Origin of the sequence: Enterobacter sp. MGH 24 (genome assembly GCF_000493015.1) — a bacterium.
Taxonomy (GTDB): domain Bacteria; phylum Pseudomonadota; class Gammaproteobacteria; order Enterobacterales; family Enterobacteriaceae; genus Enterobacter.
In genome coordinates this window covers 318166-374540 of sequence record NZ_KI535657.1, presented here as the reverse complement: position 1 = coordinate 374540, position 56375 = coordinate 318166, and the positions used below count along the sequence as shown (strand labels likewise).

Sequence of the window (56375 nt, the reverse complement as noted above, 5' to 3'; positions counted from 1 at the left end):
CCATCGTGGTACTGGCCTCGATTGCCATCGCCGCGACCGCGACGGCGTTTCAGAAAAACATGGAATGGTTCCACGAAACCGGCAGCGTGATTGGCACCGCCGTTTCCGCCACCTTCCTGCTGGCGATGGCGCTGGTGAACATGGTGATCCTGCGCGGCGTCTGGCGCAGTTTTCAGGCGCTGAAAAACGGCAGGCCCGTGCAGGGCGACATGACGCTCCCTGCCCACGGGGGCGCCATGAACTGGCTGTTTGGCAAAACCTTCCGCCTGGTGAATAAAAGCTGGCAGATGTACCTGGTCGGTTTCCTCTTTGGCCTTGGCTTTGACACGGCCACCGAAATTGGCGTGCTGGGGATCTCTGCCGCCAGCGCCTCCAGCGGGATGTCGGTGTGGTCAATCATGATCTTCCCGGCGCTCTTCGCCAGCGGCATGGCGCTGGTGGATACCCTCGATAATCTGCTGATGGTCGGTGCCTACGGCTGGGCGTTTAACAAGCCGCAGCGCAAGCTTTACTACAACATGACCATCACCGGCACCTCCGTGGTGGTGGCGCTGTTTATCGGCGGGCTGGAAGCGCTGGGTCTGCTGATGGACAAATTCGCCCTCAGCGGCGGCGTCTGGGATCTGATTGCCGCGGTAAACGACAACCTGGGCAACGCCGGGTTTGTGGTGGTTGGGCTGTTTGTCGCCTGCTGGCTGATCTCCATGGTTAACTACCGCTGGCGCGGCTACGACGCGCTGGTGATGCGTTCCTGAACTACCCAGCCCTGTTTTTGCCCGGCGGCGCTACGCTTGCGCGGGCCTACAAGGTTTGCCGTTTTGTTGTTGAGTTGGCCGGGTAAGCGGAGCGCCACCCGGCAAGACGAGGGTTAAGCAGGTAGCGATTTCAGCAGGGCGAAGGCCTCCTTCATCCTGCCTTCGCTGACGACAAAGGCGCGCATCTGACCGTCAGTATCGGTGCCGCGCGCCACCATGCCCTGAGGCGAAAGGGCTATCTCCCAGTTCAGATCCTGACGCTGCGTTTCGCCCGCAAGATGCAGCGGCAATTCCGGCGTTTTGACCTTCACCAGCATGGCGGGTAATGTCAGCGGCGCGCTGCCGCCGAGCAGGTTTTTCGCCAGATACATCGCGCTTAATTGAATCGGCTGTAAAAAGGGCAGCACCTGACCGTTAATTTCAGCGCAGTCGCCCAGCGCGTAAATATCGGGTTGCGTGGTTTGCAGGTAGCTATTTACCTTCACGCCACGGCCTGTTTCGACCCCGGCGCGATGCGCCAGCGCGGTTTCCGGGCGCAGGCCCGTCGCCGCGATAACCGCATCCACCTCAACGCTGCGGCTGCGGTCAAGCGTGGCACGAATGCCGCCTTCGGTTTTGCTCAGACTCAGCAGCTGCGATTTGAGCAGCAGATGCACCCCCATGTCGGTCAGGCGATGCTGTAAGCGACTGCTTACTTCTGCGGGCATCAGCGACGACAGAATACTCGCCGCGTGGTCAACCAGGGTGACGGATTTGCCCGCCCGGCAGAAATCCATCGCCAGCTCGGTGCCGATCAGCCCGCCGCCGACAATCATCACCCGCTGCGCGTCGCGAAGCGCCGTTTCGCTGGCCTGATACGCCTGCTGGCTGTTGAGGGTGAGCATCAGCTCGCGCCCCTCAATCGGCGGTACGAACGCAGAGGCACCCGTGGCGAGCACCAGCCTGTCGTACTGCCAGGTCTTCTCTTTTGCTTTCACCACGCGGGCGGCGGCGTCGATATCGGTGACCCAGGTGTACGGGAACAGGCGCAGGTTAAACTGCTCTGCGAACGCCCCCGCCGTCTGGCGGGTGAGGTCTTCGGCGCGCTGATTCTGGCTGATGACGTGGCTTAAGTCAGGCTTGTTGTACTCGTCCATGCTGTCGGCGGCAATCACCGTCAGCGGCACGCTGGCATCCTGCTTGCGGATGTTTTTCACCAGCTGGCGGGCGGCAAAGCCCGAGCCGATGATGACGATACCGTTGCTCATTTTGCCTCCGTAGCCAGTTCGTCAAAAACGTCTTTACCGAGAGAGCATTCCGGGCAGAGGAAGTTGTCCGGCACGTCGCGCCACGGCGTCCCCGGGGCAACGTCCTGCAGCGGTTCGCCCAGCTCAGGGTCGTAAATCCACTGGCAGACGCTGCACTGCATGCGCGGGCCGAGATCGGCGGCTGCCGCGGCGGCGCAGGCGCAGGCTTCCTGCTGTTCGGTGGGTTTTGCCGCCACTTCCGGCAGCGGTGCGAGCGCCCACTGACGGGCGATATCGCGACCATGCTGGCGGCAGATCTCCAGCGCGTCGATATCAGGGCGCCATTTGGCCTTCAGGCTCATGGACATCTCAAAACCCGCATCCTGTAAACGGGTGGAGAGACGGTCTACCGCGCCGCCGCTCCAGCCGTGGGAGCCAAAGGCGCTGGCGCGCTTGTTGCGAAAACGCAGGCCCGTCATCTCTTCCACCAGGCCGGCAATTTTCGGCATCATTACGTTATTCATGGTGGAGGTGCCCACCAGCACGCCCTTAGAGCGGAACACGTTGGTCAACACCTCGTTCTTATCGCTGCGCGCCACGTTGAAGATTTTCACCGCTACGTTCGGGTCGACTTCATTGATGCCCTGGGCAATGGCGTCCGCCATCATGCGGGTGTTGTTGGACATGGTGTCGTAGAAAATAGTGATACGATCTTCCTGATAGTCCGCCGCCCACTTCAGGTACAGCTCGACAATCTGGGTGGGGTTTTCACGCCATACCACGCCGTGGGAGGTGGCAATCATATCCACCGGCAGGTTAAAGCCGAGGATCTCGGTGATTTTAGGCGTCACCAGGCGGCTGAACGGCGTCAGGATGTTGGCATAGTAGCGCTGACACTGCTCGAACAGCTCGGTCTGGTCCACTTCATCGTTGAACAGGCGCTCGTCGCAGTAGTGCTGGCCGAAGGCGTCGTTGCTGAACAGCACCGCGTCGCCGGTCATGTAGGTCATCATGCTGTCCGGCCAGTGCAGCATCGGGGTTTCCACGAAGATCAGCTGTTTGCCGTTGCCGATATCCAGCGTGTCGCCGGTTTTCACGGTGTGGAAGTTCCACTCCGGATGGTGGTGATGGCCGTTGATCGAGTCGATGGCGTTAGTGGTGCAGTAGATCGGCGTGTTCGGAATGTAAGACATCAGCTCGGTCAGCGCGCCGGCGTGATCTTCTTCCGCATGATTGATGATGATGTAGTCGATGGCGTCCAGGTCGATTTCACTGCGCAGGTTCTGCACGAACTCGCGGCTGAACTTGTGATCGACGGTATCGATCAGTACGTTTTTTCCTTCGCGGATGAGATAGCTGTTGTAGCTGCTGCCGCGCAGCGTTTTGTATTCCGTCCCGTGGAAATCGCGCACTTCCCAGTCACGTTGACCGACCCAATGAATGTTATTTTTAACCAGAATAGACATAGCAACCTCAGCGTAATATCGCGTTTTTCAAATAAGATGGTTTGCTGATATCAAGTTGCGTGCCAGTTTTTAATTTACTGATTTTTATTAATTAATTTTTTCATGACCCATAATGGGTAGTCATTATGACTATCAAAAACAGTGTCACTATGACAACATGCATTGTCAAAATGACAGCGAGGTCAATATGAGCTTTTCCGTCGACGTGCTGGCGAAGATCGCCATTGAGCTGCAGACCGGTATCGGCCATCAGGACCGCTTTCAGCGGCTGATTTCCACGCTGCGCCACGTGCTGGCGTGCGACGCCTCGGCGCTGCTGCGCTACGAGGGACGGCAGTTTATTCCGCTGGCTATCGACGGGCTGGCGAAGGACGTGCTCGGGCGGCGTTTCACCCTTGAAGGCCATCCGCGTCTGGAAACTATCGCCCGCGCGGGTGACGTGGTGCGTTTCCCGGCGGACAGCGACTTGCCCGACCCGTACGACGGGCTGATTCCCGGGCAGGAGAGCCTGAAGGTGCACGCCTGTATCGGCCTGCCGCTGTTTGCCGGACAAAACCTGATTGGCGCACTGACCCTCGACGGCCTGTCGCCGGACCAGTTCGACACCTTTAGCGACGAAGAGCTGCGCCTGATTGCCGCCCTGGCCGCCGGGGCGCTGAACAATGCCCTGCTGATTGAACAGCTGGAGAGCCAGGACATTCTTCCCGGCAGCCCGGCGGCGTTTGAGCAGGTGACGCACACGGAGATAATCGGCCTTTCGCCGGGCATGGCGCAGCTCAAAAAAGAGATTGAGATTGTTGCCGCTTCAGACCTGAACGTGCTGATCTTCGGGGAAACCGGCACCGGTAAGGAGCTGGTGGCGAAGTCCATTCACGAAGCTTCGCCGCGCGCGGTGAAGCCGCTGGTGTACCTCAACTGCGCCGCGCTGCCGGAAAGCGTGGCGGAAAGCGAGCTGTTTGGTCACGTTAAGGGGGCGTTTACCGGGGCCATCAGCAACCGCAGCGGCAAGTTCGAAATGGCCGATAACGGCACGCTGTTTCTGGATGAAATCGGCGAGCTTTCCCTTTCACTTCAGGCCAAGCTGCTGCGCGTGCTGCAGTACGGCGATATCCAGCGGGTAGGGGATGACCGCAGTCACCGAGTGGACGTTCGCGTGCTGGCGGCCACCAACCGGGACCTGCGCGAGGCGGTGCTGGCCGGGGAGTTCCGCGCCGACCTGTTCCACCGTCTGAGCGTGTTCCCGCTCACGGTGCCGCCGCTGCGCGAGCGCGGGGACGATGTGCTGCTGCTGGCGGGCTTTTTCTGCGAGCAGTGCCGTCTCAGAATGGGGCTTTCCCGCGTGGTGCTGAGCCCGGGGGCGAGGTCGCATCTGTTGAGCTACGGCTGGCCGGGCAACGTGCGCGAGCTGGAGCATGCGATCCACCGCGCGGTGGTGCTGGCGCGGGCGACGCGTTCGGGGAATGAGGTGGTGATTCACGCCCGGCACTTTGCGCTGTATGAGGAAAGCGCCCCGGCCGTGAAGGCTGCTGCGCCTGAGAGCGTAAACGAGAACCTGCGCGAGGCGACGGAAGAATTTCAGCGTCAGATGATTACCCGCGCGCTGGAGCAGAATAACCGCAGCTGGGCGGCGTGCGCCCGGGCGCTGGAGATGGACGTCGCCAACCTGCATCGGCTGGCGAAGCGTCTGGGACTGAAGGGTTAGATAATCCCGGCCTGATAGAAATCCTGCAGGTTGATGGCGCCGCACAGCCTGCCGGCGTCATCCACCACCGGCGCGGCGGTGATTTTGCGCTTCATCAGCACCTCTTTGGCTTCAATGGCGCGGCTTTCGGCGTTAAGCGTCAGCCCGCCTTTGGTCATGGCGTCCGACACGTTTGTTTCCAGCCTGCCGCCGCCCACCAGCCAGCGGCGCAGGTCGCCGTCGGTGAACACGCCCTTGACGCTCCCGCTGTCGTCGCACACCGCAACCAGCCCCAGGCCGGTGCGGCTCAGCTCCAGCATCGCGTCCATGACGCTGGTATCAAGTTTAACCTGCGGAATGGCATCGTCGGTGCGCATCAGGTGGTGAACTTTGTTGAGCAGGCGTGCCCCGAGCGCGCCCGCCGGATGCGAACGGGCGAAATCTTCTTCGTTAAAGCCGCGCGCCTGCATCACCGCCATGGCCAGCGCGTCGCCCATCATCAGGGTGTTAACGGTGCTGGAGGTCGGGGCAAGGTGCATCGGACAGGCTTCACGCTCAACGGAAATATCCAGCGTCGCTTTGGCGGCCAGCGCCAGCGGCGAGCGGGATTTGCCGGTCATCGCCAGCAGGGCGACCGATTTTTCCTGCAGGCGCGGAATAATCAGGTCCAGCTCTTTGGCCGAACCGGAGTAGGAGATAAACAGCATCACGTCGCGGCTTTCTATCATCCCCAGATCGCCGTGCAGCGCCTCTGCCGGATGCACGAAGAACGCCGGGGTGCCGGTGCTGGCGAGGGTCGCGGCAATCTTTTTGCCGATATGGCCGGATTTACCGATGCCCGCTACGATCACTTTGCCTTCGCAATGGATAATGGTGTTGGCGGCGCGGACAAAATCCTCGCCCAGACGTTCCGGCAGGCGGCTGGCTTCCTGCAGTTCCAGCATCAGCGTTTGGCGGCCCGTTTCTAACAGAAAATCACTCATCTCTTTCTCCGGTTACGATCACGTCGATGCCTTTCTCTTCCAGCGCTTTCCTGAACGCCGGGTCGATACCCGCGTCGGTAATCAGCTTATCAACGCTTTCAAGGCTACAGACAATGTTGGGGCTTTTGCGGCCAAACTTCGACGAGTCTGCCATCAAAATCACTTCCCTCGCGGCGTTGCACATGGCTTTACTGACGCTGAACACCTCGTTGAAGGTGGTGACGCCCGCGTTCAGGTCGATGCCGTCGGTGCCCATAAACAGTTTATCGAAGCTGAAGTGGTCGAAGGCGTTCTCCGCCAGCTGCCCGTGAAACGACGCCGATTTTTTGCGGAAGGTGCCGCCGGGCATCAGGATGGTCTGCTCGCTGTCGAACTCCGACAGGGCGTTGACGATGTGCAGGCTGTTGGTCATCACCGTGATGTTGTTAAAGCGGCTGAGCAACGGGATCATCTGCAGGACGGTACTGCCTGCATCCAGAATGATGGAATCACCGTCCTGGATAAATTTTACGGCAGCTTCGGCAATTAGCGCTTTCTGGTGGGTATTGATCAGCGTTTTGTGATCGATAGGCGGGTCCGCTTCGTCCTTATTGAGCACCACGCCGCCGTAGGTTCGAATGACGGCGCCAGAGTTTTCGAGCAATACCAGGTCCTTGCGTATTGTCGTGCCGGTGGTGTCAAAGTAGTGGGCCAGATCCTCTACCGAACATTTTCCCTGCTTTTGCAGATGTTCGAGAATGGCCGCCTGCCGCTGACGAGGTTTCATAGGCGCTTCGTTCCTTAGGTTGCGAAATGATAATTTCGCAAGTCTATAGCTTTCACAACGAAATTATCCATGTTTCAGATTAAGCGCTAATGATAGTGCATTCTGACAGAGTGGATCATGGGGAAAGATCACATCAGGCCGTAATTCCTGCAGCGAAATGCCGTTGATTGCCTGGATTTTCACCGGACGGGCGAAGACGGTCATACCGCGCATGATGAGGGAATCGCAGACGTTATTGTTTTCATCCAGCGCAACGGCGACGACCACGCGCGGTTTGAAGCGTCCGCCGGAACGCCCGACCCCGACGCGACCTTTCTGGCACAGGGCATCAAACGCGCGGTTAAACTGGTGGATCTGCCAGCCGCCAAACGCCATCTGGCACAGCCAGGCGAGGGCGGCGACGGTGATGAGTGCGGTTACCATATTTCACTCCTTAATTGCCGGGTGGCGGCTGCGCCTTACCCGGCCTACGGGGTTTTGTAGCCCCGGTAAGCGCAGCGCCACCGGGGAGTGAACTCAGAACATGACCTGCCCGCCGGTGACGTTAATCGACTGCCCGGTGCAGTACGAGGCTTTCGGGCTGGCGTAAAACAGCAGCATATTCAGCACGTCCTGATAATCGCACCCGCGCTTCAGCGGCACTTTATCGATGTAGTACTGCTCCACTTCTTCAGCCTTGATGCCGAGCTTGGTGGCATACTGCGGCAGCAGGGACTGGAACATCGGCGATTTCAGCAGGTTGCCCAGCATCAGCGAGTGAACGGTAATGCCGTACTCGGCCAGATCCAGCGCCAGAGACTGCGTCAGCCCCACGCCGCCAAACTTCGCCGCGCTGTAGCCGGAGTTATGCTTGCTGCCCACTTTCCCTGATTTTGAGTTGATCTGAATGATGCGTCCCTGAATGCCGTCGCGGATCATCAGGCGGGAAAACTCGCGGGCGCAGAGGAAATAGCCCACCAGGTTCACCTGCAGCGAACGGTCAAAATCCCCCAGCTCGAAATCGCTGATAAAGGCCGCTTTCGCAATCCCCGCGCTGTAGACCAGCAGGTCGGCACGCCCGAAGATTTCGTCAACGCCGCGGGCCAGCGCCATCACGCTCTGCTCGCTGGTGGCGTCGGCCCCAAATCCGTAGGCCCTCCCTTCACCAAACTCGGTGTTGATGGTGTCCGCCACCCGGGCGGCTTTTTCACTCTGAATGTCCACTACCGCCACGCGGTTACCCTCTGCGGCAAGCCCACGGCAGAGGAACTCGCCTAAGGTTTGTCCCCCACCAATGACAACGGCAACCTGACTCATGTGTTTCTCCTTAATTACGCAACAAATTTTAACGTGCAGCCTGGGGTGACAGCCTGCGGAACCGGGCCCGCTACGTGAACCGTACCGGGATACTCGGCCTGCGGCTGGCCGTCGAAACGCAGGGTGATGTGCCCCAGCTCGCGCAGGTTTTGCTCGGCCACGTCGCCGACGGCGGTGACGGCATAGCGCGCCTCGCCCAGCTCCAGCTGGCTTCCTGCCTTCAGCTCGCCCTTCAGCTCGCCGTGGCAGTGGATAAAACAAAACTCTTCGATATCCGCAGGCGCCCCTTCGCGGAAGGTGATCAGCATCTGGTCGCTCAGCGCGTCGGCCGCGCTCTGGCCGATGCGGGTAATGGTGGTCTGGTAAATGACGGTCATCGCAGGAACCTCTTATTGATAAATAAAGCCGGAGACAAACCAGGCAATCAGCACCGTCGGTGCGCCCGTCAGGAAACGGCTCACCAGCACGGACGGCACGCCCACGCGCACGGTGTCCTGGCGCGCTTCGGCCAGCGACAGCCCAACGGGGATGAAGTCGCACGCTGCCTGAGCGTTAATGGCAAACAGGGCGGGCAGGGCGAGGTGCGGAGGGATGTTCCCCATACCGATCTGCACGCCAATCAGCACGCCGATGACCTGGGCAATCACCGCGCCCGGGCCGAGGAACGGCGACAGCAGCGGGAAGGAGCAGATCAGCGCCAGCGTGACCAGCCCGAGCGGGTGGCTGGCGAGCGGGGCGAGGCCGTGGGCAATCCAGTCCCCCAGGCCGGACGCCATGATGATGCCGATCAGCGCCGAGACGAACGCCATAAAGGGCAGGATGGTTTTCAGCACCGTGTCGATGGTGTCGCGCCCGGACTGGAACAGCACTGCCACGGCGGAACCCATTCCCATCCCGACCTTCGCCAGCAGGCCGTCGCTCTGCTCGGTGATTTTCTTGCTGGGGTCGTACTCGCGCGGGGCCGCTTTTTGCGGCGCGGCAGTGCCATTCACCAGCGTGATGTTGTCCTCCTTCACGCCCGAGACATAAATGTCCTCAAGGATGTACTGCGCCAGCGGGCCGGATTTTCCGGTGGAGTGAATATTCACCGTCGGAATGCGGCGCTTCGGATAGATGCCGCAGCGCAGCGTGCCGCCGCAGTCGATCACCGCCACGCCGATTTCCGCTTCCGGCGGTTCGCCTTCTTTGAAGCCGTCGACCGCTTCCCAGCCGGTCAGCTCGCGCAGCCTGTCGACGATCGCCGGGCGCGTCCCTGCGGTGATGTAGACGATCTTTTTGCCTTCGGTGGCGTCGAACTCCAGCGGGCCGCCCCAGCCGCCCGTGCCTTTCTCAATGCGGATCCGGTTCATGCTGTGGCTCCTGAAAGATGGACTTTTTGTTCAAGCTGGATGCCCATTTTTTTCTCGAAAATGGCGGTGGTGAGGTCGGTCACCCAGCCGCGGAAGAAGTTGGTGACCAGGCCGACCAGCAGGTAGCTCACCGCGAGCGGGCCGAGCGGCAGGCCAAGGGTGGTGAGGCCGCTGGCAATACCGAGATAGACAAACAGCTCGCCGGGGTTGATGTGCGGGAACAGGCCGTTCATGGAATGGCAGCTGTAGGAGGCGGCGGCGTAGTAGCTCGGCTTGTACTTTTCCGGCATGAAGCGACCGAGGCTTAAGGTCATCGGGTTGCAGAACACGAAGGTGCCGATGAAGGGTAAAACCAGGTAGCGGGACAGCGGATTCCCGGCGCAGCGCTGGGCGAAGCGTTCAATGCGCTGCTGGCCGATAAAGTTAATCAGCGCGTTCATGATCACCAGCAGGCTGATCAGCAGGGGCAGGATCCCGGTCACCATGCCGGTGAACACTTCTCCGCCTTTCTGAAACAGCCCGATGAACCACTCGGCGCCGTGGGTGATGGTTTCTATCATTCTTCTCTCCTGTGGGGCTTTTTTGTTTTTGTCTGACTGCGGTTAATAATAATCACTTTGAAAGCTTTTAAAGTGTTAGTTAGATCTCACAATGAAAGAAAAATGGATTATTTTGAAAGTTTATTGATGGAGTGAATGGTTTTCGGTGGAAAAAAGCGCGGATTTGCGTGGGGGAGGTGCGTACCGCTTCCTTGAGGTGTCGCGGATGCTTTACCATACTGGGTTCTTATCGAACCCGTTAAATGGATGTCTCATGTTCAAGCGTCGTTATGCAGCGCTGTTGCCTGCGCTTATCCTGCTGTCTGCCTGTAGTAGCAAACCAAAGACCGAAGCCGTTCAGCAAACGGCGGGCGCGCCTTCCGGAGGATTCCTGCTGGAGCCGCAGCACAATATGATGCAGATGGGCGGCGACTTCGCGAATAACCCGGCGGCCGAGCAGTTCATTGATAAAATGGTGAGCAAACACGGCTTTGACAGGCAGCAGCTGGACGAAATTTTGTCTCAGGCCAAGCGGCTGGACTACGTGCTGCGCCTGATGGACAGGCAGGCGCCGACGGCCCAGGTGCCGAGCGGGCCGAACGGCGCGTGGCTGCGCTATCGCAAACAGTTTATTACCCCGGACAACGTGCAAAACGGCGTGGTGTTCTGGAATCAGTATGAAGATGCGCTCAACCGCGCGTGGCAGGTCTACGGCGTACCGCCGGAAATCATCGTCGGGATCATCGGTGTGGAAACCCGCTGGGGCCGCGTGATGGGTAAAACCCGCATTCTGGACGCGCTGGCGACGCTCTCCTTTAACTACCCGCGCCGCGCGGAGTACTTCTCTTCCGAGCTGGAAACCTTCCTGCTGATGGCGCGCAGCGAGCAGGACGATCCGCTCGATCTGAAAGGGTCGTTTGCCGGCGCGATGGGCTACGGCCAGTTTATGCCGTCCTCCTATAAGCAGTACGCGGTCGACTTTAACGGGGATGGTCACATCAACCTGTGGGATCCGGTGGATGCCATCGGCAGCGTGGCGAACTACTTCAAAGCGCACGGCTGGACGCCGGGCGGCCAGGTTGCCGTGCAGGCGAACGGCGAGGCGTTTGGTCTGGAAAACGGCTTCAAAACCAAATACAGCGTTGCGCAGCTGACGGCGGCAGGCTTAACGCCAACCCAGCCACTGGGCAATGTCGATCAGGTGAGCCTGCTGCGTCTGGACGTGGGAACCGGCTATCAGTACTGGTACGGCATGCCGAACTTCTACACCATCACCCGCTATAACCACAGCACTCACTATGCGATGGCCGTATGGCAGCTGGGGCTGGCGGTATCGCAGGCCCGCGTGCCGGCAGCGTCGCCGTTTAGTCAGTAAGTCATTTTATTCCCCCTCTCCCCGTGGGAGAGGGCTGGGGTGAGGGCACCCGCGCGCACCTATTTCCTGCAGAAACATTTCGCCACACTCCCTTTTCAAACCCGCCATTTACATCTTAGCCGCCTTTCATTATTGTTATGTTATAACATTTAATTTGGTGTCGACATGTCAACGTCCCTTTTTTCTCTGTCTGCTCTGGTTCGGCTTTTGCTGGCGCTGGTGCTGGTTGTCTTTATCGGGCTGGCCGTGCGCTGGGCGGTGGCATTGCCATGATCGTGATGAACGAACTGGTCGCGGGCTATGACCGCCAGCCCGTTACGCGTCCTCTTTCGGGGGTGATCGAACGGGGGAGCATGACCGCCATTATCGGCGCTAACGGCTGCGGGAAATCGACGCTGCTGAAAACGCTGGCGGGGTTTATTCCTCCCGTCAGCGGCGGTTTCCGCTGGCGGGGGAAGCGCCCGGTCATCGGCTGGCTGGCACAGCGTCACGCGCTGGAGGCGCAGTTTCCGCTGACCGTACAGGACGTAGTAAGCATGGGCTGCTGGCCGGGCATTTCGCTTTTTTCCGGGTTTCGTCGCGAAACGCGGCTGCGCATTGCCAGCGCGCTTGAGCGTGTCGGGCTTGAGTCCATGGCGTTATCCACCATTGATGAACTCTCCGGCGGTCAGTTTCAGCGCATGCTCTTTGCCCGCGTTCTGGTGCAGCAGGCGCCGCTGGTGATGCTGGATGAACCCTTTACCGGCGTCGATGAGGGCACCTGCAACGTGCTGATGGATTTGATGCTGGAGATGTATAGGCAGGGGCAAACGCTGCTCGCGGTACTGCACGACAGCGAGCGCGTGTCGCGCCACTTCCCGCAGACGCTGCGGCTGGATGCTGACGTTCCCCAGTGGAAAACCGAGCGGGTGAGGGTGGCATGATCTGGCATCTCTTTTTTCAGCCGTTTATTGAGTACGGCTTTATGCGTCGCGCGCTGGTGGTTTGCCTGGCGCTCTCCGTTAGCACCACCGCGCTCGGCGTGTTTCTTCAGCTGCGTCGGATGAGCCTGATGGGCGATGCCCTTTCTCACGCCATTTTGCCGGGTGTCGCCGTGGGGTATTTGCTCAGCGGGATGTCGCTGCTGGCGATGAGTATTGGCGGTTTTATCGCGGGCATTACCGTGGCGCTGTTGGCCGGTCTGGTCAGCCGACGCACGCCGCTGAAAGAAGATGCCAGCTTTGCCGGGTTTTATCTTGGCTCACTGGCGCTGGGCGTCACGCTGGTGTCGCTGCGCGGGTCGAATGTTGATCTGCTGCATTTGCTGTTTGGCTCCATCCTCGCCGTGGATAACGACGCCGCGCTGTTTGTCACGGGCGTTTGTATGTTCACCCTTATCACGCTGGCGCTGCTTTATCGCGGGCTGGTCACTGAAGCGTTTGATACCGCCTGGCTGCAGGTGAACGCCCGCTGGCTGCCTGGCCTGCTGCACGGACTGTTTCTGGCGCTGCTGGTGCTCAACCTGGTGGCCGGTTTTCAGGTGCTCGGCACGCTGATGGCCGTCGGGCTGATGATGCTTCCGGCGGTGGCGGCGCGCTGCTGGGTGCGCACCTTACCCGGCTTGCTGTTGATGGCAGGAATTAGCGGCGTTATCTGCGCGTGGCTCGGGCTAAGCCTCTCCTGGGCGGCGAGTTTACCGGCCGGGCCATCCATCGTGCTCACCGCCAGCGGGCTGTTCTTTATTTCCATTTTACTGGGGACGCGAAGCAGGCTCGCTGGCAGCCTGCGGGCGTATTTTTAACGCAAGGGGAAACGATGAAACGTACAGGATTAGCAGTGGCGCTCGCGCTGGGGATGATGTCGCACGGCGTGATGGCGAAAACGCTGAATGTGGTCACCAGCTTTTCGATACTGGGGGATATCACGCAGGAGGTAGGCGGTGACCATGTGAACGTGACGACGCTGGTCGGGCCGGACGGCGATCCGCATACCTTCGAACCGTCGCCGAAAGACAGCGCGGCGCTGAGCAAGGCCGATGTGGTGGTGGTAAACGGCCTGGGGCTGGAGGGCTGGCTTGACCGCCTGGTGAAAGCCTCCGGATTCAAAGGACAGCTGGTCGTCGCCTCTACCGGGGTGAAAACCCACACGCTTGAGGAAGATGGAAAGACTGTGACCGATCCGCACGCGTGGAACAGCGCGGCGAACGGTGCGCTCTATGCAAAAAATATTTTGACCGGGCTGGTGAAAGCCGATCCGGATGACAAATCCGCGCTGGAAGCCTCTGGCAAAACGTATATTGCGCAGCTCAGCCAGCTGGATAACTGGGCCAAAACGCGCTTTAGCGCAATCCCGCAGGAAAAACGTAAAGTGCTGACCAGTCATGACGCGTTCGGCTATTTCAGCCGCGCCTACGGCGTGACGTTTATGGCGCCGCAGGGGCTGTCGTCTGAGAGCGAAGCCAGCGCGGCGCAGGTCGCTGAGATTATCAATCAGATCAAAGCCGACGGCGTGAAAACCTGGTTCATGGAGAATCAGCTCGATCCGCGTCTGGTTAAGCAGATTGCGTCGGCGACGGGCGCGCAGCCTGGGGGCGAGCTTTACCCCGAAGCGCTGTCGGCAAAAGGCGGGGTGGCTGACACCTACGTTAAGGCGTTTCGCCACAATGTGAATACCCTCGCTGAGAGCATGAAATAACCTTTCCACCGCCGGTACGTCCGTACCGGCTTTTTTCTGAAGCCCCCTCGTAAAACCTGAAGTGCATCCCCACATCTGACGAGAAAGTGCTATCTTGTGCAGCACGTTTTTCTGATGCCTGGAGCGAGAATGACTGACCATGAATTGATGCAGCTTAGCGAGATCGTTGGCCTTGCGCTGAAGCAGCGCGGCGCGACCATCACCACCGCGGAATCCTGCACCGGCGGCTGGGTGGCGAAAGCGATTACCGATATTGCCGGGAGTTCCGCCTGGTTTGAACGCGGTTTTGTGACCTACAGTAACGAAGCTAAAGCCCAGATGATTGGCGTGCATGAATCCACGCTGGAACAGCATGGCGCGGTCAGCGAACCGGTGGTGATCGAGATGGCCATTGGTGCGCTCAAAGAGGCGCGCGCAGATTACGCGATTTCCATTAGCGGCATTGCGGGCCCGGGCGGCGGCAGCGACGTGAAGCCTGTCGGCACCGTCTGGTTTGGGTTCGCCACGTCCAACGGGGAAGGGATCACCCGCCGGGAGTGCTTCAGCGGCGATCGCGAAAGCGTGCGTCGTCAGGCAACCGTTTATGCGTTAAAAACGCTCTGGCAACAATTTCTACAAAACACTTGATACTGTATGACCATACAGTATAATTGCACCAACAGAACAGAAATCCACGGTGAAGCACAGTCGCTTCTCCCGGCATGACAGGAGTAATAATGGCTATCGACGAAAACAAACAGAAAGCGTTGGCGGCAGCACTGGGCCAGATCGAAAAGCAATTCGGTAAAGGCTCCATCATGCGCCTGGGTGAAGACCGTTCCATGGACGTGGAAACCATCTCCACCGGTTCGCTTTCTCTGGATATCGCGCTGGGCGCTGGCGGTCTGCCAATGGGCCGTATCGTAGAAATCTACGGGCCAGAGTCCTCCGGTAAAACCACCCTGACGCTGCAGGTGATTGCTGCGGCACAGCGCGAAGGTAAAACCTGTGCGTTTATCGATGCCGAGCACGCGCTGGACCCTGTTTATGCTCGCAAGCTGGGCGTGGATATCGACAACCTGCTGTGTTCTCAGCCGGACACCGGCGAGCAGGCGCTGGAAATTTGTGACGCGCTGGCGCGTTCGGGTGCCGTTGACGTTATCGTGGTCGACTCCGTTGCCGCACTGACGCCAAAAGCCGAAATCGAAGGTGAAATCGGCGACTCTCATATGGGCCTCGCGGCACGTATGATGAGCCAGGCGATGCGTAAGCTGGCGGGTAACCTGAAGCAGTCCAATACGCTGCTGATCTTCATCAACCAGATCCGTATGAAAATTGGCGTGATGTTCGGTAACCCGGAAACCACTACCGGTGGTAACGCACTGAAATTCTACGCCTCTGTCCGTCTGGATATCCGCCGTATTGGCGCGGTGAAAGAGGGTGAGAACGTGGTCGGTAGCGAAACCCGCGTGAAGGTTGTGAAGAACAAAATCGCCGCGCCGTTCAAACAGGCTGAGTTCCAGATCCTCTACGGCGAAGGGATCAACTTCCTCGGCGAGCTGGTTGACCTGGGCGTGAAAGAGAAGCTGATTGAAAAAGCGGGCGCCTGGTACAGCTACAACGGTGACAAGATTGGTCAGGGTAAAGCGAACGCGATCTCCTGGCTGAAAGAGAACCCGGCTGCGGCGAAAGAGATTGAGAAAAAGGTGCGTGAGCTTCTGCTGAACAACCAGGACTCCAAACCTGATTTCGTGGTGGATGCCGCAGATGCTGAAGAAACCAACGAAGACTTTTAATTCTTTCGTTTAAAAATGAAGGGCTGCTGATGCGGCCCTTTTTGCATTTCTGAATCAGCAGGTTTTTTATGAGTGAACCGACAACGCGTCGACCCGCGTATACACGCTTACTGGACCGCACGGTGCGCATCCTGGCCGTTCGTGACCACAGTGAACAGGAGCTGCGGCGAAAACTGTCGGCTCCGGTGATGAGTAAAAACGGCCCGGAAGAGATTGATGCCACGGCGGAAGATTATGACCGCGTCATCGCCTGGTGCTATGAGCATCGCTATCTTGATGACGAGCGTTTCGCCTCGCGGTTTCTCGCCAGCCGGGGCCGCAAAGGATATGGGCCCGCGCGCATCCGGCAGGAGCTGAACCAGAAAGGGGTGGCCCGGGAATCCATCGAAAAAGCGATGCGCGAATGCGACATTGACTGGTGCGAGCTGGCAAAAGAGCAGGCCATTCGTAAGTACGGCGAACCGCTGCCGCGTGAATTTTCAGAAAAAGTTAAAATCCAGCGCTTTTTGCTCTACCGCGGCTTCCTGATGGAAGATATTCAGGATATCTGGCGTAATTTTGCCGATTGAACGCATGCGGGATTTTACTTCCCACTAAAGAAAACTTATCTTATTCCCACTTTTTCCAGTAGCTGGTCTGTCCAACGGTTTACCGATACAGGCTGGCTACGACATTTCGTTAGCTTGATTTCAGGATAATTATGAGCAAGAGCACCGCTGAGATCCGTCAGGCGTTTCTCGATTTTTTCCATAGTAAGGGACACCAGGTTGTTGCCAGCAGCTCCCTGGTACCGAACAACGATCCGACTCTGCTGTTTACCAACGCCGGGATGAACCAGTTCAAGGATGTGTTCCTTGGTCTCGACAAGCGTAATTATTCCCGCGCCACAACCTCACAGCGTTGCGTGCGTGCGGGCGGTAAACACAACGACCTGGAAAACGTCGGTTACACCGCGCGTCACCATACTTTCTTCGAAATGCTGGGTAACTTCAGCTTCGGCGACTACTTCAAACACGATGCTATTCAATATGCGTGGGAACTGCTGACCGGTGAAAACTGGTTCAACCTGCCGAAAGAGCGTCTGTGGGTTACCGTCTATGAAACCGATGACGAAGCCTACGAAATCTGGGAAAAAGAAGTCGGGATCCCGCGCGAGCGCATTATTCGCATCGGTGATAACAAAGGCGCGCCATACGCGTCTGACAACTTCTGGCAGATGGGTGACACCGGCCCTTGCGGTCCGTGCACCGAGATCTTCTACGATCACGGTGACCACATCTGGGGCGGCCCTCCGGGCAGCCCGGAAGAAGACGGCGATCGCTACATTGAGATCTGGAACATCGTCTTCATGCAGTTCAACCGTCAGGCTGACGGTACCATGGAGCCGCTGCCGAAACCTTCCGTTGATACCGGTATGGGCCTGGAGCGTATTGCCGCGGTTCTGCAGCACGTTAACTCCAACTACGAGATTGACCTGTTCAGCACCCTGATCAAAGCCGTTGCCGAAGTGACCGGCGCGACCGATCTGAACAACAAATCGCTGCGTGTTATCGCGGACCACATTCGTTCCTGTGCGTTCCTGATTGCCGACGGCGTTATCCCGTCGAATGAAAACCGTGGCTACGTGCTGCGTCGTATCATTCGTCGCGCCATTCGTCACGGCAACATGCTGGGCGCGAAGGACACCTTCTTCTATAAACTCGTTGGGCCACTGATTGGCGTGATGGGTTCAGCCGGGGACGAGCTGAAACGCCAGCAGGCGCAGGTTGAACAGGTTCTGAAAACCGAAGAAGAGCAGTTTGCCCGTACGCTGGAGCGCGGTCTGGCGCTGCTGGACGAAGAGCTGGCGAAGCTTAAGGGCGACACGCTGGACGGCGAAACCGCTTTCCGCCTGTACGACACCTACGGCTTCCCGGTTGACCTGACGGCAGACGTTTGCCGCGAGCGCAACATCAAAGTTGACGAAGCGGGATTCGAAGCCGCGATGGAAGAGCAGCGTCGTCGTGCGCGTGAATCCAGCGGTTTCGGTGCGGACTACAACGCGATGATCCGCGTTGATAGCGCGTCAGAATTCAAAGGCTATGAGGCGCTGGAACTGAGCGGCAAAGTGACCGCCCTGTTTGTTGACGGTAAAGCCGTGGACAGCATCAGCGCGGGTCAGGATGCGGTTGTCATTCTGGACAAAACGCCGTTCTACGCGGAATCCGGCGGCCAGGTTGGCGATAAAGGCGAACTGAAAGGCAACGGTTTCAGCTTCAGCGTCAGCGACACCCAGAAATACGGTCAGGCGATTGGTCACCAGGGCAAACTGGTTTCCGGTTCTCTGAAAGTGGGCGAGGGCGTACAGGCTAACGTGGATGAAGCTCGCCGCGCGCGCATTCGCCTGAACCACTCTGCAACGCACCTGATGCACGCCGCCCTGCGCGACGTACTCGGTACCCACGTTGCTCAGAAAGGGTCTCTGGTAAACGACAAAGTGCTGCGCTTCGACTTCTCGCATTTTGAAGCGATGAAGCCGTCTGAAATCCGCGCGGTGGAAGATCTGGTGAACGCGCAGATCCGTCGTAACCTGCCAATCGAGACCCACATCATGGATCTCGAGGACGCGAAGAAAAAAGGTGCGATGGCGCTGTTTGGTGAGAAATATGACGACCGCGTTCGCGTGCTGAGCATGGGCGACTTCTCTACCGAGCTGTGCGGCGGTACGCACGCATCGCGCACCGGGGACATTGGCCTGTTCCGCATTGTTTCCGAGTCGGGTACGGCGGCAGGTGTGCGTCGTATTGAAGCGGTGACCGGTGAAGGTGCGATTGCCAGCCTGCATGCGCAGAGCGATCAGCTGCACGACATCGCGCAGCTGCTGAAAGGCGATAGCCAGAACCTGGGCGAGAAAGTGCGCGTTGCGCTGGATCGCACGCGTCAGCTGGAAAAAGAGCTGCAGCAGCTGAAAGAGCAGGCTGCGGCGCAGGAGAGTGCAAACCTCTCCAGCAAGGCTGTAGACATTAAGGGCGTCAAACTGCTGGTCAGCGATCTGGCGGGCGTTGAGCCTAAGATGCTGCGTACTATGGTCGACGATCTCAAGAACCAGCTTGGTTCTACCGTTATCGTGCTGGCGACAGTGGCAGAAGGTAAGGTTTCTCTGATTGCGGGCGTCTCTAAGGATGTGACCGACCGCGTAAAAGCAGGGGAACTGATTGGTATGGTCGCTCAGCAGGTGGGCGGCAAAGGTGGCGGTCGTCCGGACATGGCGCAAGCCGGTGGTACGGATGCGGCGGCACTTCCGCAAGCTTTGGCCAGCGTTGAAAGCTGGGTAAGCGCGAAACTGTAATAACTACAAAGCACAAGCAGACGCCATAGCGGTAACGTTATGGCGTCTTGTTCACTGTGCTATCGATAACGATAAAGTCAGGTTGAGTTTGTGTATATCGGCTAAACTTACGTTTAACAGAATGTGATGCCGTGACTGCTTACACTTTACGTGTTTGTCATCGCTTACTTTTTGGCGTTATATGATGGATAATGCCGGGATACAAGAGACCCGACTCTTTTAATCTTTCAAGGAGCAAAGAATGCTGATTCTGACTCGTCGAGTTGGTGAGACCCTCATGATTGGGGATGAGGTCACCGTGACAGTTTTAGGGGTAAAGGGTAACCAGGTACGTATTGGTGTTAACGCTCCTAAAGAAGTATCTGTCCACCGTGAAGAGATCTACCAGCGTATCCAGGCTGAAAAATCCCAGCAGTCCAGTTACTGATATTGTCGCGTCTCGCTGTCGGGCGAGACGCAACCCTCCTGTCATTTTTCCTGCTCAACGTTACCGTTTAATTTCAAACGCTCTCTTTTTAACCACTCCGTTACCCTAAACTCGCCCTTACGCTGCCATTTCTGCAAAGGTTTTCTGTGAAGATGCCTACAAAATCCGCTTATAAAACACCCTCTTTGCGGCTTTTACATGCGAATTGCGTGTGATTTGTGCAAACGATAAAAGCTTTTGGAAAATTGTTTGACTTATAAGTCCCAGAAAGTAATATATGCGCCACGCAGCGACGAGAAGCTCTTAACGAGTCACTCGAAGCACTCGAAAGAGGCGTTGTGTGGTGAGGTGGCCGAGAGGCTGAAGGCGCTCCCCTGCTAAGGGAGTATGCGGTCAAAAGCTGCATCCGGGGTTCGAATCCCCGCCTCACCGCCATTTTGCATCCGTAGCTCAGCTGGATAGAGTACTCGGCTACGAACCGAGCGGTCGGAGGTTCGAATCCTCCCGGATGCACCATATTCTCCTGGATAACAGCGATGCTGTTGTTTTAAGGTCTGCGAGTTAATCGCAAGCACCAGGGAGGATAACGTTGCTAAAGCAACGGCCCGCAGGGCGAGGCGTAAGCCGAGTAATCCTCCCGGATGCACCATCTCTTCTGTTATTCCCTTCGATGTTTAGTTCTTAATCACTCTCGTAGTTATCACTTCGCAATCAGCGACAAAAATCACCATTTACGATAAAGTAATGCTTTGTTAATCGTTTAGCGAGAGCACGATGTACGCACAGTATGATGGTTTGATCTTCGATATGGATGGCACCATCCTGGATACCGAACCCACGCATCGTCAAGCCTGGACTGACGTCCTGGGCCGCTACGGTATGCGTTTCGATCTTCAGGCGATGATTGCCCTCAACGGATCCCCTACCTGGCGTATTGCGCAGGCCGTGATTGAACTGAATCAGGCCGATCTCGACCCGCACCTGCTCGCGCGCGAAAAAACCGATGCGGTAAAAGCCATGCTGTTAGATACCGTACGCCCTCTGCCGCTGATTGATGTGGTAAAAGAGTGGCACGGGCGCCGCCCGATGTCGGTAGGAACGGGCAGTGAAAGCGCGATTGCAGAAGCTTTACTCAACCATCTTGGCCTGCGCCACTATTTTTCTGCCGTGGTCGCCGCCGATCATGTTAAACATCACAAGCCCGCACCGGACACCTTCCTGCTTTGCGCAGAGTTAATGGGCGTCCCGGCGGCAAAATGCGTTGTGTTTGAAGATGCCGATTTCGGTATTCAGGCCGCGCGTGATGCCGGCATGGCCGCGGTGGATGTGCGCTTACTGTGAGTGACGCGCTGTCACTCGCCTCATTATTCGCCAGCAGTTTTTTAAGCGCCACGCTGTTACCGGGAAATTCGGAAGTGGTGCTGGTGGCGATGCTGTTGTCCGGCGTGAGTCAGCCCTGGCTGCTTGTATTAATAGCAACAATGGGTAATAGCCTTGGAGGGCTGACTAACGTTATTCTTGGGCGTTTCTTTCCGCTGCGCGAAAAATCGCGCTGGCAGGAAAAGGCAGTCGGCTGGCTAAAACGCTATGGCGCTGCCACGCTGTTATTAAGCTGGATGCCTGTAATAGGCGATTTACTGTGTCTGCTGGCGGGATGGATGCGCATCTCCTGGGGACCGGTGCTCTTTTTTTTGTGCCTTGGCAAGGCGTTGCGCTATGTTCTCGTGGCGTGGGCAACACTACAGGGTATGACGTGGTGGCACTAATTGGTGGAATGAATACGCGACCTTCAATCGTCAACCATTACAATTATGCTGAGTAACATTACTTTGACAGGCGGGAGGTCAATTTGATCCCGGACGTATCTCAGGCGCTGGCCTGGCTGGAAAACCACCCTCAGGCATTGAAGGGTATTCAGCGTGGTCTTGAGCGTGAAACGCTGCGCGTTAACGCGGACGGTAGCTTAGCGACGACGGGTCACCCGAAGGCGTTAGGCTCGGCGCTGACACATAAATGGATCACAACCGATTTCGCTGAAGCACTGCTGGAGTTCATTACGCCAGTAGAGGGTGATATTGATCATATGCTGACGATCATGCGCGATATCCATCGCTACACCGCGCGCAACATGGGCGACGAACGTATGTGGCCCCTCAGCATGCCGTGCTATATCGAGCAGGGCCAGGAGATTGAGCTGGCGCAGTACGGCACGTCAAATATCGGTCGGCTGAAAACGCTCTATCGAGAAGGGCTGAAAAACCGCTACGGCGCGTTGATGCAGACGATCTCGGGCGTGCATTACAACTTCTCGCTGCCAATGGCGTTCTGGCAGGCGAAATGCGGTGAAACGGATAAAGACGCGATATCTGAAGGCTATTTCCGCCTGATCCGCAACTATTACCGTTTCGGCTGGGTGATCCCGTATCTGTTTGGTGCCTCCCCGGCGATCTGTTCTTCGTTCCTGCAGGGGAAACCGACCACGCTGCCGTTCGAGAAGACCGAGTGCGGAATGTACTATCTCCCGTACGCCACCTCTCTGCGCCTGAGCGATCTCGGTTATACCAATAAATCGCAAAGCAATCTCGGTATTACGTTTAACGAATTGCACGAATATGTGGCAGGATTGAAGCGGGCGATCAAAACTCCGTCGGAAGAGTACGAGAAAATCGGCCTCGAAAAAGACGGCAAGCGCCTGCAAATCAACAGCAATGTGCTGCAGATTGAAAACGAGCTGTATGCGCCTATTCGTCCTAAGCGCGTAACGCGCAGCGGTGAAACCCCGTCGGATGCGCTTCAGCGCGGCGGGATTGAATACATTGAAGTACGCTCGCTGGATATCAACCCGTTCTCACCGATTGGCGTTGATGAACAGCAGATTCGCTTCCTGGATCTGTTTATGGTCTGGTGCGTGCTGGCGGATGCGCCAGAAATGAGTTCAGACGAGCTGCTCTGTACCCGTACAAACTGGAACCGCGTGATTCTGGAAGGGCGTAAACCGGGTCTGACGCTGGGTATCGGCTGCGAAACGGCACAGTTCCCGCTGACCAAAGTCGGCAAAGATCTGTTCCGCGATCTGAAGCGTGTTGCCCGCACAATGGACAGCATCGACGGCGGCGACGCGTATCAACAGATTTGCGACCAGCTGGTGGAATGTTTTGATAATCCGGAACTGACGTTCTCAGCGCGTATTCTGCGTTCTATGATCGATCAGGGCATTGGTGGCACGGGGCGTTCACTCTCAGCGGAGTACCGTGAGATGCTGATGCAGGAGCCGTTAGAAGTGCTGAGCGAAGCGGATTTTGTAGCGGAACGCGATGCGTCCGTTGTGCGTCAGAAAGAGGTTGAAGCGGCGGATACCGAGTCGTTTGAAGCGTTTCTGGCGAAGCAGGCTTAAGCAGAAAAGAAAAAGGCCACATCGCTGTGGCCAAAATATACATCTCTGAATTCAGGGATGATGATAACAAATGCGCGTCTTTCATATACTCAGACGCGCATTCTGTAGAAGAGTTCAGTTTATTTTAAAAAAAATCACTATCGGAGGTGACGTATGCCGTTATTAGATAGCTTTACTGTCGACCATACCCGTATGGAAGCACCTGCAGTACGCGTGGCGAAGACCATGTACACCCCGCACGGCGACACGATCACCGTCTTCGATCTGCGTTTCTGCGTGCCAAATAAAGAAGTGATGCCAGAGAAAGGCATTCATACCCTGGAGCACCTGTTCGCCGGTTTCATGCGTGACCATCTGAACGGCAACGGCGTTGAGATCATCGATATCTCTCCGATGGGCTGCCGTACCGGGTTCTACATGAGCCTGATTGGTGTGCCTGACGAGAAACGCGTCGCAGATGCGTGGAAAGCGGCGATGGAAGACGTGCTGAAGGTGAAAGAGCAGAACCAGATCCCTGAGCTGAACGTTTACCAGTGCGGTACTTATCAGATGCACTCTCTGGAAGAAGCGCAGGAAATCGCGCGTCACATCATCGAGCGTGATGTTCGCGTGAACAGCAACGAAGAGCTGGCCCTGCCAAAAGAAAAACTGCAGGAACTGCACATCTAGTGCACCTTTTCCCTCTCCCTCAGGGAGAGGGTAGGGTGAGGGTGGTTTAATCCCATGACCACAACCGCAACCTTCTGCTTTACCCATCGTCCCCTCGTTCCGTTTGCCCATGATTACGTTCATGGCGACAGTGAGCCGTGGCATCAGCACGACTGCGCGCAGCTGTTGCACACCCTGAGTGGTGTGGTACGGGTGGATACCGCATCGGGCTGCTGGGTTGTTCCTCCGGGTCGCGGCGTCTGGCTGCCGGCGGGGACCCGCCACTCGCTTCGTATCACCGGCAACGTCGCAGCGCGAACGCTGTTCATCGATCCGCTGGCGCGGGCCGATCTCCCCGCAACCTGCCAGATCGTGCAAATCGCGCCGCTGCTGCGCGAGCTGATCCTCGTCTCCCTTGCTTTACCTGAATCGTACGCACCCGGCAGCCGGGATGAGCGCGTCTATGAGCTCATTCTCGATGAAATCCGCACTATGCCGGTGCTGCCGTTTCATCTGCCCGAGCCGGAAAGTGAGGCATTACGTCACCTGTGTCTGCAAATCCGGCAAAACGCGGGGGAAAGCTGGAGCGGCGCGCAGGCCGCGAGCCTGATGAACATGAGCGAGCGCACCCTGAACCGCCATTTTCAGCAGCAGACGGGATTAAGCTACGGCGAGTGGTTGAGAAGGGCGCGCCTGCTGGAAGCCTTAGTGCGGCTGGCGCAGGGCCAGCCCGTATTGCGCGTGGCGCTGGATCTGGGTTACGGCAGCCACAGCGCCTTTACGGCAATGTTCCGCCGGGTGATGGGCGTCTCCCCCAGCGATTACTTTAAGAACGACTGACGGCGTTTAGGAGCGCCTGAAGCGACGCGCGCGCCACGTCGCTGTCAATGCCCACGCCCCAGCGGCTGCTGCCGTCCTGGAACAGGCAGCGGATGTAGGCCACCGAGCGGCTGTCGCTGCGTTCGCCTAACGTGTGCTCGTGGTAGTCCTTAATCACGAACGGGGCGTTGACCCAGCGGCTTAAGCCCTGAGCGGCGGCGGAGAGCAGACCGTTACCCTGACCTTCCAGCTGGCGCGTTCCTCCCTTTGTGACGACGCTGGCCGTCAAACGCAGCTGGCCGTCCTGCTGGCTGTCGCTGCGGTAGGATTGCAGCGCAAACGGCGGCGTTGCCACCAGGCCGTAGCGGGTGCGGAACAGGTGCCACAGCGCATTCTGCGTCATCTCTTTTCCGTGGCGATCGGTTTCCTGCTGCACGTGCTGGCTGAAATCCTGCTGCAGGGCGCGGGGTAATTTCAGACCATGATTCTGTTCGATGAGCCACGCGCTGCCGCTTTTCCCTGACTGGCTGTTCACGCGGATCACCGCTTCGTAGGTGCAGCCGATATCCTGCGGATCGACGGGCAGGTAGGGCATCTCCCAGCGCTCGCCAGGCCTGCGGGCATCAAAGCCTTTTTTGATCGCGTCCTGGTGCGAGCCGGAGAAGGCGGTATAGGCCAGCCGACCCGCCCAAGGATGGCGCGGATGCACCGGCAGCTGGTTGCAGGCTTCCACCACTTCCACCACCCGGTTCATATCGCTAAAGTCCAGATTAGGGCTGACGCCCTGGCTGTAGAGATTCATTGCCAGCGTCACCAGGCAGACGTTGCCCGTGCGTTCCCCGTTGCCAAACAGGCAACCCTCCACGCGGTCTGCGCCCGCCATCACGGCCAGCTCGGCGCTGGCGACGCCGGTACCGCGGTCATTATGCGGGTGTACGCTGATGCAGACGTCCCGGCGGCGGCTGAAGTGGCGACAGAAATACTCGATCTGGTCGGCATAGACGTTCGGCGTGCTCACTTCGACGGTGGCCGGTAAGTTGATCACCATGGGCCGTTTGTCGCATGGCTGCCAGATCTCCGCCACGGCTTCACAAATCTCCAGCGCAAATTCCGGTTCGGTAAAGCAGAAGGTTTCCGGGGAATACTCATACTGCCAGCGGGTGTCCGGGTTCTCTTCACACAGCTGACGAATAAGCCGCGTGGATCGCGTCGCCAGCTCGACGACCTGCGCTTTCTCCATGCCGAACACCAGGCGGCGGAACAGCGGGGCGGTGGCGTTGTAGAGATGGACGGTGGCCTGTTTCGCACCGCGCAGGGATTCGAAAGTGCGATGAATGAGATCTTCCCGCGCCTGGGTTAACACCTGAATCGTGACGTCATCCGGGATGCGGTTTTCTTCAATCAGCTGACGAACAAAGTTGAAGTCCGTCTGCGAGGCGGAGGGAAAAGCGACCTCGATCTCTTTGAATCCGCAGCCCAGCAGCAGGTCCCAGAACTGCAGCTTGCGGGTGCTGTCCATCGGCTCGGCAAGGGCCTGGTTGCCGTCGCGCAGGTCGGTTGAGAGCCAGCGCGGCGCGCGGGTGATGCGTTGCTCCGGCCAGCGGCGGTCGGGCAGGGAAAGCGTGGGATAGGGTTGGTACTTGTCGGCGGGTGTGTTCAGCATGATGCGCTCCTGTTGTCTTTTCACTATCGTGAATCGATTTCAGGCGCGCTGCTTTATCGAAACTGACAATCGCTGTCGCGTTCTGGACACGGTGCGTTTTTTTGCCGGATGGCGGCTACGCCTTATCCGGCCTACGTTCGTAGGCCCGTTAAGCGCAGCGCCACCGGGCAACTGTCACAGGACTAGTGCGCCCCACCGCCGCCGCTACCGGCACCAAACGGGGGTTTAGCAAACCACACCAGCCCCAGCAGGACGATAAAGATCCCTGCCGATATCCAGAAAATCTCGTTGGCCGAGATAATCAGCCCCTGGTTGGTGATCTGCTGGGCAATCCACCCTGACGCCTGCTGCTCCGTCATGCCCATTCCCTGCAGCTGGTTGTACATCTGCTGAGAGTTCGGGTTGAACGGGTTCACCGCTTCGGTCAGCTGCGCATGGTGCATCGATTCACGGTTCGTCCACAGGGTCGTGGTGATCGATGTACCAATCGAGCCCGCCAGCGTTCGCGTAAAGTTCGACAGGCTCGATGCCGCCGCCATGCGCTCGGGCGGTAAACCGGAAAGCGTGATGGTGGTCAGTGGCATAAAGAAGCACGCCACGGCAAAGCCCTGAATAAACTGCGGCCACGCGGACGCGCCAAAGTCCATTCCCGGTTCGAACGTATACGCGCGCCAGTAGAAGCACACGGCGTACATGATAAAGCTGAACGTCACCAGCCTGCGCATGTCGAGCTTGTGGGCGAAGCGGCCAATAATCGGCGACAGCAGAACCGGAATCAATCCGACTGGCGCAGAAGCCAGCCCTGCCCAGGTTGCGGTATAGCCATATACCTCCTGCAACAGCTGCGGCAGCAGAACGATCGCGCCGAAGTAGAGCATGTAGGCGAGGCTGATACACAAACAGCCGATGGTGAAGTTTCGCGACTTAAACAGCGACAGGTCGACTATCGGATTGTCGTCCGTCAGCTCCCAGACAATCAGGAAGCTCAACGACACCACCGCGACAATCGTCAGGATGATGATCTCCCGGGAGTTGAACCAGTCCAGCTCTTTGCCCTGGTCGAGCATGACCTGCAGGCTACCGATGCCGACAACCAGCAGTGCCAGACCAATGGCGTCGATACGCCGCTGTTCCGTCCGGGTTTCTCTGCCGCGCAGCGTCTGGAGCGTCAGCATTACCACGACGGCGCCAATCGGTACGTTGATAAAGAAGATCCAGCCCCAGTGATAGTTGTCGCTGATATAGCCGCCTAAGATAGGCCCGCAAATCGGCGCGACAATCACGGTCATTGACCACAGCGCTAGCGCAATCGAGCGCTTGGCGGGCGGGTAGTTGTTCAGCAGCAAGCTCTGCGACAGCGGGATCAGCGGCCCGGCGACAATCCCCTGAATAACGCGGAAGAAGATCAGCATCGTCAGGCTGCTGGACATGCCGCACGCCCAGGAGGCAAGAACGAACAATACCGTTGACCAGAGGAACAGCTTCACTTCACCGACGCGCTTTGCCAGCCAGCCGGTAATCGGAATGGAGATGGCATTTGCCACCCCAAACGAGGTAATGACCCAGGTCCCCTGGCTCAGCGACGAGCCAAGGTTACCGGCGATGGTCGGGATCGCCACGTTCGCGATGGTGGAGTCCAGCACCTGCATGAATGTCGCCAGCGACAGCGCGATGGTCATAATGACCAGCTGCGCGCCTTCCAGCGGTTTTTGCGGCTTTTGCTGTTGCATAACGCTCACCTTCGGATTAACCGGCGTTTGCCTTCACGATGTCATCGATCAGCTTGTTGACCGGATCGAGGCTAATTTCACGGGCGTTACTTTCATAAGCCGGGCTGTTGCGCACCTGGCTTGCCAGGATCTGACCGTCGCGGTTGGCGGTGTCGACCGTCACCAGCGTTGACAGGCCGATACGCAGCGGGTGATCCGCCAGCTGTTTGGCATCCAGCTCAATACGCACAGGCAGACGCTGTACCACTTTGATCCAGTTACCGGTGGCGTTTTGCGCAGGCAACAGGGAGAAGGCGCTGCCGGTTCCCATATCCAGGCCAACCACTTTACCGGTGTACTTCACGTCATCGCCGTAGATGTCGCTGACAACCGTCGCGGTCTGGCCGATACGCATATGGGCAAGCTGCGTCTCTTTAAAGTTGGCGTCTACCCACAGATTGTCTGCCGGCACGACTGCCATCAGCGGCGTGGTTGGGCTAATCTGCGCCCCTGGCTGGACGGAACGACGGGAGACGTAGCCGGTCATCGGGCTGACGATTTTGGTACGCTGCAGGGCAAGCCACGCGTTGCGCACTTCGGTCGCCGCCTGCTGTACGGCGGGCTGGTTTTCCAGGCTGGTGCCCAGCACCATCGCCTGGTTGGCGTTGTACTGTTGAATGGCTACATCCAGCTGGGCCTGAGCGCTGGCAACGGCGTCGCGGGCGTGCTGCAGCTCTTCACGGCCAATCAGGTTGGCCGTGCCAAGCGGAACGCGGCGGTTCAGGTCGCTCTGCGCCTGCGCCAGCGCCGTTTTCTGCACGTCGATGTTAGCCTGCAGCTGTTTGCTGTTGATCATCAGCTGGCGGGTCTGACGAACGCTGGAGGCCAGCGCGGTCTGTGCTTTTTCAAACGCCTGCTGGGCGTCGGTTGGATCGAGGGTCACCAACACATCGCCTTTTTGCACAAAGTCGGTATTGTCAGCCCAGACTTTCGTCACGCTGCCCGACACCTGCGCCATAATTTGTACCTGGTTTCCTGCCACGTACGCGTCGTCAGTCTCTTCAGCATGACGCAGTACTAAAAACCAATAGATCCCATATGCCACGGCAATAATGATAAAGAGCAAGGTCAACAGAAGAAGGGCGCTCTTACGTTTGCCTTTCTTGTTGCCCGGTTGCTGCGGGGTAGTGCTCTCCGCATTTGCGCTCATTGTTGTTCTCCACGATCTTCTTATTTTCACATCGGCTGAGCCGACCTGTTGTCAGAAAGGCCAGCAGTGTGACGTGCTGGCCTGTCGGTTTTCTTATAAATCTGGAATGGTGAGCGTGTCGTCGCGTTAGCGCAGCGCCTCAAGAACGGCGCCGTCTTCATCCATCTGGTCCAGACGGGTGAGCAGCTTGCGAGTGATGTGCTCAAGCTGGTCGCGCTCGGCGGTGCTGAGGACAGACCAGAGTTTGTGCAGGCAGTTGTGCTGTGGTGGCAGCACCTCGCGCAGGAACTGGTGACCTTTGTCGGTCAGTTGCAGATGCAGGCAGCGGCGATCGTTGTCGCTTTCACGGCGCTCAATCCAGCCGCGCTTTTCGAGTTCATCGGCAATACGGGTCGCATTGGTACGGGAGGAGCCCAGTGCGCAGCTCAGTTCGGAAGGCTGAATGCTGTGATTTTCCTGAGACTCCAGCGTGATCAACGCCATAAACAACGTCTCGTTAATCCCTTGAGCTTTCAGCATTTTATTACGGTTTTCCAGTAGCTTACCCTGCATGTGCATGCACAGGCGAGTCAGCAGGATTTCCTGGTACGGGAAGTCCTCATGGCGACTGGCGCGGAATTTAAGCATTTGTTCAATGGGCGTAAACGAACTATCCATTTGGGCATAACCTCATTAATTACAGCCGATATAGTAACGATAGTGACAAATAATGTAAATGAATTATTTGTGCGGTTATATCCGCCAAACTTATGTCACCATCAGAAAGCGCCGGGTAAGTCCGTGACCCGGTGAGCACAGAAAGCGTAGGGGGTAAACCCGCTGAAGAGAGGATGTGAGGACGGGGGTCTGAACTATTCATGCCGATTGTAAATATGTCACCCACATTAAAATTTCTGGGATAAATGATTACGTTTACATTAACAGAGTGAAGGGCCTCTTAACACCCTAAGAGGCCAACGCAATGTAAAACTTAGTGAATTGCATCCTGACGATGGTAGCCGCGCCACCATACTAGCAGGTTAAGGGTGGCGACGATGGCCCCGATCGCGCATACCCCCGACCAGCCTGCATGCTGCCACGCCGACGCTGAAATAAGTGAACCCGCAGCGCCGCCGATGAAGTAGCTGGTCATGTATCCGGCCGTCAGGCGGTTACGCGCCTCAGGCTTCACGCGATAGATGACGGTCTGATTGGTGATGTGAACGCCCTGCACGGTGAGATCGAGTACCAGGATGCCGACGATCAGCGCCAGCACCGAGAGATGTCCGTACCAGATCGCCGCCCAGGAGAGCAGAAGCAAAACCAGCCCTGCGGAGGTGGTCAGGTGGGATTTGCCCTTGTCGGCCAGCCCGCCTGCGGGACGCGCGCCGAGTGCGCCTGCGGCACCGGCCAGGCCGAACAGGCCAATCACCCCTTCGGAATAATTGAACGGCGGGGCGGCCAGCAGAAACGCCATCGACGTCCAAAGAATGCTGAAGTTGGCGAAGGTGAAGCAGCCCAGCAGGGCGCGGGTGCGCAGAAGCTTATCCTGGGTGAACAGACTAAAAACGGAGGCCAGCAGCTGCGGATAGTTCAGGTGGTTTTCCTGCTTAACCTTTGGCAGCCCTCGCCACAGCGCCAGCGCCATGACGACCATCAGCACGCTCGCCACCCAGTATACGGTGCGCCAGCCGCCGAGGCTTGCCAGCAGCCCGGCAACGGTACGCGCCAGCAAAATCCCCAACAGCAGGCCGCTCATGATAGTGCCCACCACCTTGCCGCGTTTTTCCGGGGAGGCGAGGGTCGCGGCGAGCGGGACCAGGATTTGCGCCACCACGGAGAACAGCCCCGTGAGCGCGGTACCGACGATCATCATCGTCAGCGACTGGCTGCTGGCGGTGATCAGCATCCCACCGGCGGCCAGCAGGGTCATGGAGACGATCAGCATTCGGCGTTCAAACATATCGCCGAGCGGCACCAGGAACAGTAGCCCGGCGGCATAGCCCAGCTGTGCTGCGGTAACGATAAAGCCTGCGGAGCTGGCGGAGAGATTGAACGCGCGGGCGATGGTGTCGAGAAGAGGCTGCGCGTAATAGTTGCTGGCGACTGCCAGACCCGTTGCCACGGACATTAAAAGGATGAGCGCGGGGCTAAGCCCTTGAGGTGTTTTTGTCATTAGTTTCAGGAATCGTTAGTTGAGTGATTATTTTTCCGGAAACCATAATAGCGAATGATTGTGAAAGTTGGGGGATTGTTGGGTGATGTATTGTGCGGTTTAGGGGGATTGTGCGGTTTGATCCCCTCACCCCGGCCCTCTCCCAAGGGGAGAGGGAGGTCATCGTCCCCTCTCCCTCTGGGAGAGGGTTAGGGTGAGGGAAAATGTTTTACTTCTGCGCCGCAAGCGCCTCTTTCACCCAGCCGTCAAACTGCTGCTGGTGGGCTTTGATCCAGCCGTCCACGTGGCCTTTCACATCCGCTTCAGACGATTTGCCCGCATGCATCATCGCGTTCTGGGCATTGATGTCCGCCAGCGGCAGCTTCATCACCGAGAACAGCTTCGCCGCCGCCGGGTTTTTCTCCGCCCAGGCTTTGTTGGCCACGATATGCATGGTGTTCACCGGGAAGCCGTAGTTCATGCCGTTCGGCAGTTTGGTGTCGATATCTTTCTGCTCGCCCGGCAGGGAGGAGAACGGCACCTGCAGCCACACGACGTCTTTACCCGGCTTCAGCACGTCGCTCACCCAGTACGGCGTCCATGTGTAGTAGATCACCGGTTTACCCTCTTTGAAGCGGGCAATGGTGTCGGCCATCATCGCGGAATAGTTGCCGTGGCTCACGTCGACCGTTTTCGCCAGATCGAACGCTTTGTTCTGGTGGTTAATCACCGCTTCACAGCCCCAGCCCGGCGAGCAGCCCATCATGTCAGCCTTGCCGTCACCGTTGGTGTCAAACAGCTTGGCGATCTTCGGATCCTTCAGCTGTTCAATGTTGGTGATGTGATACTTATCGGCGGTTTTCTTGTCGATCAGATAACCCTGCGCCGCACCCGTCACGAAGGTACCCTCGCGATAGAACTTCTTGTCACCACCGGCGGCGGCATACATATCGTCATGCAGCGGCTGCCAGTTCACCGCGGTAAAGGTGGCGTCACCGGAGGCAATCGAGGTATAGCCCACGTTGTAATCCACTTCGCTCGGCGTATTGACCGTATAGCCCAGCTTCTCCAGCGCGCGGCTGACGATCAGGGTCTGGAAGCTCTCTTCCGAAATGGTGCTCTGCACCGGCTGTACGGTAATGCCTTTGCCAGGCAGCTCAGCCGCAAACGTGCTGGTGGAGACAAGGGTGGCAAACGCTGTGGCAAAAAGTACGTTATGTCGCATCGTTGTTCCTTATTTTGACTTCGTGAAAGGGCGGGTGAGTAACCCGACAGGGCCGGTGGTATACCAGCGACGGTTGCCGCGACTGCGTGAATCACGACCGACGGCCTGGGTCAGGCGGTCAAGAATAATGGCGAGGATCACGATGCCCACGCCGCCGACGGTGGCCAGCCCCATGTCGAGACGGCCAATGCCGCGCAGCACCATCTGGCCCAGACCGCCCACGGCGATCATTGAGGCGATTACCACCATCGACAGGGCCAGCATCAGCGTCTGGTTAACGCCCGCCATGATGGTCGGCATCGCCAGCGGGAGCTGAACTTTAAACAGCATCTGTCGCGGGCTGGCACCGAACGAGCGTGACGCTTCGATCAGGTCCGCAGGCACCTGGTTGATCCCCAGAATGGTCAGACGAATAATCGGCGGCAGAGCGAAGATAATGGTCACCACCACGCCCGGCACGTTGCCGATGCCGAACAGCATCACGATAGGCACCAGATAGACGAACGCCGGGGTGGTCTGCATCGCATCCAGCAGGGGACGAATAATCTTCGCCGCCCGCGGGCTGCGCGCCAGCCAAATCCCCATTGGTAAGCCGATGACAATGCAAAAGAGCAGGGCGGTCAGCACCAGCGCCAGGGTGATCATCGCCTGCGACCAGGCCCCAATCGCGCCGATGGCAATCAGCGAGATCAGCGTGGCGATCCCCATCCCCGCGCTACCAAACTGCCAGGCGATCAGGGAGAACAGGATAATGGCGACCGGTGCCGGCATGCCCAGCATCAGCTGCTGGAAGCCGTTCAGGATGTAATCCACCGGGACGCGGATCCCCTGGAAGACCGGACGGAAGTGCGTGACCACCCAGTCGATCCCCTCTGTGACCCAGCTGTCCAGCGGGATCAGCGTTTTGTGGAACGGATCCATGATGTTGAAGTGTTCTGGCGCAGGCGCGGGTGCGCTGTTCAGCCAGTCTGCCGCGCCGCCGCCATCGGTCGGCGCTGGCGTGGAACCCCACGCGTCGGCGGATTGCGCAGCGCTGTCCGCTGCCTCAGTGGCGCCCCACGGGTTAGATTGATCGGTCATTGTTTGCCCCCTCGCGATCTAAAGCCTGCAGCAGCATCCGTTTTGAGATGATGCCGACGTACTGTTGTTCCTCACCCACGACCGGCACGGCGCACGGCGCCTGGCCCACGTGAGAGAGCAGCTCGCTGAGCGGCGTTTCGGCATCCACGGCAAGCGGAGCGTCAATTAACGCCGCATCGATTCCCTGGTTCTCAGTGAGAGCCGTTTTCAGGGAGTCGATGGAGACAATGCCAACAAATTTATTGCCGCGTTCAACCAGATAACCGTATTCACGGTCTTCGTCCTGCAGCAGCTTCAGCGCTGAGCGCGGGCCGAAGCCTGGCGTTTTACGGATAATGCCGTTTGGCGCTCGACGGGCAATATCTTTAGCGCTAAAGACCTGACTAATATCCACGCCGCGGAAGAAGGTGCGGACATAATCATTCGCCGGATTATTGAGAATTTCATCCGGCGTGCCGACCTGTACCACTTCACCGTTTTGCATAATGGCAATACGGTCGCCAATACGCATGGCTTCATCCAGATCGTGGGAAATAAAGACAATCGTTCGCTGATGTTTAGCCTGTAATTTTACCAGTTCATCCTGCATCTCGGTGCGAATTAACGGATCGAGGGCGGAGAAGGCTTCATCCATTAATAATATGTCTGGATTAATGGCTAATGCACGGGCTAATCCCACGCGCTGGCGCATACCGCCGGAAAGTTCATCCGGGTACGCATGCGCATAATTTTCCAGCCCGACCTGACGCAGTGCATCAAGGGCTTTTTCCTGACGTTCCTGAGCGGGCGTACCGGCTAATTCCATCCCGAAAGCGGTATTATCCAACACCGTCATGTGCGGCATCAGCGCGAATGACTGGAACACCATTGCGATCTTCTTTCTGCGCACCTCGCGAAGCTCAGCGTCTGATATTCTGGCGATATCCACGCCGTCAATCAGCACCTGTCCGCGGGTGGGTTCAATCAGGCGATTGAGAAGGCGAACCATAGTGGATTTACCCGAGCCGGATAATCCCATGATGACAAAAATCTCGCCTTCTTCAATGGCCAGACTGGCGTCTTTAACGCCAAGCGATAGCCCGGTTTTTTCCAGAATTTGCTCTTTCGTAAGGCCTTTCTCAATATATTTGAATGCGCGCTGCGGATGCTCGCCAAATACTTTATAAAGATTTTTCACTTCTAATTTAATTGCCATGCAATAGAGAGTGTCCTGTTATTTGTTTATGCCGATATGATTACCATGGTAAATTGTTAACGGGCATAACCCTAACATACTGAGAATCTGAGACAACCCTGAGTCGGGCTGAGGGGGGAATTTTAACGCAAGCGAAACGGCTGAATTTCCCATGAATAAAGGGCTGAGGGCGGTTTGAATTTTTCTCAATTTTTTGCTGCTGCATAGGGAAATTTCGCCTGAATCGGAATAATTCAGGCGAATATGACATGGGAATTACAGTGTAGTTGTTTTGTAAATATTAGAGAGAGAATTGTTGGGTTCATATTAAATTAACGAACGTTAGCGTTCATCAAAAATCCCAGTCTTCATCCTCGGTTTCCACCGCTTTGCCCATCACGTACGATGAGCCAGATCCCGAGAAGAAATCGTGGTTTTCGTCGGCATTGGGCGACAGCGCGGCCAGAATCGCCGGGTTCACCTCCGCCATCTCCGGCGGGAACAGCGCGTCGTAGCCCAGGTTCATCAGCGCCTTGTTGGCGTTGTAGCAGAGGAAGGCCTTCACGTCGTCCTCCCAGCCGGTGCCGGCGTAGAGTTCCTCGGTATAGCTCAGCTCGTTGTCGTACAGATCCATCAGCAAATCGAGCGCAAAGCCTTTAAGCTCCTCGCGCTTCGCCTCGCTGACTTTCTCCAGCCCTTTCTGATACTTATAGCCAATGTAATACCCGTGCACCGCTTCATCACGAATGATGAGCCGAATCAAATCGGCGGTGTTGGTGAGCTTGCCCCGGCTCGACCAGTACATGGGCAGCCAGAAGCCGGAATAGAAGAGGAAGGATTCCAGGAACACGCTGGCGATCTTCTTCTTCAGCGGTTCGTCTGCGCGGTAATATTCCAGCACCAGCTCCGCCTTTCTCTGGAGTGACTCGCTCTCTTCGCTCCAGGCGTAGGCCGCGTCCACGTCTTTGGTCTGGCACAGGGTGGAGAAAATCGAGCTGTAGGAGCGGGCATGCACCGCCTCCATAAAGCTGATGTTCGACATCACCGCCTCTTCATGCGGCGTTAGCGCGTCGCTCATCAGCGCCGGTGCACCGACGGTATTCTGAATGGTGTCCAGCAGCGTCAGGCCGGTAAAGACACGGATCGTCAGCTGCTGCTCGGCGTGGCCGAGCGTTTGCCAGGCCGGAATATCGTTGGAGAGCGGGACCTTTTCCGGCAGCCAGAAGTTGCTGGTCAGGCGGTTCCACACCTCCAGGTCTTTATCGTCCTGGATTTTGTTCCAGTTAACGGCACTCACGCGTGACAGTTTCATCCTTTCTCCTTACAGCGCGCAGGACACGCAGCCTTCGATTTCGGTGCCTTCCAGCGCAAGCTGGCGCAGGCGAATGTAGTACAGCGTTTTGATGCCTTTCTTCCAGGCATAGATTTGCGCCCTGTTGATATCCCGCGTGGTGGCGGTATCCGGGAAGAAGAGCGTCAGCGACAGCCCCTGATCCACATGTTTTGTCGCCTCCGCGTAGGTATCGATGATTTTTTCCGGGCCGATCTCATACGCGTCCTGATACAGCGCCAGGTTCTCATTGGTCATAAACGGGGCGGGGTAGTAAACGCGCCCGGTTTTGCCTTCCTTACGAATTTCAATTTTCGACACGATGGGATGAATGCTCGACGTGGCATGGTTGATGTAGGAAATCGATCCGGTTGGCGGCACCGCCTGCAGGTTCTGGTTATAAATGCCGTAGCGCATCACCTCGTCACGCAGCTGCTGCCACATCTCGCGCGTGGGCAGAACGATCCCGGCGCGGGCAAACAGCTCACGTACTCGCGCCGTTTTCGGCTGCCAGTCGCCTTCGAGATACTGGCTGAAATATTCCCCGCTGGCGTAGCGGGAGTGCTCAAAGCCCGCGAACCGCTGGCTGCGCTCGCGCGCCAGCATCATCGAGGTGTGCAGCGCGTGCCAGGTAATGGTGTAGAAATAGAGGTTGGTGAAATCCAGCCCTTCCGGGCTGCCGTAGGCGATGCCTTCCCGAGCCAGATAGCCGTGCAGGTTCATCTGCCCCAGGCCGATGGCGTGCGACGCGGCGTTGCCCGCCTCAATGGACGGCACGCTGCGGATGTGGCTCATGTCCGACACCGCCGTCAGCCCGCGAATGGCGGTCTCCACCGTGCGGCCAAAGTCAGGGGAATCCATGGTGTGGGCAATATTCAGCGACCCGAGGTTACAGGAGATATCCTTGCCGATCTCCGCGTAGTCCAGGTTCTCGTCGTAGGCTGACGCGCTGTTGACCTGCAAAATCTCCGAGCACAGGTTGCTCATGTTGATGCGCCCGGCAATCGGGTTCGCGCGGTTCACCGTGTCCTCGTACATGATGTACGGATAGCCGGACTCAAACTGAATTTCGGCAAGCGTCTGGAAGAAATCGCGGGCGTTGATGGTCTTTTTGCGAATACGATTGTCGGCCACCAGTTCGTCGTACAGCTCGCTGATGGCCACGTCGCCAAAGGCTTTGCCGTAAATTCGCTCGATGTCATACGGCGAGAAGAGCGCCATCTCGGCATTCTCTTTGGCAAGCTTAAAGGTGATATCCGGGATCACTACGCCGAGCGACAGGGTTTTGATGCGGATTTTTTCATCGGCGTTTTCGCGCTTGGTATCGAGAAAACGCAGAATATCCGGGTGGTGCGCATGCAGGTAAACTGCCCCCGCGCCCTGGCGCGCGCCAAGCTGGTTGGCATAGGAGAACGCATCTTCCAGCATCTTCATCACCGGGATCACGCCGGAGGACTGGTTTTCGATGCGCTTGATCGGCGCGCCCGCTTCACGCAGGTTAGAGAGCAGAAACGCCACGCCGCCGCCGCGTTTGGAAAGCTGCAGCGCAGAGTTCACCGCGCGGCCAATCGACTCCATATTGTCTTCAATACGCAGCAGGAAGCAGGAGACCAGCTCGCCGCGCTGGGCTTTGCCGCAGTTGAGGAAGGTCGGCGTGGCGGGCTGGAAGCGTCCGGCGAGGATCTCATCGGTGAGCTGCTCCGCCAGCGCTTCATCGCCCTGGGCCAGCGTCAGCGCCACCATCACGGTACGATCCTCAAAGCTCTCTAAGTAGCGTTTACCGTCAAAGGTTTTCAGGGTGTAGCTGGTGTAGTACTTCCACGCGCCGAGAAACGTCTGGAAACGAAAACCGCTGGCGTGCGCGCGCTCAAACAGTCTTACCACGAAGAGGCGATCGTAGCGGGCCAGAACGCGCTCCTCGTAGTAGCCCTCGTTAACCAGATAGTCGAGACGCTCATTCTGGCTCGCGAAGGTCACGCTGTTGGGCCGCACGTGGGCAGCAAAAAAGGCGTCCACCGCCTCACGGTCTTTATCAAACTGAATGCGTCCCTCGCGGTCATAGAGGTTAAGCATGGCGTTTAATGCGTGGTAATCCGGCGTCGCCTGCATTACCCGTTCTGCGGTTGTCGTTGCCAAAATTCGTTCACTCCTTTACGCACGTTTTCGACGTCCTGCTGCGTCCCCATCAGCTCAAAGCGATAGAGATACGGCACGCCGCATTTTTGAGAGATGACATCTCCGGCGCGGCCAAAGGCATCGCCGAAATTACGATTCCCCGCCGCGATCACGCCTCGGATTAGCCCGCGGTTATGAGGATCGTTGAGAAAGCGAATCACCTGGCGAGGCACCGCGCCCGCCGTGCCGCCTCCGCCATAGCTGGGCACCACCAGAATGTACGGTTCCTCTACCCGGATCCGCTCCCGCTCGTTCAACGGAATGCGCACCGCAGGCAGCCCGACGCGCTCAATAAAGCGGAGCGTGTTTTCCGAGCTGCTGGAGAAGAAAACCAGCCCACTCATGCCCGGGTGGCCTGCGCGCTCAGGCGGTTAATCATGTCCGGGCGGAAGCCAGACCAGCTTGTCTCCCCGGCGACCACCACCGGAAGCTGACGAAAACCCTGCTTGCGCAGGATATCGGCGGCCTCGGGGACCTGGTCGATATTCACCATCTCAAACGCCACGCCACGGCTTTCCATCGCCCGTTTGGTCGCGTGGCACTGAACACAATCGTTACGAGTGTAAATAATAATGCTCATGATTCGTATTTCCATTTAAAATGAGAGTGCGGCGCGAGTTATCGCGTCAGGTTGTGTGTGTCTTGCTAAAAGGAATACTAGATGTAGTTGTCTTAAGTTTCAACCATACAAGATATGGGAAATTTAGATTGATGTTGCCCCGATGATGAGCACAACGGGGCAGGGTAGGCTATGCGGGTTTTACAGGCGAGAAGGCAAAGAAAAGCCCCGACAGCCATTGGCCACCGGGGCAGAGATGCGCGCGCGAGGGGTTATTTACGCAGGCTAAGCAGGGCGCCGACGAAGATCCCGACCGCCGCGACCGTGCCGAGCGTGCAGAGCGGTTTTTCGCGCACGAAGGTCGTTGCGCAGCTGACCGCATCGCAGGCAGCCTGAGTCGTTCGCGTACGCCCGTTCAAGCGCGCGCGGGTTTCACGGAGCAGAGACTGAGCCTTACGTTTTGCGGCATCCGCTTCGTCCTTCGCGTCAGTTCCCCAGGACTTCAGCACCTCTTCCAGCGTGTCCGCTAATTGGCTGACATCATTACGAATATCCTGAGCGTCGTCATTAATATCGTTTCGGTTCGGTCTGTTAAACATACGATCCTCCGTAATTTTGTGTTCCCGTTCAGTTTAGTTCAGAAATTTAATATCTGAAGCGCGTCACGCGTTATCCGGCAGTTTATGGATTATTCTGAAAGCCCTGCTAATGCTGAATACTGTAAGGTTGCCGGGCAGGAAAAGATAACGAGGAAAAGATATGTATTTACGACCTGATGAGGTGGCACGCGTTCTTGAAAAAGAAGGATTCACCATGGATGAGGTGACATCAAAAGCGTATGGATATCGCCGTGGCGAGAATTATGTTTACGTTAATCGCGAAGCAAGAATGGGACGTACCGCTCTCATTATTCACCCGACGCTGAAAGACAGAAGTTTGTCATTTGCTGAGCCTGCCTCGGATATTAAAACCTGCGATCACTATCAGCAATTTCCGCTCTATTTAGGCGGCGAACGGCATGAGCATTATGGTATTCCGCATGGCTTCAGCTCACGCATGGCGCTGGAGCGGTTTTTGAAGGGACTGTTTGGCGACGTACAGTAAATTCGCGACTGGCGTGCGCCAGTCGCTTCACATCACGCTTTTGCCTGGCTGTACTGGCTGACCTTAAACAGGCGGCGGCAGTAGTCGAGGAAATAGCCGTATACCGCACCCATCAGCATTGAAATCACAATATTCGAACTGACGGCCGCAGCGATCTGGTGCCAGTCGGCACCCACCGTCAGCAGAATGGCCACGTAAACCGGCGACTGGAACGTCACATACGCCAGAACGTCCGCCAGGTTTTTCACCCAGCCTGCGGGGCTGATACGACGCGCAAAGCGCATTACCGCATCGCGGTATAACCCGTAAGGCCATGCAATAATAATATTGACCGGGATCGCCACCAGGCGAGAAGAAAGTGACTGCTCGAAGGACATTCCGGAGAGGAATATTTCGATCAGCATGTTCACAACGGAACAGTAGACAACCATCGCGAAAGTATCCGCCACGGCATGGCGAAGGCGTGATTGCGGTGAGAACATGTCTGAACTCCTTCAGAAGAACACAAAAGAAACGATTTTCCCGTAGCGATTAGTGCTTTAGGTTGGTTTGTTTGACGTGTATAGCGTATATCTCTGGGTTTGAACTAACAACTAGAGATTAATTTTTATTTAATCGCCTTTTGTCCACAAAATTCTCTAAAATTGGTTGTTTTTTGCTCGGTTCGTTATAATCTGTCTCGTCTGGTAATTTTTGCATGAAAATCAGTCGGTTGATGTTTATGGCGTCGAGGCGGGATTTGCTGCTTTTGCGTGTGGCGTAGGATGCTGAAATTTTGATTAAGGTTGACCATTTATATTGATGTGATGATTGAATCTCTGCGTATTCCACATTCGTCATAAGTTAATATTCACGGTGGAATTTAACTATATTTACATTACTGGCAGGACGGCCCCGCGGGTAGATATTTCTATGGAAATGAATTATTCTGTCGGCGATTTATCTATTTACCCTAAAGAGAAGGTTTGCAAATAATATGTCTTTGACGTTACAGAATCTTAATAATATCCGAACTCTGCGCGCCATGGCGCGTGAATTAACCCTGGACGTTCTTGAGGAAATGCTGGAAAAGGTCAGGGTCGTTACTGAAGAGAAACGGAGTGAACAGACAGAATTAGAGCAGCAGCGTGCTGAGCAGCAGGAGAAAATTAATGCCCTGCTGGAACTGATGAAAGCCGATGGAATTTCACCGACCGATCTGCTGGGCTCTGAACTGGCGCAGGCGGGTAAATCCGCGAAAAAGCGCAAGCCGCGTGAAGCAAAATATCGTTTTATTGACCAGAACGGCGAAGAGAAAACGTGGACCGGCCAGGGCCGCACGCCGAAGCCCATTGCCATCGCGCTGGCAGACGGTAAATCGCTGGATGATTTTCTGATCTAACGTATGAGCCGGGCGGAACACGCCGCCCGGCTGGCTGTTCAGCAGACGCCGAAATCGCCTTCCTCGGTATAAGGCGCCACATCGGCCGCTTTCAGCGTATATTTCTCGCCTTGCTCATTGCTGGCCTGGACCGCCACAATGCTGTCACCGTTCACTTCAATCACTTTCAGTTTCGGGCCGCCTTTACGCGGTTGCACATAATCACCGACAGAAAACATATTACCTCCTCATCGTTTTAGCGATCTTCACCTTAGCCCACGTATGACGCCGGGTACAGCGTATTTCACCGATTACTGCTTATGAGGTACGCCGGTTCCAGGGCATCACCTTGAGCAATCGCGCCATGCCGCAGAAGCCCGTCACACCGGCGAACAGCAGCCCGGCGCCGACAAAACCGCTGAGCAGGAAAAAGCCGCTGGAGACGCTATAGCCCAGCACCACGCCGCAGAGTATCAAGAGCCCGGCAGCAATTTGCACCTGGCGCATCAGCGGCAGCGGCTGGGTTTTGTCTTCAACGGTCGGCAGCCCGGCCTGCTTCCAGCCCTGAATGCCCCCCTCGACGACAAAGGCCTGTGCGGGCGCGGCGGCCTGAGCAAGGCGGTCGGCATTCCCCGACGTCCGGGCGCCGGACTGGCAGTGAAAAATCACCGTATCCCCCGCCTGCGCGTTAAGAGCGCCGGGTAAGGTATCCAGCGGCACGGACCGCGCGGCGGGAATATGCTCGCGGGCGAACTCATCGGCATCACGAATATCAATCAGTTTTGCGCCTTCAGCGACGCGGGCACTGGCCTGGCGCGGTGAAAGAAGAGGAAGAGACATGGCGGCTCCTTACGGGCAATAAAGGGTTTTCAGGGTGCTGATCAGCTGATGTACCGCATCGTTTTTAATGAAATAGAGAATGCGCTGCGCGTTGCGGGTGCTGTCGATAAGCCCTTCCTCACGCATGCGCGCCAGATGCTGTGACGTAGCGGACGCGCTAAGCCCCGTGGCTCGCGCCAGTTCCCCCGCGCTGGTGCCGGGCGCTCCGCACAGGGTGCAGAGGATCAGCAGCCGGCGCGGGTTGCTCATCGCTTTTAAGAGTGCGGCGGCCTGCTCGGCGCTGGCCTGAAGCTGTTCAAATTCGGTCATGATAGTTTAGCATTTACTTAATTAAGTAAATGCTAAACTAATCCGGTGCTTTACACCAGCGTCAAAAGCGTAAAAGAGGGTAAATGCGAGTTTCGGCGCTGGTACAGACGGGTAAACGGGCTATGCTTAGAGAGTTATCTTGATTATTTTCAATGGATTAGCTTGAACGGAGTATTTATATGGGATTTTGGCGCATTGTTTTTACCATCCTCATACCGCCGCTGGGCGTGCTGTTGGGCAAAGGGTTTGGCTGGGCGTTTATTATCAACATTCTTCTGACGCTGCTGGGCTACTTCCCCGGCCTCATTCACGCGTTTTGGGTACAGAGCAAAAGCTAAGCGCGGCTCAGTAAATCGCTATAGATATCGGTCAGCACCCCCGCAGGGCCAAACTGCTGTTTGATCCACCGCGTGACCTGACCGGTCGCGGCATGCTGCGTGGCGAGCAGCATGCGCGAGTCCTGGCGCGGGTTATTAATCCGCCGCGTCACCAGCAGCCCGTCCTCCACTGCCTCGCGCGTCATATATTCCGGTAAAAAACCTATCCCTTCCCCCAGGATCTGGCACTGACATTTGGTGTTAAAGTCCGGCACCAGAATGGCCTCCTGACCGTGCAGCAGCCAGCCAACCTTTTTGTTAATGGTGTGCGCGGTATCTTCCACCATGATGTTGGGATACAGGCGCAGCTGGCTTTCCGCTATCGGCTCCGGGGTGAACGCCAGCGGGTGTTCCGGCGCGATGGCAAAGACCCAGCGGATGGCGCCGATCTCGGTGTAATCAATCCCGCCGCCGTCGAGCAGCGTGTCCGGCGCGCCAATCGCGATATTGGCCTGGTTGTTGATGATGGAGTCCCAGACGCCGTTGTACACCTCGGTGGTCACGGTGATCTGACAGGTCGGGAACTGTTTTTTCAGCACCTGCAGCAGCCTGGCGGTGTGGCGCGGCGTGTATAAAAGCTGATTAATACAGATGCGCACCCGCGCCTCGATGCCCTGCGAAATGGTATCTATTCCGCGCTTGATGGCGTGGAAGTCGTTTAGCAGGTCGGTGGCCTTGCGGTAAAAGTAAAACCCGGACTCGGTCAGCTCAATGCTGCGCGTGCTGCGGACAAACAGCACCACGTCCAGCCCGGTCTCCATGCGCTTAATGGTGTAGCTGATGGCGGAGGTCGTCACGCCCAGCTCGGCGGCGGCTTTGCTGAAGCTGCCGAAGCGTGCGGCGGTAGTAAAGGCCAGCAGGTTCTCTTCGGTAAAGATGGAATTCATATCTCACTCCCTTCAGCCATCAGTTTTGAACATATTTTAACAGCGTTGTTACAACACATTTGAAGCCGATCACAGTTCTGACTCTTTGTCGAAAGCCGCACGCAGTAAGGCTTCGTTAGACATAAGCATAATGCAGTCTCGAGCGCTAAAACGTGGGGAAACATAAGAAAAAGGTTGCACAGACGCACGTTTTGACCGGTTTGTTGAATTTAACTCAACAATGAATTGACTGTCGATGAATCATTTTTAAGCGGATTCTTTTATGACCAGGCTGTTGCTATTCTCAGGTCAACAGAAATAAAAACATCGGGAGTCTGAATATGTCTGCGAACGAACTCGTTACTGAATTTCTGCTGGCGGCAGAAGAGGGCAATAGCGATGCGCTAAAAGCCTGCCTGGAAAAAGGCGTGGATATTAACGCCACCAACCGCCAGAAAAGAACGGCGGTTATTATTGCCAGCCTGAAAAAGCATTATTCCTGCGTGGCGCTATTAATTGCCGCCGGTGCGGATATTGATAAACAGGATCAGACCTGCTTTAACCCTTTCCTGATTAGCTGCCTGACCAACGATATTACCCTGCTGCGCATTGTCCTTCCGGCAAATCCCGATCTTGACCGCCTGACGCGCTTTGGCGGCGTGGGCATTACGCCAGCCAGTGAAAAAGGGCACGTGGAGATCGTCCGCGAGCTGCTGGAAAAAACCGATATCAACGTCAACCACACCAACTTTGTCGGCTGGACGCCGCTGCTGGAGGCGATCGTGCTCAACGACGGCGGCGCGAAGCAGCAGGAGATCGTCAAGCTGCTTCTGGATCACGGCGCAAACCCGCACATGACCGATAAATATGGCAAAACCCCGCTCGAACTGGCGCGGGAAAAAGGTTTCGATGCGATAGCCGACCTGCTGCTGGCGGCGGGCGCGTAACGCATTCGGCCAGCCTTTTCCGGCTGGCCGTTAATTCAAAAGTATTTTTTACCGACGTGCATTTTGCACGACGGCGGCCCCCTTTTATCCGCTTTCAGGAGAAAATAATGCCAACGAAAATCGTCATAAAAAAGAACACCTATTTTGACTCCGTCTCATTAATGTCCGTTTCCACCAAAGCCAATAAATTGCCGGGCGTCGATCAGGCGTTTGTGGCCATGGCGACGGAAATGAATAAAGGCGTCTTAAAAAACCTCGGGCTATTAACGCCGGAATTAGCAGAAGCTAAAAACGGCGACCTGATGATCGTGATTAAAGGCGACGCGGCCAATGATGAAACCCTGGCTGCTATTGAGGCGCTGTTCACCCGTAAAGAGAGCGCAGGCTCCCATGAAGCGCGCTACGCGACGATTGCCAGCGCCAAAACCCATCGTCCTGACGCAAACCTTGCGGTGATTTCCGTCAACGGTACTTTCGCCGCCCGCGAAGCGCGCCAGGCGCTGGAAAACGACCTTAACGTGATGCTCTTCTCCGATAACGTATCGCTCGACGACGAGCTGGCGCTGAAGCAGCTCGCGCACCAGAAAGGGCTGCTGATGATGGGGCCGGACTGCGGCACCGCCATCATCAACGGCGCGGGACTGTGCTTCGCCAACGCGGTGCGCCGCGGCTCGATTGGCATCGTCGGCGCTTCCGGCACCGGCAGCCAGGAGCTGAGCGTGCGCATTCACGAATTCGGCGGCGGCGTGTCGCAGCTGATTGGCACCGGCGGGCGCGATCTCAGCGAGAAAATTGGCGGCCTGATGATGCTCGACGCCATCGACATGCTGGAAGCCGACGAGGGCACTCAGGTAATTGCACTCATCTCCAAACCGCCAGCGCCAGCGGTGGCAGAAAAAGTGCTGGCGCGCGCCCGCGCCTGCCGCAAGCCTGTCGTGGTCTGTTTCCTTGGCCGCAGCGAACCGCCCGCCGATGAAGACGGCCTGCAGTTTGCGCGCGGCACCAAAGAGGCGGCCCTGAAGGCGGTCCTGCTCACCGGCATCAAAAAAGCGTCCCTGGACCTGCATCCGCTCAACTGGCCATTGATTGAAGAAGTGCGCGCCCGCCTGACCCCGCAGCAGAAGTATATTCGCGGCCTGTTCTGCGGCGGCACCTTGTGCGACGAAGCGATGTTCGCGGCGCTTGCGAAATTCGACGACGTCTACAGCAACATCCAGCCGGATCCGGCCAGGCGCCTGAGCGACATCAGCGTCAGTAAAGCCCACACCTTCCTCGACTTTGGCGACGACGATTTCACCAACGGCAAGCCGCACCCGATGATCGACCCGACCAACCGCATCAGCCGCCTGCTGCAGGAGGCGCGCGATCCGGAGGTGGGCGTCATCGTGATGGACTTCGTGCTGGGCTTCGGCGCGCATGAGGATCCGGTCGGCGTGATGCTCGACGCCATCAAAGAGGCGCAGGCCATCGCGAAGGCCGATCGCCGTCCGCTTGAGATCCTCGGCTACGTGCTCGGCACCGACCAGGATCCGCAGTCGCTGGCGCAGCAGTGCCAGCTGCTGACCGACGCTGGCGTTATCTGGGCCAGCAGCAGCACCAACACCGGATTACTGGCACGCGAATTTGTTTGCAAAGGGGAGAAAGCATAATGACGACCTTATTCAACCAGCCGCTGAACGTGATTAACGTCGGCATCGCGATGTTCAGCGACGATCTCAAAAAACAGCACGTTCCCGTCACCCAGCTCGACTGGACGCCGCCGGGGCAGGGCAATATGCAGGTCGTTGAGGCGCTCGACCAGCTGGCGGAAAAACCGCTGGCGGAGAAAATCGCCGCCGCCAACAAGCTTGCGCTTGAGCGCATTATTCAGTCCCATCCGGTACTGGTGGGCTATGACCAGGCCATTAACGTTGTGCCGGGCATGACCCGCACCACCATTCTGCACGCCGGTCCGCCCGTCGCCTGGGAAAACATGTGCGGAGCGATGAAGGGCGCGGTCACCGGGGCGCTGGTGTTTGAAGGGCTGGCGAAAGATCTGGACGACGCGGCAAGGCTCGCCGCCTCGGGAGATATTACGTTCTCGCCGTGCCACGAGCACGACTGCGTGGGCTCGATGGCGGGCGTCACCTCCGCGTCGATGTTTATGCACATCGTGGAGAACAAAACCTACGGCAACCGCGCGTTCACCAACCTCAGCGAGCAGATGGCGAAGATCCTGCGCATGGGGGCCAACGACCAGAGCGTCATCGACCGTCTGAACTGGATGCGCGACGTGCTCGGCCCGATGCTGCGCGACGCGATGAAGATTATCGGCGAAATCGACCTGCGCCTGATGCTGGCCCAGGCGCTGCACATGGGCGACGAGTGCCACAACCGCAACAACGCGGGCACCACGCTGCTGATCCAGGCGCTGACGCCGGGGCTGATCCAGGCGGGCTATCCGGTTGAGCAGCAGCGCGAGGTGTTCGAGTTTGTCGCCAGCAGCGACTACTTCTCCGGCCCGACGTGGATGGCGATGTGTAAGGCCGCGCTGGACGCCGCTCACGGCGTTGAGTACAGCACCGTCGTCACCACCATGGCGCGCAACGGCTACGAGTTCGGCCTGCGCGTTTCCGGCCTGCCCGGGCAATGGTTCACCGGCCCGGCGCAGCAGGTGATCGGCCCGATGTTCGCGGGCTATAAGCCGGAAGACTCGGGGCTGGATATCGGCGACAGCGCGATTACCGAAACCTACGGCATCGGCGGCTTTGCGATGGCGACGGCCCCGGCCATCGTGGCGCTGGTGGGCGGCACGGTGGAGGAAGCCATCGACTTCTCCCGTCAGATGCGCGAAATCACCCTCGGCGAAAACCCGAACGTCACCATTCCGCTGCTCTCGTTTATGGGCATCCCGACCGCCATCGACATTACCAGAGTCGCGGGCAGCGGCATTCTGCCGGTGATTAATACCGCCATTGCCCACAAAGACGCGGGCATCGGCATGATTGGGGCGGGCATCGTTCACCCGCCGTTTAGCTGTTTTGAAAAGGCGCTGTTGACCTTCCGCGATCGCTACTTTTTATAAGGCAAGCATCCATGAAAAACATGAAACTGGAGTGGAAAAGAGGTGACTGGGCGGCCTATTTCGGGTTGATGACCAACAACCTGACCAATTTGCTGACCATGATGGGGCTGCTCATTTTTGTCGTCGGCATCCCGAAGGAGATTGTTTATGGACGCATCGCGCCGGCCTTCGGGCTGGCGGTGCTGGTCGCGAGTATTTGCTACGCCTGGTTCGGTATGCAGATGGCGCGCGCCACCGGACGAACGGACGTCACCGCGCTGCCGTCCGGCCCGAGCGCGCCGTCGATTTTTACCGTGACCTTCCTGGTCCTGATGCCGGTTTATCAGCAAACGGGCGATGCGGAGTTCGCGATTCAGATTGGCCTGGTGTGGTGCTTTGTGGAAGCGATGATCCTCGCGGGCGGTTCGTTTTTAGGGGAAACCATCCGCAAGATGATCCCGCGTACCGTGCTGCTGTCGTGCCTCTCCGGCCTGGGCCTGCTGCTGCTGGCGATGAACCCGATGCTGCAGGCGTTCGAAGCGCCGACCGTGTCGTTCATCGTCTTGCTGCTGATCTTCATCAACTGGTTTGGCAAAAAGCCGATTTTCGCCCGTATCCCGACCGGCCTGCTGCTGCTGATAGCCGGTACCGCACTGGCGTGGATCTCCGGCCTGCAAAGCCCGGAAGCGATTAAAGCGTCCATGTCATCCTTCGGCTTTAACCCGCCGCAGGTGCACGTGGAAGGCTTCCTGCAGGGCCTGCCGGACGCGCTGCCGTATCTGGCCTCTGCCGTGCCGCTGGGGCTGGCGAACTACATCTTTGACCTGGAGAACATCGAAAGCGCCCATGCGGCGGGGGATGAATACCCGACCCGCAAGGTGATGCTGGCGAACGGTCTGGCGTCGATGCTCGGCTGCCTGATGGGGAACCCGTTCCCGGTCACGGTCTACGTCGGCCATCCTGGCTGGAAAGCGATGGGCGCCAGCATCGGCTACACCCTGGCGTCCGGCGTGACCATGTTCATCGTGCCGCTGTTCGGGCTGGGGGCCTTTATGCTCGCCATCATTCCGATGACCGCCATCGTGCCGATTCTGGTGTTTATCGGCGTCGTCACCGCCAACCAGGTGGTGAGGGAAACCCCGAAAGTGGAGGTGCCCGTCATCTTCATCTGCTTGTTCCCGTGGATCGCCAACTGGGCGCTGACCATGATGAACAGCGTGATGGGGGCGGCGGGCACCAGCGCGGCCAAAATCGGCACCGACGTGCTGCACAGCAAAGGGATCTACTACGAGGGATTAGTCCATCTTGGGAACGGCGCGCCGCTCGCCAGCATGCTGTGGGGCTGTATCGCCATCTTCGCCATCATCAACAAACCGTTGCGCGGGGCCGTTGCGGCCGCGGGTGGGGCGCTGCTGGCGCTGTTTGGGGTGATCCACGCGCCGGTGGTGGGCTTTGCCGAAGGCAGTTCGCTGATGTTTGTCACCGCGTATCTGATGATGGGCGGCATGTTTGTGGTGAAGCATGTGCTGGATACCTCTGTTAATCCCCCTCTCCCTGTGGGAGAGGGCCGGGGTGAGGGCACCAGAACGCACCTTCTAAAGGAAACAAAATGAAAGAGCTTATGGTCGTCGCCATCGGCGGCAACAGCATTATCAAAGACAACGCCAGCCAGTCGGTTGAACATCAGGTGCAGGCGGTGAAAGCGGTGGCAGAGTCGGTGCTGGAAATGCTGGCCTCCGACTATGACATCGTGCTCACCCACGGCAACGGCCCCCAGGTGGGGCTGGATCTGCGCCGTGCTGAAATTGCCCACGAGCGGGAGGGGCTTCCCCTGACGCCGCTGGCAAACTGCGTGGCGGATACCCAGGGCGGCATCGGCTACCTGATCCAGCAGGCGCTCAACAATTGCCTGGCCGCACGCGGGGAGCAAAAAGCGGTCACGGTCGTCACGCAGGTGGAGGTGGATAAAAACGATCCCGGCTTTACGCACCCGACAAAACCGATCGGCGCGTTCTTCAGCAAGGCGCAGCGCGATGAGCTGCAGCGCACACACCCGGACTGGCGTTTTGTTGAGGATTCCGGCCGGGGATATCGTCGCGTGGTGGCTTCACCCCAGCCGCTGCGGATTGTCGAGGCGGATGCCATTAAGGCGCTCACCCAAAAAGGATACGTGGTGATCGGCGCGGGCGGCGGCGGGATCCCTGTTGTTCGCAGTGAGCAGGGGGAGTATCAGAGCGTCGACGCGGTGATTGATAAAGATCTCTCTACGGCGCTGCTGGCGAGGGAGATCCGCGCCGACGTGCTGGCGATCACCACCGGGGTGGAGAAGGTGTGCGTCAACTTCGGCAAGCCAAACCAGCAGGCGCTGGATACCGTTAACGTGGCGCAGATGACGCGCTACATGGACGAAGGTCACTTCCCGGCGGGCAGCATGCTGCCCAAAATCGTCGCCTCGCTGGCATTTTTAAAACACGGCGGCAAGCGCGTGATTATCACCTCGCCGGACTGCCTGCCCGCGGCGCTGCGCGGAGAAACCGGTACCCATATTGTGAATGAAGGAAGATAAGATGAGTGAAAATAAAAGCCGCCGCGAGTTTATCAGCCAGAGCGGCAAAATGGTCACCGCCTGCGCGCTGTTTGGCGCGACCGGTTCCGTCGCGTATGCTGCTGACTCCGCGAAGCCAACCTGCGAGACCGGCAAACCGATGAACATCACCGCGAAACATTACTATCTGGACAACGTGCTGCTCGAAGCCGGGTTTAACGTTGACGGCGGCGTGGCGACGAGCACCCGCACCGAGCTGAAAACGCTGGAGATTAAAGACGGGAAGATCGTCGCCCTACGCGATAACAAGCGCCACGCCGACGCCACGCTGCCGCACTATGATGCGGGCAACAAGCTGATGCTCCCGGCAATGCGCGACATGCACATTCACCTGGATAAAACCTTTTACGGCGGCCCGTGGCGCTCCCTGAACCGCCCGGCGGGCACCACGATTCAGGACATGATCCGCCTTGAGCAGAAGCTGCTGCCGGAGCTGCAGCCCTACACCCAGGAGCGCGCGGAAAAGCTGATCGACCTGATCCAGTCGAAAGGCTCCACCATCGCCCGCAGCCACTGCAATATCGAGCCGGTTTCCGGCCTGAAAAACCTGGAAAATCTGCAGGCAGTGCTGGCGCGCCGCAAATCTGGTTTTGACTGCGAAATCGTTGCCTTCCCGCAACACGGCCTGCTGCTGTCGAATTCTGAAAAGCTGATGCGCGAGGCGATGCAGGCCGGGGCACACTACGTGGGCGGGCTGGACCCGACTAACGTTGACGGTGCGATGGAGAAATCTCTCGATCTGATGTTCCAGATCGCGCTGGACTACGACAAAGGGGTGGACATTCACCTGCACGAAACCAGCCCGGCGGGCGTGGCGGCGGTGAACTACATGGTCGAAACCGTGGAGAAAACGCCGGAGCTCAAGGGCAAGCTGACCATCAGCCACGCCTTCGCGCTGGCGACGCTCAACGAGCAGCAGGTGGATGAGATAGCCACCCGCATGGCGGCGCAGCAGGTGACCATCGCCTCCACCGTGCCGATTGGCACCCTGCACATGCCGCTGAAGCAGCTGCGGGACAAGGGCGTGTTTGTGATGACCGGTACCGACAGCGCGATCGACCACTGGTCGCCGTACGGTCTGGGGGACATGCTGGAGAAAGCGAATCTTTATGCCCAGCTCTACATCCGCCCGAACGAGCAGACCCTTTCCCGCGCGCTCGGTATCGCAACCGGCGACGTGCTGCCGCTGAACGACAAGGGCGAGCGCGTGTGGCCGAAAGCGCAGGACGACGCCAGCTTTGTGCTGGTGGATGCCTCCTGTTCCGCCGAGGCCGTGGCGCGCATTTCACCGCGCACCGCGACGTTCCATAAGGGCAACCTCGTCTGGGGCTCGGTGGGCTAATGTGGTGCCGGGTGGCGCTGCTGTATGACCGGATACATAGGTGACAGATCAGACCGGGAACATAGGTAACACTTTTTAGTCTATCCGGAGCACACTCTGGGTTTTTCGGTCGTAGTACGCAAGCGTTATTCCGTTAAAGATGATGGCCTCCAGGCCATCATCCTGTTCTTCCAGCATGATGTACTCATCAGTCAGCGCTTCACTCAGGAACACCGTCCCCTTTTTCCCCATATAAAGTGTCCCCCGCGATTTCACCCTGTAGACCGTACCGCCTTCCGGATACGCGTATTCAGGAACACTGCCATCCCAGTGCCGGTTCGAGGGTTTCCACACCGTTCCGGGCGTTGCACCCGCCAGGGCTTCATGCGGCCTTTCGTGGTTAAACTCCTCCCGGTAGTCACTGAACCACCGCTGTTGTTCTTCCATCGTCATGAAGGTGTTGCCCTGTTTCACCGCACTTTTCAGGGAGCGGTGCATTCGCTCATGACGGCCGTTTTCTTCCGGATGACCCTTTCTGATACGCTCCGGCCTGATGCCCAGCTTGATTAGCCAGACGGCAAGACGACTTAGTCCGCCTATCCCTGTTCCCGCGAAGGGCTGCCCGTTATCGGTTCTGAGCACTTCCGGCAGACCGTACTCCAGGAACGCATCCGTCAGGCACTGTCTGACGAAGGGCTCGCTCTCCCGGTCCGTTCCCCGGCAGCTCAGCAGATACCGGCTGTGATTGTCGGTCAGGGTGAAGGGATGGCAGTACTCTCTGCTCAGCAGCCTGAACTTGCCTTTAAAATCAGCGCTCCAGACCTGATTGTTCTCACTGATGATGGTCAGGGGCTGGCGATTGCCCGGGGTTCGGCGTTTTCGCTTTTTATCCGGAACCAGGCCTTCACGCTTGAGGATATCGCCGATAGTGCTGGCAGCAGGGACGGTAAAATCGACGTGATGATTGAGCAGCCACATCCGCAGTTTTTTCGGCCCCCAGTCAGGGTGTTTTTGCCTCAGAGCCGTAAGCTGCCCGGCGATATCATCAGGAACCGTCCGGGAGTGGGAATGCGGAGCACGCGACCGGTCAGAGAGAGATGACAGGTCAGAGGGGTCAAAACGCTGAAGCCATTTGTAACCGGTTTTTCGGCTGATGCCGAAGAGACGGCAGAGGGCTGAAAAAGAATCCGTACCTGCATGGCAGGCACGGATAAAATCAAGGCGTTGCATAGGTCGGGTCTCAGTCCAGGGCATAGCGAGTCTCCTCTTCTATGCCAGTTATAACTGTTACCCATGTATCCGGTCTAAAGTGTTACCCATGTTTCCGGTTCATACCCTGCGCTTACCCGGCCTACGGTTCACGGTTTTGTAGGTCGGGTAAGGCGAAGCCGCCACCCGACAATGCAGTATACTGCTATGCACGTTCTTAAAGAGGGATCTGCCATGGCACAAAACATCTACGACAACCCGGCGTTTTTCGAAGGCTATGCCCAGCTTCCGCGCTCGGTTCAGGGGCTGGACGGCGCGCCGGAGTGGCCCGCGCTTAAGGCCATGCTGCCGGATTTAACCGGCAAATCGGTTGTCGATCTCGGCTGCGGCTACGGCTGGTTCTGCCGCGCAGCCCGCGAGCTGGGCGCTGCTGACGTCACTGGGGTCGATATCTCAGAAAAGATGCTCGCCCGCGCAGCGGAGCTTACCGATGACCCACAGATTCACTATCAGCGTAGCGATCTGGAATCTCTTACGCTCAACGAGAACAGCCTCGATCTGGTCTATAGCTCCCTGGCGCTGCACTACCTGCCGGAACTCGATACGCTATTCGCCAGAGTTCAGCGCGCGCTCAAGCCCGGCGGCAGCCTGGTCTTCTCAATGGAGCACCCGATTTACACCTGCGCCACCCGTCAGGGCTGGCTGACCGACGATAATGGCGAGCGGTTCTGGGGCGTAAACCATTATCAGGATGAAGGCAGGCGCGTCAGCAACTGGCTGGCGGACGGGGTGATCAAGTATCACCGCACGCTGGGCACCACGCTTAACGCGCTGATCGGGGCCGGATTAACAATAAGCGACGTCAACGAGTGGGGGCCAACGCAGGCGCAGATTGACGCCTGGCCTGCGCTTGCCGAAGAGGCGGAACGCCCGATGCTGGTGCTGATCTCCGCGCGTAAGGCTCAGTAACCCACCTTATACACCCGACCGCTCTGCACCCCTTCCACGCTGCGGCGGTAGGCCTGCGCCACGGTCGCGGCGGGAACGCTTTCAAAGCCCGGGAAGAATCCGTCGTACGCTTCGGCGGATTCGGTGAGCACCGTCGGGCTAATCAGGTTGATGCGGATCCCACGCGGCAGCTCACACGCTGCGGCGCGGACAAACCCTTCCAGCGCCGCGTTTACCGTGGTGGCATTCACGCCCTGGGCAATAGGCTCGTGCGCCACGATGCCGCTAATCAGGGTGATCGAGCCGCCCTCGTTCAGGTAGTGCTGGCCGGTCAGCGCCAGGCGCACCTGCCCCAAAAGCTTATCCTGAAGGCCCTGGTTGAAATCGCTGTCCTTCATGGTCGCGAGCGGGCCAAAGTAGAGGCCACCGCTGGCGGAGACAATGGCATCCACCGGGCCGATTTTCTCAAACAGCGCCTGGACGCTCGCCTGCGAGGTGATATCCACCTGCTCGTCGCCCTGCGTGCGGCCGACGCGGATGACCTCGTGGCGACGACTCAGCTCTTCCGCTACTGCACGACCGACCGTACCGCTGGCACCAATAATGACGATTTTCATAGCCGACTCCTTATGTTGTGAGCCTTCATTCTTTAATAAATAAAAATGCAGATAAACTGGGCTAAAGTTAGAAGATTGCTAACCAGAGGTTCGGAATATGGATAAGCTTCGCAGCATGGAGACCTTTATTGCCGTGGTTGAAAGCGGCAGTTTTACCGGTGCGGCGGCACGGCTGGAGATGTCGGCGGTGATGGTGGGGAAATACGTTGCGCTGCTGGAATCACAGCTTGGCACCCGCCTGCTGGAGCGTAACACGCGACGCCAAAGCCTGACGGATGCCGGACGGGTCTATTTCGACGAGGCGAAGCGGGTGCTGGAGCAGGTCATGATTGCCGAAAGCGCGGTTGAACGGCTGCGCGCCGTACCGTCTGGCACCCTGCGCGTCACGGCACCCACGTCGTTTGGCGGCTGCGTGATTGCCCCGCTGACGGCAACCTTTTTACAGCGCTACCCGGAAGTACGCATTGAGCTGGATCTCACCAACCGGATGGTCGATCTGGTGGAGGAGGGTGTCGATCTGGCCATTCGCATTGGTGACGTTCGCAATGACGATCTGGTGGCGAAGTACCTGTGCCCCTACAACATGGTGATCTGCGCCGCGCCGGATTATTTAGCGCGACACGGCACGCCGCAAACGCCAGACGATCTGGTGGATCATCTGTGTCTTTCGCACACGGTGTGGACGGCACGTAACGAGTGGCGGCTGCCGGGCGTGGAAGGTGAGGTGCGCTGGAAGCGGGATGCGGTCTTAAGATGTAACGACGGCTACGGCTTACGCATGGCCGCGCGAGCCGGGGCGGGGCTGTTGCTACAACCGGAAGTGCTGGTGGCGGAAGAGCTGGTAAGCGGCAGGCTGGTGCGGGTGCTGGAGCAGTACACGCCCGCGCCGAGGCCGGTGCATTTATTGTGGCGCCAGGATTTACGTCAACTGCCTAAGCTTACGGAATTTATCGCCCATATTCTGCTAAGATTGGGCACAATATAAAAAAAGAAGGTAATCAAAGAATGTCTGCAAACAAACTCGCCAGCAGCGCGCAGGGCCTGCAATCCTCTGCCATCCGTGAATTATTAAAACATAGCAAAATGGCGGGGGTGATTTCGCTGGGCGGGGGTATTCCTAATCCCGATCTGTTCGATCACGAAGGGCTTAAAATTGCTGCCGATGCCGTCTTATCACAGCATTTTGGCGAGGCGTTTCAGTACGGCCTGACCGAAGGCGTACCGGGACTGCGGGAAGAAATTCAGCGCATCTGCGAAGGGCGAGGTATTCGCTGCAAGGCGGATGATGTGGTGGTGACATCCGGTTCGCAGCAGTCTCTCGACGTGCTGGCGCGTGCATTAATTAACCCGGGCGATACCGTTGTGGTTGAGCGTCCAACCTATCTTGCTGCGCTGCAGGTATTTGGCCTGGCGCAGGCGAATTTTGAATCCGTTGGCACCGACGGCGACGGAATGAACGTCGACGAGCTCGAAGCGCTGGCGGCAAATAAAACCATCAAAGCGGTCTATATAGTGCCGACGTTTGGCAACCCTGGCGGGGTAACCCTTTCTGAAGCGCGCCGTAAGCAGCTGGTGGAATTATCGAAGCGCTATGACTTCGTGATTATTGAAGACGATCCGTACAGCGAGATTAATTATACCGATGAAGTGTTCCGCCCGTTAATTGCCCATGCCAAAGATATCGGCAACGAAGAGAACGTGGTCTATACCTCGACCTTTTCTAAAATTCTCGCGCCGGGTACGCGCGTAGGCTGGGTGCTGGTGCCGGAATGGCTGAAGCGCGCGGTGGTGAACCTTAAGCAAACCACCGATCTGCACACCAGCACGCTGTCGCAGCTGATGACGTACGAATACCTGAAAACCGGTCGTCTGCCCGATCAGATTAAAACGATCCGCGAAGCCTATCGCCAGAAATACCAGACGTTTGCCACTGAACTGGAGGCCGAGCTGGGCGATGTGATGTCGTTCCACAAGCCGAAGGGCGGCATGTTCCTGTGGGCGAAGATGAAAAATGGTAGTAATACCACCCGCTGGCTGGAAAAAACGTTAAGTAACGGCGTAGTATTTGTG

General features: G+C 57.7%; 57 protein-coding genes and 2 tRNA genes (2 of these 59 only partly in view). 30 read left to right on the top strand and 29 right to left on the bottom strand.

Annotated elements, in window-relative coordinates; all coding sequences use genetic code 11:
* Positions 1 to 755 carry the 3' portion of a HoxN/HupN/NixA family nickel/cobalt transporter gene (locus L370_RS19950; RefSeq protein WP_023333197.1) on the top strand. The gene continues 268 nt to the left of window position 1, outside the view, so only the last 755 of its 1023 coding nucleotides appear in the window; its start codon lies beyond the left edge, outside the window; the stop codon is at positions 753 to 755.
* 113 nt (positions 756 to 868) lie between these two features.
* Here L370_RS19950 and norW read toward each other — a convergent pair whose 3' ends face one another.
* Both norW and norV read right to left on the bottom strand, forming a co-directional pair.
* Complete coding sequence (gene norW / locus L370_RS19955) at positions 869 to 2002, bottom strand: NADH:flavorubredoxin reductase NorW (protein ID WP_023333196.1); 1134 nt, start codon at positions 2000 to 2002, stop codon at positions 869 to 871.
* Positions 1999 to 3447, bottom strand: coding sequence for an anaerobic nitric oxide reductase flavorubredoxin (gene norV / locus L370_RS19960; RefSeq protein ID WP_023333195.1), 1449 nt, complete (start codon positions 3445 to 3447; stop codon positions 1999 to 2001). The genes norW and norV overlap by 4 nt, the downstream gene beginning before the upstream one ends.
* A 187-nt stretch (positions 3448 to 3634) precedes the next feature.
* Between norV and norR the strand changes: the two genes are divergently transcribed.
* Positions 3635 to 5149 (top strand): nitric oxide reductase transcriptional regulator NorR, encoded by a 1515-nt coding sequence (gene norR, locus L370_RS19965; protein ID WP_023333194.1) that lies wholly within the window; start codon positions 3635 to 3637, stop codon positions 5147 to 5149.
* Here norR and gutQ read toward each other — a convergent pair.
* From gutQ to srlA, 7 genes are all read right to left on the bottom strand, one after another.
* Entirely contained in the window at positions 5146 to 6111 is a 966-nt protein-coding gene (gene gutQ / locus L370_RS19970; protein ID WP_023333193.1) for an arabinose-5-phosphate isomerase GutQ, read from the bottom strand. The genes norR and gutQ overlap by 4 nt on opposite strands.
* Positions 6104 to 6877: a glucitol operon DNA-binding transcriptional repressor SrlR gene (locus L370_RS19975; protein ID WP_023333192.1), complete on the bottom strand. Its 774-nt coding sequence runs from the start codon at positions 6875 to 6877 to the stop codon at positions 6104 to 6106. Before L370_RS19975 ends, gutQ begins: the two co-directional genes overlap by 8 nt.
* Before the next feature lie 63 nt (positions 6878 to 6940).
* Positions 6941 to 7300, bottom strand: a complete 360-nt coding sequence (gene gutM, locus L370_RS19980; RefSeq protein WP_010434428.1) for a transcriptional regulator GutM — start codon at positions 7298 to 7300, stop codon at positions 6941 to 6943.
* 93 nt (positions 7301 to 7393) lie between these two features.
* Entirely contained in the window at positions 7394 to 8173 is a 780-nt protein-coding gene (gene srlD, locus L370_RS19985) for a sorbitol-6-phosphate dehydrogenase (protein WP_023333191.1), read from the bottom strand.
* A gap of 14 nt (positions 8174 to 8187) precedes the next feature.
* Positions 8188 to 8550 (bottom strand): PTS glucitol/sorbitol transporter subunit IIA, encoded by a 363-nt coding sequence (srlB, locus tag L370_RS19990; RefSeq protein ID WP_023308951.1) that lies wholly within the window; start codon positions 8548 to 8550, stop codon positions 8188 to 8190.
* 12 nt (positions 8551 to 8562) lie between these two features.
* Positions 8563 to 9522, bottom strand: a complete 960-nt coding sequence (locus L370_RS19995; RefSeq protein WP_023333190.1) for a PTS glucitol/sorbitol transporter subunit IIB — start codon at positions 9520 to 9522, stop codon at positions 8563 to 8565.
* Positions 9519 to 10082 (bottom strand): PTS glucitol/sorbitol transporter subunit IIC, encoded by a 564-nt coding sequence (gene srlA / locus L370_RS20000; RefSeq protein WP_023333189.1) that lies wholly within the window; start codon positions 10080 to 10082, stop codon positions 9519 to 9521. The genes L370_RS19995 and srlA overlap by 4 nt, the downstream gene beginning before the upstream one ends.
* Positions 10083 to 10335: 253 nt before the next feature.
* Here srlA and mltB point away from each other — a divergent pair, with 253 nt between their 5' ends.
* The 16 genes from mltB (at position 10336) to L370_RS20080 (ending at position 24521) form a co-directional block, all read left to right on the top strand.
* Positions 10336 to 11436, top strand: a complete 1101-nt coding sequence (gene mltB, locus L370_RS20005) for a lytic murein transglycosylase B (protein ID WP_023333188.1) — start codon at positions 10336 to 10338, stop codon at positions 11434 to 11436.
* Between the two features lie 269 nt (positions 11437 to 11705).
* On the top strand, positions 11706 to 12359 hold the full coding sequence (locus L370_RS20010; RefSeq protein ID WP_023333187.1) for a metal ABC transporter ATP-binding protein: 654 nt from the start codon (positions 11706 to 11708) through the stop codon (positions 12357 to 12359).
* Positions 12356 to 13216, top strand: a complete 861-nt coding sequence (locus L370_RS20015; protein ID WP_023333186.1) for a metal ABC transporter permease — start codon at positions 12356 to 12358, stop codon at positions 13214 to 13216. The genes L370_RS20010 and L370_RS20015 overlap by 4 nt, the downstream gene beginning before the upstream one ends.
* Before the next feature lie 14 nt (positions 13217 to 13230).
* Entirely contained in the window at positions 13231 to 14109 is an 879-nt protein-coding gene (locus tag L370_RS20020) for a metal ABC transporter substrate-binding protein (RefSeq protein WP_032666508.1), read from the top strand.
* Between the two features lie 129 nt (positions 14110 to 14238).
* Positions 14239 to 14736 carry a nicotinamide-nucleotide amidase gene (gene pncC / locus L370_RS20025; RefSeq protein WP_023333184.1) on the top strand — a complete coding sequence of 166 codons (498 nt, stop codon included), beginning with the start codon at positions 14239 to 14241 and terminating at the stop codon, positions 14734 to 14736.
* A gap of 89 nt (positions 14737 to 14825) precedes the next feature.
* Positions 14826 to 15884 carry a recombinase RecA gene (gene recA / locus L370_RS20030; protein WP_023308943.1) on the top strand — a complete coding sequence of 353 codons (1059 nt, stop codon included), beginning with the start codon at positions 14826 to 14828 and terminating at the stop codon, positions 15882 to 15884.
* A 68-nt stretch (positions 15885 to 15952) separates the two neighbouring features.
* Entirely contained in the window at positions 15953 to 16453 is a 501-nt protein-coding gene (gene recX, locus L370_RS20035; protein ID WP_023333183.1) for a recombination regulator RecX, read from the top strand.
* 131 nt (positions 16454 to 16584) lie between these two features.
* A complete protein-coding gene (gene alaS, locus L370_RS20040) occupies positions 16585 to 19212 on the top strand; it encodes an alanine--tRNA ligase (RefSeq protein ID WP_023333182.1) in 2628 nt (875 codons plus the stop codon).
* A gap of 241 nt (positions 19213 to 19453) precedes the next feature.
* Positions 19454 to 19639: a carbon storage regulator CsrA gene (gene csrA / locus L370_RS20045; RefSeq protein ID WP_000906486.1), complete on the top strand. Its 186-nt coding sequence runs from the start codon at positions 19454 to 19456 to the stop codon at positions 19637 to 19639.
* Positions 19640 to 19981: 342 nt separating this feature from the next.
* Positions 19982 to 20074, top strand: a tRNA-Ser gene (locus tag L370_RS20050).
* A gap of 4 nt (positions 20075 to 20078) precedes the next feature.
* Positions 20079 to 20155 (top strand) — tRNA-Arg (locus L370_RS20055).
* A gap of 258 nt (positions 20156 to 20413) precedes the next feature.
* Positions 20414 to 20980 (top strand): fructose-1-phosphate/6-phosphogluconate phosphatase, encoded by a 567-nt coding sequence (gene yqaB, locus L370_RS20060; RefSeq protein WP_023333181.1) that lies wholly within the window; start codon positions 20414 to 20416, stop codon positions 20978 to 20980.
* Positions 20977 to 21405, top strand: a complete 429-nt coding sequence (locus L370_RS20065; protein WP_008499541.1) for a YqaA family protein — start codon at positions 20977 to 20979, stop codon at positions 21403 to 21405. The genes yqaB and L370_RS20065 overlap by 4 nt, the downstream gene beginning before the upstream one ends.
* A gap of 83 nt (positions 21406 to 21488) precedes the next feature.
* Positions 21489 to 23033: a glutamate--cysteine ligase gene (gene gshA, locus L370_RS20070; protein WP_023333180.1), complete on the top strand. Its 1545-nt coding sequence runs from the start codon at positions 21489 to 21491 to the stop codon at positions 23031 to 23033.
* A 153-nt stretch (positions 23034 to 23186) separates the two neighbouring features.
* Positions 23187 to 23702 carry an S-ribosylhomocysteine lyase gene (luxS, locus tag L370_RS20075; protein WP_023333179.1) on the top strand — a complete coding sequence of 172 codons (516 nt, stop codon included), beginning with the start codon at positions 23187 to 23189 and terminating at the stop codon, positions 23700 to 23702.
* Between the two features lie 54 nt (positions 23703 to 23756).
* Positions 23757 to 24521, top strand: coding sequence for an AraC family transcriptional regulator (locus tag L370_RS20080; RefSeq protein WP_023333178.1), 765 nt, complete (start codon positions 23757 to 23759; stop codon positions 24519 to 24521).
* On the opposite strand, the gene leuA is transcribed toward L370_RS20080, so the two are convergent.
* From leuA to L370_RS20145, 13 genes are all read right to left on the bottom strand, one after another.
* Entirely contained in the window at positions 24508 to 26163 is a 1656-nt protein-coding gene (gene leuA / locus L370_RS20085) for a 2-isopropylmalate synthase (protein WP_023333177.1), read from the bottom strand. The two genes, L370_RS20080 and leuA, sit on opposite strands and share 14 nt — an antisense overlap.
* A 182-nt stretch (positions 26164 to 26345) precedes the next feature.
* Entirely contained in the window at positions 26346 to 27893 is a 1548-nt protein-coding gene (emrB, locus tag L370_RS20090) for a multidrug efflux MFS transporter permease subunit EmrB (protein ID WP_023333176.1), read from the bottom strand.
* 16 nt (positions 27894 to 27909) lie between these two features.
* Complete coding sequence (gene emrA / locus L370_RS20095; RefSeq protein ID WP_023333175.1) at positions 27910 to 29082, bottom strand: multidrug efflux MFS transporter periplasmic adaptor subunit EmrA; 1173 nt, start codon at positions 29080 to 29082, stop codon at positions 27910 to 27912.
* A gap of 126 nt (positions 29083 to 29208) precedes the next feature.
* On the bottom strand, positions 29209 to 29739 hold the full coding sequence (gene mprA, locus L370_RS20100) for a transcriptional repressor MprA (RefSeq protein ID WP_023333174.1): 531 nt from the start codon (positions 29737 to 29739) through the stop codon (positions 29209 to 29211).
* Between the two features lie 313 nt (positions 29740 to 30052).
* Positions 30053 to 31237, bottom strand: a complete 1185-nt coding sequence (locus tag L370_RS20105) for an MFS transporter (protein WP_023333173.1) — start codon at positions 31235 to 31237, stop codon at positions 30053 to 30055.
* A 208-nt stretch (positions 31238 to 31445) separates the two neighbouring features.
* Positions 31446 to 32441: a glycine betaine/L-proline ABC transporter substrate-binding protein ProX gene (gene proX / locus L370_RS20110; RefSeq protein ID WP_023333172.1), complete on the bottom strand. Its 996-nt coding sequence runs from the start codon at positions 32439 to 32441 to the stop codon at positions 31446 to 31448.
* Between the two features lie 9 nt (positions 32442 to 32450).
* On the bottom strand, positions 32451 to 33521 hold the full coding sequence (gene proW / locus L370_RS20115; protein ID WP_023333171.1) for a glycine betaine/L-proline ABC transporter permease ProW: 1071 nt from the start codon (positions 33519 to 33521) through the stop codon (positions 32451 to 32453).
* The gene (gene proV / locus L370_RS20120; RefSeq protein ID WP_023333170.1) at positions 33505 to 34716 is read right to left on the bottom strand and encodes a glycine betaine/L-proline ABC transporter ATP-binding protein ProV; all 1212 of its coding nucleotides are present in this window, start codon (positions 34714 to 34716) and stop codon (positions 33505 to 33507) included. Before proV ends, proW begins: the two co-directional genes overlap by 17 nt.
* Positions 34717 to 35047: 331 nt before the next feature.
* A complete protein-coding gene (nrdF, locus tag L370_RS20125) occupies positions 35048 to 36007 on the bottom strand; it encodes a class 1b ribonucleoside-diphosphate reductase subunit beta (RefSeq protein ID WP_023333169.1) in 960 nt (319 codons plus the stop codon).
* 9 nt (positions 36008 to 36016) lie between these two features.
* Positions 36017 to 38161: a class 1b ribonucleoside-diphosphate reductase subunit alpha gene (gene nrdE, locus L370_RS20130; protein WP_032666506.1), complete on the bottom strand. Its 2145-nt coding sequence runs from the start codon at positions 38159 to 38161 to the stop codon at positions 36017 to 36019.
* A complete protein-coding gene (nrdI, locus tag L370_RS20135; RefSeq protein ID WP_021241965.1) occupies positions 38134 to 38544 on the bottom strand; it encodes a class Ib ribonucleoside-diphosphate reductase assembly flavoprotein NrdI in 411 nt (136 codons plus the stop codon). The genes nrdE and nrdI overlap by 28 nt, the downstream gene beginning before the upstream one ends.
* Positions 38541 to 38780 (bottom strand): glutaredoxin-like protein NrdH, encoded by a 240-nt coding sequence (nrdH, locus tag L370_RS20140; RefSeq protein ID WP_023333167.1) that lies wholly within the window; start codon positions 38778 to 38780, stop codon positions 38541 to 38543. Before nrdH ends, nrdI begins: the two co-directional genes overlap by 4 nt.
* A 251-nt stretch (positions 38781 to 39031) precedes the next feature.
* Positions 39032 to 39358 (bottom strand): ElaB/YgaM/YqjD family protein, encoded by a 327-nt coding sequence (locus tag L370_RS20145; RefSeq protein ID WP_023333166.1) that lies wholly within the window; start codon positions 39356 to 39358, stop codon positions 39032 to 39034.
* 160 nt (positions 39359 to 39518) lie between these two features.
* On the opposite strand from L370_RS20145, the gene L370_RS20150 reads away from it, so the two are divergent.
* The gene (locus tag L370_RS20150) at positions 39519 to 39863 is read left to right on the top strand and encodes a DUF2002 family protein (RefSeq protein ID WP_023333165.1); all 345 of its coding nucleotides are present in this window, start codon (positions 39519 to 39521) and stop codon (positions 39861 to 39863) included.
* Positions 39864 to 39895: 32 nt separating this feature from the next.
* Here L370_RS20150 and alaE read toward each other — a convergent pair whose 3' ends face one another.
* Positions 39896 to 40345 carry an L-alanine exporter AlaE gene (gene alaE, locus L370_RS20155; protein ID WP_008502567.1) on the bottom strand — a complete coding sequence of 150 codons (450 nt, stop codon included), beginning with the start codon at positions 40343 to 40345 and terminating at the stop codon, positions 39896 to 39898.
* A gap of 494 nt (positions 40346 to 40839) precedes the next feature.
* Here alaE and stpA point away from each other — a divergent pair, with 494 nt between their 5' ends.
* On the top strand, positions 40840 to 41244 hold the full coding sequence (stpA, locus tag L370_RS20160; RefSeq protein ID WP_023333164.1) for a DNA-binding protein StpA: 405 nt from the start codon (positions 40840 to 40842) through the stop codon (positions 41242 to 41244).
* Between the two features lie 38 nt (positions 41245 to 41282).
* On the opposite strand, the gene L370_RS20165 is transcribed toward stpA, so the two are convergent.
* The 3 genes from L370_RS20165 to L370_RS20175 form a co-directional block, all read right to left on the bottom strand.
* A complete protein-coding gene (locus tag L370_RS20165) occupies positions 41283 to 41462 on the bottom strand; it encodes a YodC family protein (RefSeq protein ID WP_023333163.1) in 180 nt (59 codons plus the stop codon).
* Between the two features lie 79 nt (positions 41463 to 41541).
* Entirely contained in the window at positions 41542 to 42063 is a 522-nt protein-coding gene (locus L370_RS20170; protein ID WP_023333162.1) for a rhodanese family protein, read from the bottom strand.
* 9 nt (positions 42064 to 42072) lie between these two features.
* Positions 42073 to 42372: an ArsR/SmtB family transcription factor gene (locus L370_RS20175; RefSeq protein ID WP_023333161.1), complete on the bottom strand. Its 300-nt coding sequence runs from the start codon at positions 42370 to 42372 to the stop codon at positions 42073 to 42075.
* Between the two features lie 179 nt (positions 42373 to 42551).
* Between L370_RS20175 and L370_RS20180 the strand changes: the two genes are divergently transcribed.
* A complete protein-coding gene (locus L370_RS20180; RefSeq protein ID WP_023308917.1) occupies positions 42552 to 42710 on the top strand; it encodes a YqaE/Pmp3 family membrane protein in 159 nt (52 codons plus the stop codon).
* Here the strand turns inward: L370_RS20180 and L370_RS20185 are convergent.
* Positions 42707 to 43636 (bottom strand): LysR substrate-binding domain-containing protein, encoded by a 930-nt coding sequence (locus L370_RS20185; RefSeq protein WP_023333160.1) that lies wholly within the window; start codon positions 43634 to 43636, stop codon positions 42707 to 42709. The two genes, L370_RS20180 and L370_RS20185, sit on opposite strands and share 4 nt — an antisense overlap.
* 320 nt (positions 43637 to 43956) lie before the next feature.
* Here L370_RS20185 and L370_RS20190 point away from each other — a divergent pair, with 320 nt between their 5' ends.
* From L370_RS20190 to L370_RS20215, 6 genes are all read left to right on the top strand, one after another.
* Positions 43957 to 44562, top strand: a complete 606-nt coding sequence (locus L370_RS20190; protein ID WP_023333159.1) for an ankyrin repeat domain-containing protein — start codon at positions 43957 to 43959, stop codon at positions 44560 to 44562.
* A 107-nt stretch (positions 44563 to 44669) separates the two neighbouring features.
* The gene (gene fdrA, locus L370_RS20195) at positions 44670 to 46211 is read left to right on the top strand and encodes an acyl-CoA synthetase FdrA (protein WP_023333158.1); all 1542 of its coding nucleotides are present in this window, start codon (positions 44670 to 44672) and stop codon (positions 46209 to 46211) included.
* The gene (locus L370_RS20200; protein WP_023333157.1) at positions 46211 to 47626 is read left to right on the top strand and encodes a YlbE family protein; all 1416 of its coding nucleotides are present in this window, start codon (positions 46211 to 46213) and stop codon (positions 47624 to 47626) included. Before fdrA ends, L370_RS20200 begins: the two co-directional genes overlap by 1 nt.
* Before the next feature lie 11 nt (positions 47627 to 47637).
* A complete protein-coding gene (locus tag L370_RS20205; RefSeq protein ID WP_023333156.1) occupies positions 47638 to 49218 on the top strand; it encodes a SulP family inorganic anion transporter in 1581 nt (526 codons plus the stop codon).
* Entirely contained in the window at positions 49215 to 50171 is a 957-nt protein-coding gene (locus tag L370_RS20210; protein ID WP_023333155.1) for a carbamate kinase family protein, read from the top strand. The genes L370_RS20205 and L370_RS20210 overlap by 4 nt, the downstream gene beginning before the upstream one ends.
* 1 nt (position 50172) lies before the next feature.
* Complete coding sequence (locus L370_RS20215) at positions 50173 to 51552, top strand: amidohydrolase family protein (protein WP_023333154.1); 1380 nt, start codon at positions 50173 to 50175, stop codon at positions 51550 to 51552.
* A gap of 75 nt (positions 51553 to 51627) precedes the next feature.
* On the opposite strand, the gene L370_RS20220 is transcribed toward L370_RS20215, so the two are convergent.
* Complete coding sequence (locus L370_RS20220) at positions 51628 to 52785, bottom strand: DDE-type integrase/transposase/recombinase (protein ID WP_023332995.1); 1158 nt, start codon at positions 52783 to 52785, stop codon at positions 51628 to 51630.
* A 189-nt stretch (positions 52786 to 52974) separates the two neighbouring features.
* Here L370_RS20220 and L370_RS20225 point away from each other — a divergent pair, with 189 nt between their 5' ends.
* On the top strand, positions 52975 to 53709 hold the full coding sequence (locus L370_RS20225; protein WP_023333153.1) for a class I SAM-dependent methyltransferase: 735 nt from the start codon (positions 52975 to 52977) through the stop codon (positions 53707 to 53709).
* Here the strand turns inward: L370_RS20225 and L370_RS20230 are convergent.
* Complete coding sequence (locus L370_RS20230; protein WP_023333152.1) at positions 53703 to 54305, bottom strand: short chain dehydrogenase; 603 nt, start codon at positions 54303 to 54305, stop codon at positions 53703 to 53705. The genes L370_RS20225 and L370_RS20230 overlap by 7 nt on opposite strands.
* Before the next feature lie 97 nt (positions 54306 to 54402).
* Between L370_RS20230 and L370_RS20235 the strand changes: the two genes are divergently transcribed.
* Both L370_RS20235 and L370_RS20240 read left to right on the top strand, forming a co-directional pair.
* Positions 54403 to 55290, top strand: a complete 888-nt coding sequence (locus tag L370_RS20235; protein ID WP_023333151.1) for a LysR family transcriptional regulator — start codon at positions 54403 to 54405, stop codon at positions 55288 to 55290.
* Between the two features lie 20 nt (positions 55291 to 55310).
* Positions 55311 to 56375 carry the 5' portion of an aminotransferase-like domain-containing protein gene (locus tag L370_RS20240; protein ID WP_023333150.1) on the top strand. The gene runs 117 nt beyond the window's last position, so only the first 1065 of its 1182 coding nucleotides appear in the window; it begins with the start codon at positions 55311 to 55313; its stop codon lies beyond the right edge, outside the window.

Coding starts and splice junctions, on each gene's coding strand:
- norR (WP_023333194.1), top strand. CDS start 3,635: ATGAGCTTTTCCGTCGACGTGCTGGCGAAGATCGCCATTGAGCTGCAG.
- alaS (WP_023333182.1), top strand. CDS start 16,585: ATGAGCAAGAGCACCGCTGAGATCCGTCAGGCGTTTCTCGATTTTTTC.
- alaE (WP_008502567.1), bottom strand. CDS start 40,345: ATGTTCTCACCGCAATCACGCCTTCGCCATGCCGTGGCGGATACTTTC.
- L370_RS20010 (WP_023333187.1), top strand. CDS start 11,706: ATGATCGTGATGAACGAACTGGTCGCGGGCTATGACCGCCAGCCCGTT.
- srlA (WP_023333189.1), bottom strand. CDS start 10,082: ATGATAGAAACCATCACCCACGGCGCCGAGTGGTTCATCGGGCTGTTT.
- L370_RS20020 (WP_032666508.1), top strand. CDS start 13,231: ATGAAACGTACAGGATTAGCAGTGGCGCTCGCGCTGGGGATGATGTCG.
- L370_RS20145 (WP_023333166.1), bottom strand. CDS start 39,358: ATGTTTAACAGACCGAACCGAAACGATATTAATGACGACGCTCAGGAT.
- L370_RS20230 (WP_023333152.1), bottom strand. CDS start 54,305: ATGAAAATCGTCATTATTGGTGCCAGCGGTACGGTCGGTCGTGCAGTA.
- L370_RS20015 (WP_023333186.1), top strand. CDS start 12,356: ATGATCTGGCATCTCTTTTTTCAGCCGTTTATTGAGTACGGCTTTATG.
- yqaB (WP_023333181.1), top strand. CDS start 20,414: ATGTACGCACAGTATGATGGTTTGATCTTCGATATGGATGGCACCATC.
- mprA (WP_023333174.1), bottom strand. CDS start 29,739: ATGGATAGTTCGTTTACGCCCATTGAACAAATGCTTAAATTCCGCGCC.
- leuA (WP_023333177.1), bottom strand. CDS start 26,163: ATGCTGAACACACCCGCCGACAAGTACCAACCCTATCCCACGCTTTCC.
- gutQ (WP_023333193.1), bottom strand. CDS start 6,111: ATGAGTGATTTTCTGTTAGAAACGGGCCGCCAAACGCTGATGCTGGAA.
- L370_RS20170 (WP_023333162.1), bottom strand. CDS start 42,063: ATGTCTCTTCCTCTTCTTTCACCGCGCCAGGCCAGTGCCCGCGTCGCT.
- L370_RS20185 (WP_023333160.1), bottom strand. CDS start 43,636: ATGAATTCCATCTTTACCGAAGAGAACCTGCTGGCCTTTACTACCGCC.
- L370_RS20165 (WP_023333163.1), bottom strand. CDS start 41,462: ATGTTTTCTGTCGGTGATTATGTGCAACCGCGTAAAGGCGGCCCGAAA.
- L370_RS20175 (WP_023333161.1), bottom strand. CDS start 42,372: ATGACCGAATTTGAACAGCTTCAGGCCAGCGCCGAGCAGGCCGCCGCA.
- L370_RS20190 (WP_023333159.1), top strand. CDS start 43,957: ATGTCTGCGAACGAACTCGTTACTGAATTTCTGCTGGCGGCAGAAGAG.
- L370_RS20235 (WP_023333151.1), top strand. CDS start 54,403: ATGGATAAGCTTCGCAGCATGGAGACCTTTATTGCCGTGGTTGAAAGC.
- csrA (WP_000906486.1), top strand. CDS start 19,454: ATGCTGATTCTGACTCGTCGAGTTGGTGAGACCCTCATGATTGGGGAT.
- L370_RS19995 (WP_023333190.1), bottom strand. CDS start 9,522: ATGAACCGGATCCGCATTGAGAAAGGCACGGGCGGCTGGGGCGGCCCG.
- emrA (WP_023333175.1), bottom strand. CDS start 29,082: ATGAGCGCAAATGCGGAGAGCACTACCCCGCAGCAACCGGGCAACAAG.
- proW (WP_023333171.1), bottom strand. CDS start 33,521: ATGACCGATCAATCTAACCCGTGGGGCGCCACTGAGGCAGCGGACAGC.
- L370_RS20180 (WP_023308917.1), top strand. CDS start 42,552: ATGGGATTTTGGCGCATTGTTTTTACCATCCTCATACCGCCGCTGGGC.
- L370_RS20205 (WP_023333156.1), top strand. CDS start 47,638: ATGAAAAACATGAAACTGGAGTGGAAAAGAGGTGACTGGGCGGCCTAT.
- luxS (WP_023333179.1), top strand. CDS start 23,187: ATGCCGTTATTAGATAGCTTTACTGTCGACCATACCCGTATGGAAGCA.
- proV (WP_023333170.1), bottom strand. CDS start 34,716: ATGGCAATTAAATTAGAAGTGAAAAATCTTTATAAAGTATTTGGCGAG.
- norW (WP_023333196.1), bottom strand. CDS start 2,002: ATGAGCAACGGTATCGTCATCATCGGCTCGGGCTTTGCCGCCCGCCAG.
- L370_RS19975 (WP_023333192.1), bottom strand. CDS start 6,877: ATGAAACCTCGTCAGCGGCAGGCGGCCATTCTCGAACATCTGCAAAAG.
- mltB (WP_023333188.1), top strand. CDS start 10,336: ATGTTCAAGCGTCGTTATGCAGCGCTGTTGCCTGCGCTTATCCTGCTG.
- pncC (WP_023333184.1), top strand. CDS start 14,239: ATGACTGACCATGAATTGATGCAGCTTAGCGAGATCGTTGGCCTTGCG.
- L370_RS20220 (WP_023332995.1), bottom strand. CDS start 52,785: ATGCCCTGGACTGAGACCCGACCTATGCAACGCCTTGATTTTATCCGT.
- recX (WP_023333183.1), top strand. CDS start 15,953: ATGAGTGAACCGACAACGCGTCGACCCGCGTATACACGCTTACTGGAC.
- gutM (WP_010434428.1), bottom strand. CDS start 7,300: ATGGTAACCGCACTCATCACCGTCGCCGCCCTCGCCTGGCTGTGCCAG.
- fdrA (WP_023333158.1), top strand. CDS start 44,670: ATGCCAACGAAAATCGTCATAAAAAAGAACACCTATTTTGACTCCGTC.
- L370_RS20210 (WP_023333155.1), top strand. CDS start 49,215: ATGAAAGAGCTTATGGTCGTCGCCATCGGCGGCAACAGCATTATCAAA.
- L370_RS20200 (WP_023333157.1), top strand. CDS start 46,211: ATGACGACCTTATTCAACCAGCCGCTGAACGTGATTAACGTCGGCATC.
- norV (WP_023333195.1), bottom strand. CDS start 3,447: ATGTCTATTCTGGTTAAAAATAACATTCATTGGGTCGGTCAACGTGAC.
- L370_RS20150 (WP_023333165.1), top strand. CDS start 39,519: ATGTATTTACGACCTGATGAGGTGGCACGCGTTCTTGAAAAAGAAGGA.
- L370_RS20105 (WP_023333173.1), bottom strand. CDS start 31,237: ATGACAAAAACACCTCAAGGGCTTAGCCCCGCGCTCATCCTTTTAATG.
- recA (WP_023308943.1), top strand. CDS start 14,826: ATGGCTATCGACGAAAACAAACAGAAAGCGTTGGCGGCAGCACTGGGC.
- L370_RS20225 (WP_023333153.1), top strand. CDS start 52,975: ATGGCACAAAACATCTACGACAACCCGGCGTTTTTCGAAGGCTATGCC.
- nrdI (WP_021241965.1), bottom strand. CDS start 38,544: ATGAGTGGGCTGGTTTTCTTCTCCAGCAGCTCGGAAAACACGCTCCGC.
- L370_RS20080 (WP_023333178.1), top strand. CDS start 23,757: ATGACCACAACCGCAACCTTCTGCTTTACCCATCGTCCCCTCGTTCCG.
- nrdH (WP_023333167.1), bottom strand. CDS start 38,780: ATGAGCATTATTATTTACACTCGTAACGATTGTGTTCAGTGCCACGCG.
- emrB (WP_023333176.1), bottom strand. CDS start 27,893: ATGCAACAGCAAAAGCCGCAAAAACCGCTGGAAGGCGCGCAGCTGGTC.
- proX (WP_023333172.1), bottom strand. CDS start 32,441: ATGCGACATAACGTACTTTTTGCCACAGCGTTTGCCACCCTTGTCTCC.
- srlD (WP_023333191.1), bottom strand. CDS start 8,173: ATGAGTCAGGTTGCCGTTGTCATTGGTGGGGGACAAACCTTAGGCGAG.
- nrdF (WP_023333169.1), bottom strand. CDS start 36,007: ATGAAACTGTCACGCGTGAGTGCCGTTAACTGGAACAAAATCCAGGAC.
- L370_RS20215 (WP_023333154.1), top strand. CDS start 50,173: ATGAGTGAAAATAAAAGCCGCCGCGAGTTTATCAGCCAGAGCGGCAAA.
- stpA (WP_023333164.1), top strand. CDS start 40,840: ATGTCTTTGACGTTACAGAATCTTAATAATATCCGAACTCTGCGCGCC.
- srlB (WP_023308951.1), bottom strand. CDS start 8,550: ATGACCGTCATTTACCAGACCACCATTACCCGCATCGGCCAGAGCGCG.